56 protein-coding genes (1 of these 56 running past the window's edge) are annotated in these 57671 nt (G+C 45.0%); 36 read left to right on the forward strand and 20 right to left on the reverse strand.

What is annotated here, in order from left to right; genetic code table 11:
• The 6 genes from FEM33_RS02690 to FEM33_RS02715 all read left to right on the forward strand — a co-directional run.
• On the forward strand, window positions 1-124 hold a 124-nt coding region (locus tag FEM33_RS02690; protein WP_139010581.1), incomplete at its 5' end, for a RagB/SusD family nutrient uptake outer membrane protein.
• A gap of 217 nt (window positions 125-341) precedes the next feature.
• Window positions 342-689 carry a hypothetical protein gene (locus FEM33_RS02695; protein WP_139010582.1) on the forward strand — a complete coding sequence of 116 codons (348 nt, stop codon included), beginning with the start codon at window positions 342-344 and terminating at the stop codon, window positions 687-689.
• A 180-nt stretch (window positions 690-869) separates the two neighbouring features.
• The gene (locus FEM33_RS02700) at window positions 870-1187 is read left to right on the forward strand and encodes a hypothetical protein (RefSeq protein ID WP_139010583.1); all 318 of its coding nucleotides are present in this window, start codon (window positions 870-872) and stop codon (window positions 1185-1187) included.
• A 152-nt stretch (window positions 1188-1339) separates the two neighbouring features.
• A complete protein-coding gene (locus FEM33_RS02705; RefSeq protein WP_229214050.1) occupies window positions 1340-1720 on the forward strand; it encodes a hypothetical protein in 381 nt (126 codons plus the stop codon).
• 113 nt (window positions 1721-1833) lie between these two features.
• Window positions 1834-2265, forward strand: a complete 432-nt coding sequence (locus tag FEM33_RS02710; protein WP_139010584.1) for a hypothetical protein — start codon at window positions 1834-1836, stop codon at window positions 2263-2265.
• A gap of 132 nt (window positions 2266-2397) precedes the next feature.
• Entirely contained in the window at window positions 2398-3330 is a 933-nt protein-coding gene (locus FEM33_RS02715; protein WP_139010585.1) for an aldo/keto reductase, read from the forward strand.
• A 7-nt stretch (window positions 3331-3337) separates the two neighbouring features.
• On the opposite strand, the gene FEM33_RS02720 is transcribed toward FEM33_RS02715, so the two are convergent.
• From FEM33_RS02720 to FEM33_RS02730, 3 genes are all read right to left on the reverse strand, one after another.
• Window positions 3338-4102, reverse strand: a complete 765-nt coding sequence (locus FEM33_RS02720; protein ID WP_139010586.1) for a LytR/AlgR family response regulator transcription factor — start codon at window positions 4100-4102, stop codon at window positions 3338-3340.
• Window positions 4099-5223, reverse strand: coding sequence for a sensor histidine kinase (locus FEM33_RS02725; RefSeq protein WP_139010587.1), 1125 nt, complete (start codon window positions 5221-5223; stop codon window positions 4099-4101). Before FEM33_RS02725 ends, FEM33_RS02720 begins: the two co-directional genes overlap by 4 nt.
• Before the next feature lie 151 nt (window positions 5224-5374).
• Window positions 5375-6421 (reverse strand): sensor histidine kinase, encoded by a 1047-nt coding sequence (locus tag FEM33_RS02730; RefSeq protein ID WP_229214051.1) that lies wholly within the window; start codon window positions 6419-6421, stop codon window positions 5375-5377.
• Window positions 6422-6742: 321 nt separating this feature from the next.
• Between FEM33_RS02730 and FEM33_RS02735 the strand changes: the two genes are divergently transcribed.
• The 3 genes from FEM33_RS02735 (at window position 6743) to FEM33_RS02745 (ending at window position 8612) form a co-directional block, all read left to right on the forward strand.
• Complete coding sequence (locus FEM33_RS02735; protein ID WP_139010588.1) at window positions 6743-7153, forward strand: DoxX family protein; 411 nt, start codon at window positions 6743-6745, stop codon at window positions 7151-7153.
• A gap of 83 nt (window positions 7154-7236) precedes the next feature.
• The gene (locus FEM33_RS02740) at window positions 7237-7701 is read left to right on the forward strand and encodes an NUDIX hydrolase (RefSeq protein ID WP_139010589.1); all 465 of its coding nucleotides are present in this window, start codon (window positions 7237-7239) and stop codon (window positions 7699-7701) included.
• Between the two features lie 134 nt (window positions 7702-7835).
• The gene (locus FEM33_RS02745; protein WP_139010590.1) at window positions 7836-8612 is read left to right on the forward strand and encodes an oxygenase MpaB family protein; all 777 of its coding nucleotides are present in this window, start codon (window positions 7836-7838) and stop codon (window positions 8610-8612) included.
• Between the two features lie 125 nt (window positions 8613-8737).
• On the opposite strand, the gene FEM33_RS02750 is transcribed toward FEM33_RS02745, so the two are convergent.
• From FEM33_RS02750 to FEM33_RS02780, 7 genes are all read right to left on the reverse strand, one after another.
• Window positions 8738-10996 (reverse strand): xanthine dehydrogenase family protein molybdopterin-binding subunit, encoded by a 2259-nt coding sequence (locus FEM33_RS02750; RefSeq protein WP_139010591.1) that lies wholly within the window; start codon window positions 10994-10996, stop codon window positions 8738-8740.
• A 4-nt stretch (window positions 10997-11000) separates the two neighbouring features.
• Window positions 11001-11987 carry an FAD binding domain-containing protein gene (locus FEM33_RS02755; RefSeq protein WP_139010592.1) on the reverse strand — a complete coding sequence of 329 codons (987 nt, stop codon included), beginning with the start codon at window positions 11985-11987 and terminating at the stop codon, window positions 11001-11003.
• On the reverse strand, window positions 11980-12510 hold the full coding sequence (locus FEM33_RS02760) for a (2Fe-2S)-binding protein (protein ID WP_139010593.1): 531 nt from the start codon (window positions 12508-12510) through the stop codon (window positions 11980-11982). Before FEM33_RS02760 ends, FEM33_RS02755 begins: the two co-directional genes overlap by 8 nt.
• Window positions 12511-12700: 190 nt before the next feature.
• Window positions 12701-13465, reverse strand: coding sequence for a hypothetical protein (locus FEM33_RS02765; RefSeq protein ID WP_139010594.1), 765 nt, complete (start codon window positions 13463-13465; stop codon window positions 12701-12703).
• A gap of 432 nt (window positions 13466-13897) precedes the next feature.
• Window positions 13898-15256, reverse strand: coding sequence for an MBL fold metallo-hydrolase (locus FEM33_RS02770; protein ID WP_139010595.1), 1359 nt, complete (start codon window positions 15254-15256; stop codon window positions 13898-13900).
• A 442-nt stretch (window positions 15257-15698) separates the two neighbouring features.
• Window positions 15699-16418 (reverse strand): hypothetical protein, encoded by a 720-nt coding sequence (locus tag FEM33_RS02775; RefSeq protein ID WP_139010596.1) that lies wholly within the window; start codon window positions 16416-16418, stop codon window positions 15699-15701.
• Between the two features lie 278 nt (window positions 16419-16696).
• Window positions 16697-17428: a hypothetical protein gene (locus FEM33_RS02780; RefSeq protein ID WP_139010597.1), complete on the reverse strand. Its 732-nt coding sequence runs from the start codon at window positions 17426-17428 to the stop codon at window positions 16697-16699.
• 325 nt (window positions 17429-17753) lie between these two features.
• Between FEM33_RS02780 and FEM33_RS02785 the strand changes: the two genes are divergently transcribed.
• The 12 genes from FEM33_RS02785 (at window position 17754) to FEM33_RS02840 (ending at window position 32209) form a co-directional block, all read left to right on the forward strand.
• On the forward strand, window positions 17754-18812 hold the full coding sequence (locus tag FEM33_RS02785) for a LacI family DNA-binding transcriptional regulator (RefSeq protein WP_139010598.1): 1059 nt from the start codon (window positions 17754-17756) through the stop codon (window positions 18810-18812).
• Window positions 18813-18996: 184 nt separating this feature from the next.
• Window positions 18997-20229 carry an Nramp family divalent metal transporter gene (locus FEM33_RS02790; protein WP_229214052.1) on the forward strand — a complete coding sequence of 411 codons (1233 nt, stop codon included), beginning with the start codon at window positions 18997-18999 and terminating at the stop codon, window positions 20227-20229.
• Entirely contained in the window at window positions 20229-21245 is a 1017-nt protein-coding gene (locus tag FEM33_RS02795) for an NAD-dependent epimerase/dehydratase family protein (protein WP_139010599.1), read from the forward strand. The genes FEM33_RS02790 and FEM33_RS02795 overlap by 1 nt, the downstream gene beginning before the upstream one ends.
• Window positions 21246-21294: 49 nt before the next feature.
• Window positions 21295-22356 (forward strand): dihydrodipicolinate synthase family protein, encoded by a 1062-nt coding sequence (locus FEM33_RS02800; protein ID WP_139010600.1) that lies wholly within the window; start codon window positions 21295-21297, stop codon window positions 22354-22356.
• Window positions 22357-22440: 84 nt separating this feature from the next.
• Window positions 22441-23829, forward strand: coding sequence for a mandelate racemase/muconate lactonizing enzyme family protein (locus tag FEM33_RS02805; protein ID WP_229214053.1), 1389 nt, complete (start codon window positions 22441-22443; stop codon window positions 23827-23829).
• 135 nt (window positions 23830-23964) lie between these two features.
• A complete protein-coding gene (locus tag FEM33_RS02810) occupies window positions 23965-24375 on the forward strand; it encodes a VOC family protein (protein WP_138280575.1) in 411 nt (136 codons plus the stop codon).
• A 268-nt stretch (window positions 24376-24643) separates the two neighbouring features.
• Window positions 24644-25255, forward strand: a complete 612-nt coding sequence (locus FEM33_RS02815) for a 2'-5' RNA ligase family protein (RefSeq protein ID WP_139010602.1) — start codon at window positions 24644-24646, stop codon at window positions 25253-25255.
• 165 nt (window positions 25256-25420) lie between these two features.
• Entirely contained in the window at window positions 25421-25627 is a 207-nt protein-coding gene (locus FEM33_RS02820) for a hypothetical protein (protein ID WP_138280573.1), read from the forward strand.
• A gap of 410 nt (window positions 25628-26037) precedes the next feature.
• Window positions 26038-29013, forward strand: a complete 2976-nt coding sequence (locus tag FEM33_RS02825; protein ID WP_139010603.1) for a glycosyltransferase family 117 protein — start codon at window positions 26038-26040, stop codon at window positions 29011-29013.
• 15 nt (window positions 29014-29028) lie between these two features.
• Entirely contained in the window at window positions 29029-29220 is a 192-nt protein-coding gene (locus tag FEM33_RS02830; protein WP_139010604.1) for a hypothetical protein, read from the forward strand.
• 87 nt (window positions 29221-29307) lie between these two features.
• Window positions 29308-30936 (forward strand): alpha-amylase family protein, encoded by a 1629-nt coding sequence (locus FEM33_RS02835; protein WP_139010605.1) that lies wholly within the window; start codon window positions 29308-29310, stop codon window positions 30934-30936.
• 433 nt (window positions 30937-31369) lie between these two features.
• On the forward strand, window positions 31370-32209 hold the full coding sequence (locus tag FEM33_RS02840) for a hypothetical protein (RefSeq protein ID WP_229214054.1): 840 nt from the start codon (window positions 31370-31372) through the stop codon (window positions 32207-32209).
• A 36-nt stretch (window positions 32210-32245) separates the two neighbouring features.
• Here FEM33_RS02840 and FEM33_RS02845 read toward each other — a convergent pair whose 3' ends face one another.
• A complete protein-coding gene (locus tag FEM33_RS02845) occupies window positions 32246-34345 on the reverse strand; it encodes an outer membrane protein assembly factor BamB family protein (protein ID WP_229214055.1) in 2100 nt (699 codons plus the stop codon).
• Between the two features lie 745 nt (window positions 34346-35090).
• Here FEM33_RS02845 and FEM33_RS02850 point away from each other — a divergent pair.
• The 5 genes from FEM33_RS02850 (at window position 35091) to FEM33_RS02870 (ending at window position 38413) form a co-directional block, all read left to right on the forward strand.
• A complete protein-coding gene (locus tag FEM33_RS02850; protein WP_139010607.1) occupies window positions 35091-35540 on the forward strand; it encodes a hypothetical protein in 450 nt (149 codons plus the stop codon).
• Between the two features lie 290 nt (window positions 35541-35830).
• The gene (locus tag FEM33_RS02855; RefSeq protein WP_139010608.1) at window positions 35831-36526 is read left to right on the forward strand and encodes a YetF domain-containing protein; all 696 of its coding nucleotides are present in this window, start codon (window positions 35831-35833) and stop codon (window positions 36524-36526) included.
• 12 nt (window positions 36527-36538) lie between these two features.
• The gene (locus FEM33_RS02860; RefSeq protein WP_139010609.1) at window positions 36539-37231 is read left to right on the forward strand and encodes a DUF421 domain-containing protein; all 693 of its coding nucleotides are present in this window, start codon (window positions 36539-36541) and stop codon (window positions 37229-37231) included.
• Between the two features lie 55 nt (window positions 37232-37286).
• Window positions 37287-37481, forward strand: a complete 195-nt coding sequence (locus FEM33_RS02865) for a TBP family protein (protein ID WP_139010610.1) — start codon at window positions 37287-37289, stop codon at window positions 37479-37481.
• Between the two features lie 20 nt (window positions 37482-37501).
• Entirely contained in the window at window positions 37502-38413 is a 912-nt protein-coding gene (locus FEM33_RS02870) for a ThuA domain-containing protein (RefSeq protein ID WP_229214056.1), read from the forward strand.
• 43 nt (window positions 38414-38456) lie between these two features.
• Here the strand turns inward: FEM33_RS02870 and FEM33_RS02875 are convergent, their stop codons facing one another.
• Window positions 38457-39413: an EamA family transporter gene (locus FEM33_RS02875; RefSeq protein ID WP_139010611.1), complete on the reverse strand. Its 957-nt coding sequence runs from the start codon at window positions 39411-39413 to the stop codon at window positions 38457-38459.
• Between the two features lie 250 nt (window positions 39414-39663).
• Here FEM33_RS02875 and FEM33_RS02880 point away from each other — a divergent pair, with 250 nt between their 5' ends.
• The 3 genes from FEM33_RS02880 to FEM33_RS02890 all read left to right on the forward strand — a co-directional run bounded on the left by FEM33_RS02880 (window position 39664) and on the right by FEM33_RS02890 (window position 43270).
• On the forward strand, window positions 39664-40719 hold the full coding sequence (locus tag FEM33_RS02880) for a glycoside hydrolase family 26 protein (protein ID WP_229214063.1): 1056 nt from the start codon (window positions 39664-39666) through the stop codon (window positions 40717-40719).
• Between the two features lie 180 nt (window positions 40720-40899).
• Entirely contained in the window at window positions 40900-41805 is a 906-nt protein-coding gene (locus FEM33_RS02885; RefSeq protein ID WP_229214057.1) for a family 2A encapsulin nanocompartment shell protein, read from the forward strand.
• 325 nt (window positions 41806-42130) lie between these two features.
• Window positions 42131-43270 carry an NAD(P)/FAD-dependent oxidoreductase gene (locus FEM33_RS02890; protein WP_139010614.1) on the forward strand — a complete coding sequence of 380 codons (1140 nt, stop codon included), beginning with the start codon at window positions 42131-42133 and terminating at the stop codon, window positions 43268-43270.
• Here the strand turns inward: FEM33_RS02890 and FEM33_RS02895 are convergent.
• The 6 genes from FEM33_RS02895 to FEM33_RS02920 form a co-directional block, all read right to left on the reverse strand.
• A complete protein-coding gene (locus FEM33_RS02895) occupies window positions 43247-43972 on the reverse strand; it encodes a lycopene cyclase domain-containing protein (protein ID WP_139010615.1) in 726 nt (241 codons plus the stop codon). The two genes, FEM33_RS02890 and FEM33_RS02895, sit on opposite strands and share 24 nt — an antisense overlap.
• A complete protein-coding gene (locus FEM33_RS02900) occupies window positions 43969-44442 on the reverse strand; it encodes a sterol desaturase family protein (protein WP_139010616.1) in 474 nt (157 codons plus the stop codon). Before FEM33_RS02900 ends, FEM33_RS02895 begins: the two co-directional genes overlap by 4 nt.
• A 48-nt stretch (window positions 44443-44490) precedes the next feature.
• Window positions 44491-45012, reverse strand: coding sequence for an isopentenyl-diphosphate Delta-isomerase (gene idi, locus FEM33_RS02905; RefSeq protein ID WP_139010617.1), 522 nt, complete (start codon window positions 45010-45012; stop codon window positions 44491-44493).
• A gap of 71 nt (window positions 45013-45083) precedes the next feature.
• On the reverse strand, window positions 45084-45920 hold the full coding sequence (locus tag FEM33_RS02910) for a phytoene/squalene synthase family protein (RefSeq protein WP_139010618.1): 837 nt from the start codon (window positions 45918-45920) through the stop codon (window positions 45084-45086).
• 3 nt (window positions 45921-45923) lie between these two features.
• The gene (crtID, locus tag FEM33_RS02915; RefSeq protein WP_139010619.1) at window positions 45924-47429 is read right to left on the reverse strand and encodes a bifunctional phytoene desaturase/3,4-desaturase; all 1506 of its coding nucleotides are present in this window, start codon (window positions 47427-47429) and stop codon (window positions 45924-45926) included.
• On the reverse strand, window positions 47419-48315 hold the full coding sequence (locus FEM33_RS02920) for a MerR family transcriptional regulator (RefSeq protein ID WP_139010620.1): 897 nt from the start codon (window positions 48313-48315) through the stop codon (window positions 47419-47421). Before FEM33_RS02920 ends, crtID begins: the two co-directional genes overlap by 11 nt.
• Window positions 48316-48444: 129 nt before the next feature.
• Here FEM33_RS02920 and FEM33_RS02925 point away from each other — a divergent pair, with 129 nt between their 5' ends.
• On the forward strand, window positions 48445-49254 hold the full coding sequence (locus FEM33_RS02925) for an XRE family transcriptional regulator (protein WP_138280555.1): 810 nt from the start codon (window positions 48445-48447) through the stop codon (window positions 49252-49254).
• Between the two features lie 17 nt (window positions 49255-49271).
• Here the strand turns inward: FEM33_RS02925 and FEM33_RS02930 are convergent, their stop codons facing one another.
• Both FEM33_RS02930 and FEM33_RS02935 read right to left on the reverse strand, forming a co-directional pair.
• Window positions 49272-50420 carry a glycosyltransferase gene (locus tag FEM33_RS02930; RefSeq protein ID WP_139010621.1) on the reverse strand — a complete coding sequence of 383 codons (1149 nt, stop codon included), beginning with the start codon at window positions 50418-50420 and terminating at the stop codon, window positions 49272-49274.
• A gap of 12 nt (window positions 50421-50432) precedes the next feature.
• Window positions 50433-51446, reverse strand: a complete 1014-nt coding sequence (locus tag FEM33_RS02935) for a lysylphosphatidylglycerol synthase domain-containing protein (RefSeq protein WP_139010622.1) — start codon at window positions 51444-51446, stop codon at window positions 50433-50435.
• 7 nt (window positions 51447-51453) lie between these two features.
• Between FEM33_RS02935 and ruvC the strand changes: the two genes are divergently transcribed.
• From ruvC to FEM33_RS02965, 6 genes are all read left to right on the forward strand, one after another.
• Window positions 51454-52038, forward strand: coding sequence for a crossover junction endodeoxyribonuclease RuvC (gene ruvC / locus FEM33_RS02940; protein ID WP_139010623.1), 585 nt, complete (start codon window positions 51454-51456; stop codon window positions 52036-52038).
• Window positions 52039-52229: 191 nt separating this feature from the next.
• Window positions 52230-52874: a TetR/AcrR family transcriptional regulator gene (locus FEM33_RS02945; RefSeq protein WP_139010624.1), complete on the forward strand. Its 645-nt coding sequence runs from the start codon at window positions 52230-52232 to the stop codon at window positions 52872-52874.
• Window positions 52852-54195 (forward strand): TolC family protein, encoded by a 1344-nt coding sequence (locus FEM33_RS02950; protein WP_229214058.1) that lies wholly within the window; start codon window positions 52852-52854, stop codon window positions 54193-54195. Before FEM33_RS02945 ends, FEM33_RS02950 begins: the two co-directional genes overlap by 23 nt.
• Window positions 54196-54256: 61 nt before the next feature.
• Complete coding sequence (locus FEM33_RS02955) at window positions 54257-55369, forward strand: HlyD family secretion protein (RefSeq protein WP_139010625.1); 1113 nt, start codon at window positions 54257-54259, stop codon at window positions 55367-55369.
• 33 nt (window positions 55370-55402) lie between these two features.
• Window positions 55403-56977, forward strand: coding sequence for a DHA2 family efflux MFS transporter permease subunit (locus FEM33_RS02960; RefSeq protein ID WP_139010626.1), 1575 nt, complete (start codon window positions 55403-55405; stop codon window positions 56975-56977).
• Window positions 56978-57167: 190 nt separating this feature from the next.
• A protein-coding gene (locus tag FEM33_RS02965) for an NFACT RNA binding domain-containing protein (RefSeq protein WP_139010627.1) crosses the window boundary here: on the forward strand, window positions 57168-57671 show its beginning. It continues 1068 nt past the right edge of the window; 504 of the gene's 1572 nt are visible here — the first part of the coding sequence; it begins with the start codon at window positions 57168-57170; its stop codon lies off the right edge, out of view.

A 57671-nucleotide genomic window follows, 5' to 3' on the forward strand; every position in this document is an offset into this window, starting at 1 on the left:
GCCGGTAGAGGAGAAAGCACATGAGAACCGGACCTGGATCGACAAGATGTACTTCCGTCCGTTCAGCCGTGACGAGATCAACCGAAATGCACAGCTCGTGCAAAATCCCGGTTACGATAAATAGTTAGTATCACAGTATAATTACAAAACAAGCCGTTCCTGACTCAGGAACGGCTTGTTTTGTTCAGGATCAATCCGGAAATACGGAATGGGAATATGCATTGCGGCATGCTTTTGGATAATGTAAATTCAGTAGCTTAAAACCTGTAAACGGCGTGCAAAGCACATTGTTACAACGCATTCAAGTCCTTGTTTACTAAAACTGTTTAAACGGTAATCCAATGAAAAAGAACCCGATTATAAAGGTGGCCGGTTTGTTCCTGATTGCATGCATGAGTTTTCCGGTACATTCCGAGGCCATTTTAAAAAAGCATAAAACTACGACTTCCAGTACTTCCATAACACGGAATTCAAACCATGCATTTCAGGGAAGGGTGGAAGTGAATGTCGAAGATCTGCCCGAAAAAGTCCGGAATACACTCAACGATAAATCCTATGCGGGATGGACGATCATTGAAGCTTTTCTGGTTACAAATGAAGACAATTCGCAGTATTACGAGCTTGTCGTTCGCAGAGCAGATGAGCGGACACGCATGAAAGTGGATGCCAGCGGAAATGTACTGAACTGAATGAATCCTGATGCGTTTTTATGGATAGTTTCCACAAACCGGGGATTTAATGATCATGCTTTTTTGGGATTTTATATTGTAATTACCTGAATTTCAGTAATTTGTATATTCTGGCATAATCGTGTTGATAGTAAAAGCATTAAAGCAAAGGTTTTAACATTTACTAAAAGAATACGGATTATGAAAAAGCTAATAGTATCGGCGATGGCCTTCACACTTATCTCTTTCGCCTCGGTTCAGGCTTCTGCACCATTGATGAATAATGGTAAAACTGCTGTTTCAATAACAGTGAAAGAAGACAAGGTACCGGTAAAACCGGAAAACCTGCCGGAAGGAATCAAGAAAACAATCAAAAGCGATGAATTTACCGGCTGGACCGTCAAAAAGGCTTTTCTGGTGACCGAAGAAAATAACAAGCAATATTATGAACTTCAGGTTGCTAAAGGAAGTGAAAGCGCACGGGTGAAACTGGACAAAGAAGGAAATAATGTAGGTTAATATTTCCATATCTTATTTTGAAAACAGCCGGATAAAGTCCGGCTGTTTTGCTTTACAGATACCTTGCATCTACCGTTTGATATTCCATACCTGCCTAAGGAAAGTTGCTGAATTATAATGCTGTCAAACCGGCTTAACTTGAATGCTGTAAAATGCAAATCATATTCATGGCAAATGTAACTACGGTACTGGACGAATGGCTGGTTAAAGATCTGGAAGACAATTCTTCCATTAACGTGACGGTGGAAGCGGGAACCGAGCTTGGAAACAGCGGTGTTCCCGGAATTCAGGTCAGGTGTATGGGATATGTAATTACCTTTGAGCCTAATATCGTGGCGCAATGGGCTTATAAAGCCGGTAAGCAGGGACTAACTGAATATCTGATTGAAGATAAATCCTGGATTTATTACGATGACCGGTATACAAAGCATTATCTGGTACTCGGCGACCCGCTTAAAGCAAAAGTAATTGTCAAAACAAGAAGCTCGAAACCGATTACGAGAGAGTACGAGCTGCCGTTTGCGATGGAGTAAAATGATTTGTGTGAAATGTCAGGTGTGAAATGGTTTTAGTGAAATTTTTAAAAGTATTCCAACCTTTAATATGATTTAGGTTTCTTTTGGTAAATCTTAATAAATCATATACCATGAAAAAAGTTATCTTATTTTCTCTGATCTGGGTTGCTGTAATGGCTTGCGATGAGAAGAAGCAAAACGTTAATCCGCAGACAGAATCAGTAAAGACAAGCATTGTTCCTTACCGGCAACTGACAACTGTGCCGGCTTCCGATGCAGAGCTGAAAGTGGATCTTCAGGAAATTGCTGATAGCCGTTGTCCTGCCAATGCCGCTTGCATAACGATGGGAAGCGTGCAAATGAAATTTCTCGTATCGGATGCCCAAAGCCAGACGGATGTAAAAGTAAGTTTCAGCGGTGACCGCAAAGGAGGCAGCCAGACTTTCACCCTTAACGGACAGGCTTACGAATTAAAGGTTAGCAAAGTGCTTCCGTATCCGGTAACAACGCAGTCTCCGAAACTGGACGATTACCAAGTAAGTCTGAGCATTGAAAAGAAGTAAAAGTTAATTTAAGGTTCATATTCGGGGAGCCGGGCGTTATGTCCGGCTCCTTTTTTATTTTTTAGCCGTTTACTTGACCATTCTTGTGTAATTTGGCTGAATAAAACCTTTTGATCATTCATATCAGGAATAATGAAGCATAATGAGTCCAGACGGGAAGTTTTGAAAAGTATTGGAATGCTTGGCGGCGCGGCATTGCTGCGGCCGGTTATGTCCGTTGCTGAAACCAATGAAAAAATGATACTACAAAAATCGATTCCATCAACGAATGAAAAAATTCCGGCTGTCGGGCTCGGTTCCTGGCAGCAATTTGACGTAGGAACCAATGCGGCTGAAAGAACACCGCTGAAAGCAGTACTGCAGGAAATGGAGAAACTGGGCGGTAAAATGATTGATTCTTCGCCGATGTACGGAAGGTCGGAACAGGTGATCGGTGATCTGAGCACCGAACTTAAGTTAAACGACCGTTTTTTCATGGCTACCAAAGTCTGGACAACCGGAAAGCAGGAAGGCATTACGCAGATGAATGATTCCATGCGCAAAATGGGACGTAAGAAAATGGATCTGATGCAGGTGCACAACCTGCAGGATTGGCAAACGCACCTCAAAACACTGAAAGACTGGAAAGAAGAAGGTAAAATAAGGTATATCGGCGTAACACACTACACGGATTCTGCACATTCCAGACTTGAACAGATTGTAAAAACAGCAGGAATTGATTTTGTGCAGTTCAATTATTCCATCCGTTCCCGGAATGCTGAAAAAAGCCTGCTAAGTGCAGCAAAGGATAGCGGCGTGGCGGTCATTATCAATGAGCCGTTTGATCAGGGCGGATTATTCCGTGCGGTAAAAGGAAAGCAGCTTCCCGACTGGGCAAAAGAGTACGATATCAACAGTTGGGCGCAGTATTTCCTGAAATACATATTGAGCAATCAGGCAGTAACCTGCGTGATTCCGGGTACTTCCGATGTAAAGCATTTAACGGATAACCTTGGTGCAGGTCTGGGAAAGCTGCCAGATGAAAACGGCAGGAAAAAAATGCTGGAATGGCTGGACCGGGCATAATAACCGACTATTTACCCATCCATTGCTTGAAATCCGCTACTTTTTCGCGGCTGACAATTGCTTCTTTCCCGAAAGCCGGCTTTAACAGCAATGACAGGCGGCTTCCGAAATAAGGGTCCATTTTGTCCACAGCATGGTGGGTTACAATCATTCCGCGGTTGACACGGAAAAACCGGTCGGGATCAAGCATTTCTTCCAGTTCGTCAATGCTGTAATCCACAAGCAGTTTCTGATTGTGATGCGTGATGAAAAAACTGTAACGGTCGTCAAGAAAAAAATAGGCGATTTCGCTCACTTCCACAGAAAGCAGCTTTTGGCCCTGTTTGACCAGAAAACGGTGTCTGTAGTTCGGCGTAACGGTTTTCTGCAGTTCTTCCAGTAACTTTCTGATACCCTCAGCCGGATCCGGAACAGCCTGCGTTTTAAGCTTTTCATATTTGAGAAGACTGCGCTGCAGGTCGTCGCGGTGAACAGGTTTTAACAAATAATCAATGCTGTTTACCTTGAATGCCTGAAGTGCATATTCGTCGTATGATGTTGTAAATACAACCGTACTGAGAATCCGGGTTCTGTTGAAGATTTCAAAACTTTGCCCGTCAGAAAGTTCTATATCCAGAAAGATCAGGTCCGGGTCCGGATTGCTGGCTGCCCGGTTGTTTTCAAGCCATTTGTCGGTAACGCCGGCAACAGAAAGTAACGGAGCCACTTCGTTCAGTAATTTTCGTAATCTGCGGACCGACAACTCCTCGTCTTCAACAATCAATGCATTCATATAGTGGCTGTAATATGGGGTATGAGGGGTAATATGACTGTAAAATGTTCGGGGCCGTTCTCGATAACCGGTTCGGAAATCCCCGGATTGCTTTCACTCAGCAAAAGGTATTTGGCCTGAATGTTCGATAACCCGATCTGGGTGGATTCCATCTTGTCCAAAGCACTGGAAACGGATTTTTTCTGTAAATTATTCCGGACGCGCAGTAATCCGCCTGCCATGGTTTCAATGTGTACGGTCAATGGCCGGCTTGCGCGTATTACATTATGTTTGACTGCATTTTCGACCAGAAGCTGCAGGGTCAGCGGCGGCAGCCTGTAAAATCTGAAATTTTCATCCGTATCGATCGAAAGATGCATTCCTTCGCCATACCTTGTTTTTAACAAATGATAATACGATTCGATAAAGACCAGTTCGTTTTCAAGCGTAGTCAGTTCGTCAGAACTTCCTTCTGTTTCTGAAGTCTGATTGGTCTGAAGAAGATAGCGGTATACTTTGGCCATTTGTTCCACAAACTGTTCGGCTTTTTCAGGTTCTTCGGAAATCAGGGTGGACAAAGAATTAAGGCTGTTGAACAAAAAATGCGGACTGACCTGAGCCTTCAGACTTTGCAATTGTCCCTGCACATTTTCCTTGCGCAGTCTTTCCTTGTTTACTTCATGATGTTTCCAGTGATCAAGCGAATAAAAAGTTTCCCGGATGCCGGTCACCAGAATAATGGCGCCCATGTTGATGAGGTAAATATTGAGAAGAATGCCGTATGTAATTGCTGAGCCGAAAAAACGGTATTTAACGTAAATCCCGGCTATGATCAGCAGGAAAACGGCAGAAAGAAAAGCATGTGTAAGAATCGAAATGCTGACCCTTTTCAAAGTAAGATGAAGTCCGGCATAGCGCTTTGTTATGATTTCGGATATGTGATGCTGGATAAAAAAGGTTGTAGTAAGGATCAGTCCGTTCAGTGCAGTGGCACCGATGAAAGTTTTCAGGTTGCTGAAATACGTGCCGCCGACAAGAAGATAACTGAAAAAAAGCAGAAACACGGGCATGGTCAGAATATAAGACCAGCGGCCGTTTAAGCTGGGTTTTTCAAAAGAAGCATAAAGAAATGATTTTGTCATACGGCCGATTCCAGATTCCGGTGTGTTTTATTGTATTGTTCAAACTGAATATGACAAATTTAAAAGGCCTGTTGAAATCCTCCGATTACAACCTGTCTCAATTGCCGAAAATATAGCCTGAACTGTAAACAGCGCATTTTCAGATCTGAAATCAGGAAAAAGTTCTTTCCTTAAGCAGCGGCAGCGTAACGGTAAAGTACCCTTCGGTTTCTTCCACGTGAACCGATTTGCTGCTCACAAGCCTGTATTTTTCAATCAGGTTTGATAAACCGGACGGATGCGTTTCCAGTATGCGTGTTTTCTTCTGAAGGCTGTTCCGGACGACAATTTCTGAACTTGCATTTATTTCAATTCCTATTTCAAGCGGTTTGGATAAGCTCATCCTGTTGTACCTGACCGCATTGTCAACCAAAGTCTGAAGAGTAAGCGGCGGAATCTGGAAATCAGGACCGGAATAATCTGCCGGAAATACGATCTTCAGACTTTCGCCGTAACGGGTTTTCAGCAAGCGGGTATAAACGGTCAAAAAGTCCAGTTCCGAACGCAGCATAACCAGCTCGGATTTTGCGGCCTGCAGCATGTAACGGTAAATTTTGGAAAGATCTTCTACAAAAGCTTCTGCATTTTCCGGGTCTTCACTGATCAGCGAGGAAAGCGTGTTGAGGCTGTTAAAAAGAAAATGCGGGTTAACATGTCCTTTGAGCATATTGAACTGATGCTGCAATGCAAGCCGTTCCAGTTTCTCGGTTTCTGTCTGGTTTTGTTTCCATTTTTCGAAGGTGTAAAAAAGTCCGAGTGCCGCGCAGAAAAACAGATCAAAAAAGCCGCCCAGTATCAGGATCGGCCATAATGCTTCCCAGCTGAACTGCACATGCAGGCCCGGCGTAATGCTGTATGCCCAGACATCAAATGCGGCCAGAAAAACCGTCATGCCGCCTACAACAACAAGCATGACAATCAGGCGTTTTCGGGTGTGCTTTACATCAGGAAATTTTGCGATAATCCATCTGATCGCCAGCGTCAGCATTACAACGGAAAACCAGTAAAGCACAAAGACCAGCGCCGTTGCAATCAGGAATATTTTGATATCCCTGAAATATTCCGCTCCGATGAAGTAATGATTTCCAACAGCAAACAGTACCGGCATCATGGCAAGATGATACCACCATTCGTATCTTGAAAAAAACGTTGGCCTCATAGAACAGGACAGATCGAATAGAAAATGCAGTTGGTACAACTAAAAATAAGCACTGTGTTTTTCTTACTGATTGATTTTGCGCGATGTGGAGAAATCGCAGTCTGAAATGTGTATAATGCATGGCGAATTGTAAAATATACCTGCTGCAAACCGCCCCGGGTTTGATCATCAAAGGAAAGGCCCGGCTTCGGTCCTGAAATCCGGTAATGGTTATATGTCGCAATTACCCCCTTAAATTGCCCATTTTGCACGTCATCCGCCTGGCATATTGGTCTTAAATTTGAAATGTAATCGAACGCTCATCCTTAAACCAAACGCATTATGGAAACCAGTATTTCACAGCCGGCTTTGACCAAAAAACCGCTTAACAAAGTGCATCTTGCCGGGAAAATCATCAGCGGATTATGCATACTTTTCCTGTTGTTGGATGCAGGTATGAAAGTACTTGAAGATCCGCGTTCTATAGAGGGTTCTGTTCAGCTGGGCTGGCCGGCAGAATCGGTGCAGGCCATAGGCATTGCCCTGCTTGTGAGTACCGTTCTTTATTTGATTCCGCGCACGGCCATTCTCGGGGCCATTTTACTCACCGGATATCTGGGCGGCGCCATCGCCATTATGGTACGCGCGGGCCAGTCGCTGTATTTTGCGCTTGTTTTCGGCATACTTGTGTGGGCCGGACTTTATCTCCGTGATGAAAAACTGCGTTCATTGATCCCGTTCCGGAAAGATTGAGCCTCTGAAAGCAAAACGGTTTCGGCACATCCGGTTTATGTGCGTATCTTGAAGCGATTCACATTCTAAACCGGCAAAGGATTATGGCCAGGCAAAGTGCAGGAATACTGTTGTACAGAATAGCCAAAGAAACCGAAGTATTGCTCGTACATCCCGGCGGGCCGTTTTTCATAAAGAAAGACCTTGGAAGCTGGTCCATTCCGAAAGGCGAATATACTCCGGAAGAAGAGCCGCTGGAAGCTGCCAAACGGGAATTCAGGGAAGAGACCGGGTTTGATGTAAGCGGAAATTTTATTCCGCTCCAACCCGTCAGGCAAAAAGGCGGAAAGGTCATTCAGGCCTGGGCGGTGGAAGGAAATTTGGATGCAGATGCAGTCGTCAGCAACACATTTGTGTTGAACTGGCCGCCCGGTTCCCAGAATTTCAAAACGTATCCCGAAGTGGACCGCGCAGAATGGTTCGGGCTGGATGCGGCCCGGACCAAGATCAATGAACGGCAGGCTGCGTTTATCGATGAGCTGGAAAGTTTGCTGCTCAGCAATCGATAATTCCGTTTTTTGATTCAGGCAGATTGATCAAACGGTTTCAGCTCAAAACAGGATTTTAGCCCGGTATGTAATTTAAAGCTGTTCGAAGGTAATCCTTTGCGTGTAATGTTCGTTGATAGGCAAAAAATGGTCAGGTGAAATATTTTGTAAATCAAGGTTCGATTGTAAGGGAAATCTGGGGCAAAGCGGATTCCATACTTTTTATTTTTGCGGGTGCTTCTGCCGAATTTGCGCTGAACAAGGCCGTAGACTGGCTATATTTTACCGGTCGGCTTCCGGCAGATCCGTTGGGAAGACTGTTTTCAACCGTCGCGTACGCCAGACTGATCGTGTTTTCCGAGTATCATGACGCCTTGCATGCGATTGACAAAATAACGGCTATTCATCGCGATGTTGAAAACCAGCGCGGATCGCAGATTCCGGACTGGGCTTACCGCGATGTATTGTTCATGCTGATCGATTACTCCATTCGCTCGTATGAAGTTCTGGAACGGAAGCTGACTGATTCTGAAAAGGAAGACATATTCCAGACTTTTTATCAGGTCGGATCAAGAATGCAGATCCGCGGTTTGCCGGACAACTTTACGGCATGGAATAGTATGCGGAACGAGCATTTGCAGCAAGACTTACTGAAAAGTGATTTTACGAAAGATTTATACAAACAATACAAAAAACATCTCGGCGCGATCCGGTATTACATGCTGAGAGAAGTACAAGTTATGGTCGTTCCGCAGCGGGTAAACCATTTGCTGTCACTGGGTAAAATTTCTTTGCTGAAACCTGTTCTGGCGCTGTATAAACTGACAAGGTTTTTAGGTTTTGAAAAAATGCTCCGGAATGCCATTCTTCCGAAAGCATACAAAGCGCAGGTTACCGATCTTGATTCCATTAAACAGTACCATACGCAATAAAAAAGCCATTGCAGAACTCAAATAATACAAGCCGGTTTTTATTTTCAGGTTATTTTAATTTAAAGCCTGGAAAATCAAATTAAAATCGGCTTGTATTCAGGTTTTGCAATGGCTTGTTAGCTCAGCTAAACAGCAACCTGATTCCTGTCGTCTTCGGCAATCTGTAACACCTTGTCCATTGTGATCGGAAGGTTACGAACTCTTACGCCGGTTGCATGAAAAACCGCATTGGCAATGGCGCCCGCCACACCAATAATCCCGATTTCGCCCACGCCTTTGACGCCAAGCGGGTTTACGATGTCATCTTTTTCTTCCACAAAAATCACCTCAATGTCGTTAATGTCCTTGTTGACCGGCACGTGATATTCCGAAAGATTATGGTTCATAAAACGCCCGTACTGATGATCCAGTTTGGATTCTTCTTCCAGCGCTTTGCTGATGCCCCATACAACGCCACCCAGAATCTGGCTTCGGGCTGTTTTGGGATTCAGGATTTTGCCGGCTGCCACAGCGCAGACAACACGTGTAACATCAACAGTTCCAAGATCTTCGTCTACTTTTACCTCGGCGAAAACAGCCGCATGCGAATTCATGGTGTATTTTCTGCCTACGAGCGGATTAGGGCCACTTGTGGAAGTTTCTTCAATGCTGTTCACACCCGCCAGCCGCATGATTTCCGTTACAGAAATTCCTTTTGAACTGTCATTCGGATCAAAAATTTCTCCGGAATCTATCTGAAGTTTATTCGGATCGTAATTGTAGAACGGAGAAGCCTTTGTTTTGACAGCATGTTTGAGCAAAATCTTTCTCACATCTTCACATACGGTTTTTACCGCAGAGCCCACAGACGCTGCCGTCCACGATCCACCTTCAAGCGGCGCAAGCGGAAGGTTCGTATCGCCCAGCTTGAAAGTAACATTCTCAATGGCAATTCCCAGAATTTCGGCAGCGATCTGCGTCATAATGGTGTAAGTTCCCGTGCCGATATCCGAAGTTCCGCTGCTTACAACCAGCTTGCCGTCAATGGACAACAATGCTTTTGCTCTTGACGGCATCTGATTCGCATCCCAAGCTGCTGTGGCGACACCCCAACCCACCAGATTTTTCCCGTCACGCATGGACCGCGGCTCCACATTTCGTGCGGCCCAGCCGAATTTCTCCGCGCCTTCGCGGTAACAGGCCACAAGTTCCTTGCTGGAAAACGGTTTTTCATTCACCTGATCTTCATCGGTATAATTTTTCAGCCGGAAAATCAGCGGGTCCATTTTAAGCGTATAAGCCAGCTCGTCCATGGCGCTTTCCATCGCATGTACGCCTGTTACGGCACCGGGCGCCCGCATGTCCAGCGGCGTAAACGTGTCCAGTTTTACAAGCTCGTATTTCAGTTCCACATTTTCGCAGGCATACATCGTTGCCGACCAGTTTACAATCACTTCGGTATAGTTTTCAAACTGCGAAGTTTCCGAATAGGCTTCGTGACGAACGGATTCCAGTGTTCCTTCCGGCGAAGCGCTCAAAGCCAGTTTCTGCAAAGTAGCCGGCCGGTGACCGAATGAAAACATCTGCTGGCGCGTCAGCCCGACTTTAACCGGCCTTTTCAGTTCCAGCGCTGCCAGAACAGCCATAAAGAGCTGATGCTGAGGACGCAAACCGGAACCGAATGCGCCGCCGACATAAGGCGAAATAATCCTGACATCCTTGTAAGCCAGTCCGAAAACATTGCCGATATAAAACTGGCAATTGCTGACACCCTGTGTTTTATCGTAAACGGTTAGTTTTTCATTGTCCCAGATCGCGGTTGTAGAAAACAGCTCCATCGGATTATGATGTTCTGCGGAATGCTTGTATTCGGCCTGTATTTTAAAGGCGGCATCTTCGTAAGCTGCATCCGCATTTCCCCTCGATTTCGGAGGCACGTAGCCGATTTTACCTTTTGGCGCTTTAAAGGATTTAGAAATATTCTGGTATAAACTGGATGTATGCGTTTCTTCTTCGTAATCAACTTTAATCAGCGAGGAAGCATAACGGGCAAGTTCAAAAGTTTCGGCAATCACGAGCGCAACGGGCTGCATACTGAAACGGATCGTATTATCATAAAATGGCCGGAAAGGGGTGCCCGATGGCGCATCCAGATCCGTATATCTCAGTTTGAACCACGGCAGATTCCGGACGTTTTCATGCGTGAAAACCTGAAGAACACCGTCCAGTGCAAGCGCGCGGGAACTGTCAATGCCGGTTATTTTTCCTTTGGCAATCGAACTGGAAACAATAAAGCCGTAGGTCAGTCCTTCCACTTTGAAATCAGCGGAGTATCTTGCTTTTCCGGTTACTTTTTCCAGTCCGTCCACACGGCTGGCTGGCTTTCCTATGTATTTCGTTGTCATGCTTTTAGTTATTTTTAAGGGCTTCTGAAAATGCCCGTACAATTGCTCTTTTTGCCAGCTCTATTTTGAATGTATTGCTTCCGTAACCCTTTGCGTCTGCAAGAATCATTTCCGCCAATGCCCTGAAATTTGCTTCCGTTGCCTCCTGTCCGATAAACGCTTCTTCGCAGGAACAGTCCCGCCAAGGCTTGTGAGCAACGCCACCCAACGCCAGCCGAATGTCTTTGATCGTATTTCCATCCAGTTCAAGTGCTGCTGCAACCGAAACCAGTGCAAATGCATACGATTGTCTTTCCCGAACCTTAAGATAATGGAAATGCTGTGTGAAATTGCTCGGTGGAAGTTCAATGGAAGTGACCAGTTCGCCATCCTGAACGTTGTTATCGAGATGCGGCGTATCTCCGGGCAAGCGGTGAAAATCTCTGAATTCGATAACGCGGTCTCCATACGGTCCGGTTACATTCACTTTGGCGTCCAGTGCGGCAAGCGCCACGCACATGTCGGAAGGATGCGTGGCAATGCAATGCTCGCTGGTACCCAGGATCGCATGAATGCGGTTGATCCCGTTGATGGCCGAGCAGCCGGAACCCGGCTCCCTTTTGTTACAGGCCGTGGCCGTATCATAAAAATAATAGCAGCGCGTTCTCTGAAAAAGGTTTCCGCCGTTGGTCGCCATGTTCCGCAACTGCGGCGAAGCGCCCGCAAGAATGGCCTGTGAAAGCAGCGGATATTTTCGTTCTACCAGTTCGTTCCATGCAGTGTCCGCATTGGTGGCGAGCGCACCCAGGCTGAGTCCGCCGTCTTCGGTTTCTTCTATTGCTGTAAGAGCCAGTTTGTTTATATCCGTCAGATGATCCGGTCTGGCGACATTTTCCTTCATTAGATCCAGCAGATTGGTTCCGCCTGCAATGAACCGGGCGTTGGCATGGCCTGTAAGGTCGGCTACAGCTTCTGCAACTTCGGTGACCTTGTTATATGAAAAACTATTCATTTTCCAGCTTTGATTTAACTTCCATAATAGCCGCATTGATGTTCGTGTAAGCACCGCAGCGGCATATGTTTCCGCTCATGAATTCCTTTACATCTTCCAGCGTATGCGCCCGGCCTTCATTAAACATGCCGATCGCCGAGCAGATTTGTCCCGGTGTGCAGTAGCCGCACTGAAAAGCATCGTGTTCAATAAATGCATCTTGTAAAGGGTGATTTGCCTCGCCGTCGGCCAGTCCTTCAATCGTCGTGATTTCCGCTCCGTCTTTCATAATGGCGAGTGTGAGGCAGGAGTTGATGCGTTTTCCATCGACCAGCACCGTACATGCGCCGCATTGACCGTGATCACAGCCTTTTTTGGTGCCGGTTAGTCCGACGTATTCTCTGATGGCGTCCAGCAGACTAACCCAGGGTTGCAATCTGAGTTTATGAGTTTGACCGTTGATGCGCAAATTGACCAGCGTATAGGCAGGCAGCGTATCGCTGAAAGGATCGTCTGTTTCCAGCGTGGAAGTTTCTTGTTTCATAATTTTGGAATGAATAGTTGTTGACCGGCAATCCCGAATGCCCGTTTCTTACAGGTACTTAAAAAACTATTCCCTGTTATACGTTTATGAACAAGTTGTACTTGCGGAGTAGGGGTGGCTTGTAAATAAGCAAAGGCCATCTTTTGGACGGCCTTTGCTGCAAAATGAATCTAACTTTAAAGAATTTAGTTTAGTTAATTTCTTTCACGGCATTTTCGCCAACAAATATGTGGGCATAATGATAAAATTTATTATTATTTTCCACATAATCCGAATAAAATGAAAAGGTAAATTCAGCATTAACTTCTTCCTTATCTGCCTGAAAAATAACGGTTTTTGTAACCCATTCTGCAGGCTTTCCAGTTAAGTCAATGGATGTATTTTCTATATATCCGTCATTACCATTTTGTACATTACTCAGGTTAAAAGAAACTCCGGGAGCATATTGGGTAATACCTTGAGGAGTATTTCTAATGGTTGTAGCTACTTGAAATGTAATTGAATACTTTTTGCCTGGTATTAAGTGCCTGATTTTAGTTGTAGCACTTGCTGCAGTATAACCTTTTTCAAAACCTTTTTGGGTTGTAATAGTTAAAATATTTCCTGGGCTACTTGTTGGCCCAAGTTTTTTAATCCAAGGCAAGGACGGGTTTCCCCAAACATAATCCAGTGTAGAAACACCCATTGGTGCTCGTTTTTTCTGTTCCTCTAATGAGATTGTAGCAGGCCCACTGTCAACAGGATGCCACACCCAATTGGTTGGATAAACATGAAAGCCCGCTGTTACATTTGTTGAAAAAATGTTAGGAGAGATTCCATACCCACTTCCAATAAGATTTGTCTTCAAATTTGAACCGTCATTTGTAACAGTCGCCGCTGGTGACGGCGCAACTGCATCTTCATTCGAGCAGCTGCTCATGAAAAGCATTGTGGAAAGACATGCTGCACTGGCCATGAAAGAGAGGCTTTTTGTAATTTGTACCATAATAATAAAATGAGTTTTGTAAGTGATTGAATTAATTTTCGATGGCAAAACTTGCATGAATTACAGTATCAGCAAAAAGGTTATAGCAGGCGGCAGGTCTGGATGAGCAGGCGGTAAAAAGGTTGTTAAAACCATGAGAAAAGCGGTTGAAATTGTAAAGTTTAGTCACTTATTGTATTCTCATATGCCTTGTTGGATTGTAAAGTATGGGTGGCTTGTAAATAGGAAAAGCCATCCAAAGGATGGCCTTTGCTGCAAAGTGAACCTAACAAGATTTTCTTATTTTACTTCTTGAATAGCATTCTCAGGAATGAATATGTTTCCTTATGATATAGCATTTGAAAAAAAACTTGGGGTTTGGAGTGAAATTCATAGTACAATAACAGCGTCGCAAACTCCGATTTAGACATGTAAATAACATAACATCATATGTATACCCATTTCGTACTTATCCGGTTTTCTGATCATTTTAAGTAAAGCTCCAATTTCAACATTATTCCAATGAGCGTACTTAGGTCCCTTCAATATTCTATGCAGTAGTTTGAAATTAATATCAAAATAAATAAAAGGCTCTATCCAGTTTGCAAGAGATTTTTGTATTATATCAAAGCCACTGTTGTTTCCTGAACAACAAATTTTTAGTAATTTATTCTCGGGTAAATTAATTAAAATGGTTGTTTGTGTTTGAAAATTGACGGCATTTCTCTTATAATGAAATCTTTTAATTGCATCAGGTATTAGCAACATTATATCATCTAAGCTCACCTCCATATCGTCATCAAAAGTGTACTTCTTAGATGATAATTCGTTCTGTATATATTGCCATTTATCCTTACTGTTTGATGGAATATAATCGTTGGTTTGAGTTTCAGTCGTGAGGTCAAAAGTTTCTCCACTATTTAACAAAACTGGCTGACAATTCTGTCCATTGGTACTAAGCTCCTGTTTGAAATAGTTTGCAGCATTTTCAAGTTCCGGAATAGGAGAGTATTTGTTTAACTTCCAATTTGCCCCACCAAGAACGTACGTACCAGCAAAAGGCATAAAAAATCGGGGGTTGATTTTATTGATAATTTTTGTTGCCATGTTTAATCCTCTTTGTTTAGTTTGCTGTTGGGCTGTAAACATTTCAGTTTCTGAATAATCAGACATAGCATACGGATACAGCGAAGCCCCGGCATATCCAACTAATAGGAAATCAATTTGAGGATATTGCTGCACAATCCTAGTTAATGCTTCATAGGCGATAGGATATGGACAATCATTTGTATTTACCAGTACATACTTTTCATTATCAATAACACACATAGAGTCTATCTGATTAGTTTTTCCTAGTGTAGCCGACGGAAAAAAACAACCAAATGCTTTGCCGCAAATTTCAGGATTACAATTATCGGCAGCGAAGATATTTATATAAACTTGATTTTCTAAAAGTATTCGTTCGTTGTTATTTAGTTCAATTATTGAAGAAAAACCCAGCATTTCAATCTTTCTTCTCAGCGATTTATCTTCATAATTATGGATAAGTATTTTAACATTTTTGCTTAGGCGTTTCATTGATTTTTCACAAAAATGGTCAGGATGAATATGACTGATATAAACGTAATCTATATCTTCTAACAAAGTATGACTTTGGTTATATGGTGGATATATATACCAGGAACCATAATAAATACCATCATCTAGCCATGGATCTGTTAATATTTTTATACCGTTTACAGTGATAATTTCTGTTGCCGAGTTAAGATGTGTTACTTTCATATATTTTTTATTCCCCTGGCTTTATGAGCTCATTGTCATTATGCTGCGTTACTTTATTTTTTAATTTAATTTATTACCTTAACCGCAGCTGTTCGTGAAAAGCATGATGGAAAGACATACTACACTGGCCATCAAAGAGAGGCTTTTTGTAATTCTTACCATTTTAATAAAAACAGTTTTTGTAAGTGATAAACTAAATTTCCGGTGGCAAAGCTTGCAAAAAGCACTGTGGCAGCAAAAAGGTTATAGCAGGCGGCAGGTCTGGATGAGCAGGCGGTAAAAAGGTTGTTAAAACCCAGGGAATAGCGAAGAAAATGTGTAAAGTTCTGCCAATTTTTGTATTCTCATATGCCTTGTTGGATTGTAAAGTATGGGTGGCTTGTAAATAGAAAAGCCATCCAAAGGATGGCCTTTGCTGCAAAGTGAACCTAATAAGATTTTCTTATTTTACTTCTTGGATAGCATTTACAGGAATGAAAATATTTCCGTATGAGGTAGCATTCGAATTTTTTCCGAGCAATTTTATGACAAGATCTCCGATCGTCGAACTGTTTCCATTTAATTCAATGCTATTAGCAATCCACTGATTTTCTTTGCCAGCAAGAGAAAGCGAATAATTATTTCCTGATACCGGGGCTATATAAGAAAAAATAAAAGAAGAGGCATATGGCGTTTGTCCGGGTCCGGAGGAATATTTGACAGCCATAGTAGATACATAGTAAGTGAACTTGTAGGTTTTACCTTCAAATATATTTTTTATCTTAACATGTACACCTGACAAGTTGTCCTTAGTTGCGCCTAATGTTAAAAAAGTCCCATTTTGTCCTAGTAGATCTGGTAAACTGTTAGTTGCTGGGATCCAAGGTTGTGCAGAGTTTCCAAATAAATAGGTAGCGTTTGAAAGTCCTGCTGTCATATTACTGCCAGTCAATGTATACCCTGAAGGCAAGGATCCCAAGCCAAGTTGTCCAATTGTAGGATGAATCTTTTGTACTGATATTAGTGGATTATACTCTCGCAAGTTTACACCTTGTACAGATGCAATCGTCGCTTCCGGCGAAGGCGTTACTGCATCTTCTTTGGAGCAGCTGCTCATGAAAAGCATGGTGGAAAGACATGCTGCACTGGCCATGAAAGAGAGGCTTTTTGTAATTTGTACCATTGTAATAAAACAGGTTTTGTACGTGATAAAATAAATTTTCAGTGGCAAAACTTGCATGAATTACAGTATCAGCAAAAAGGTTAGAGCAGGCGGCAGGTCTGGATGAGCAGGCGGTAAAAAGGTTGTCAAAACCCGGGGAACAGCGGATAAAATGTGTAAAGTTCTGCCAATTTTTGTGTTATCGGATGCTTTATTGGATTGTGAAGTATGGGTGGCTTGTAAATAAGTAAAGGCCGTTTGTTTGACGGCCTTTGCTGCAAAATGAACCTGTTCCGGCTTCAATTTAGAACTTCAACTGCATTCGATCCAACATGAATGTTAGCATATGTTAGTCTGGTTTCTCCCTTGGCTGAGGATCCCTGAAATGAAAGACTGTACTGTGTGTCTTCTGCTACAAATTCTATACTTTCAGTAACCCATTGTGCTTTTTTGTTGGTAAAATCAACTGTCTTTTTAATAACTGATGGGTAGTTTTCATGTGGCGGATAATATTTTAATGAAACCGTAGCTTTCTCCGCATATGGACTTGAACCACCGACTTCATTTAGGCTAGTAGTAGAAACAATGAATGTAAGTTTATACTTTTTGCCCTTCTCTAAGTTATGGATAGATGTAAATGCTTCACCAGTATATACGGCATCATTTACAACAGTGATAATAGATCCGGCAGAACCAGCCTGAGGTGCATCTAAAGGCAGAACCCAATTCTTCAAAGGACTTCCTGCATATGCTATTAAGCTAGAAGTTGCATCTCTCGACGGAATTTTAAGAGACCAGCCAATTGGTGCACAACCTATGCAAGTTGGACCATTGGTAGAAGCAACATAAATAGAACTAAGTCCATTTCCTCTTCCATTCGGATTTATCTTTAAATTCGAGCTTTCATTTGTAACAGCCATTTCCTTCGAAGGCGTCACTGCATCTTCCTTCGAGCAGCTGCTCATAAAAAGCATTGTGGAAAGACATGCCGCACTGGCCACAAATGAGAGGCTTTTTGTAATTTTTACCATTTTTAATAAAAACAGTTTTTTTAAGTGATAAAATAATTTTCGGTGGCAAAGCTTGCGAAAAGCACGGTTGCAGCAAAGAGGGTTATAGCAGACGGTGAAAAGAGGGAATTACAACCCGGTAAAAGCCTGCATTCCGGTCTTCAAATACGGGTTATTGCTGATCTTTGTATCTTAAATCAGTAAATAAAGGCCCTTGCCGGTTTTTACTGGCAAGAACTTATATTTGCCGGTCATACTTAATTTTTCAAAGAGCTGCTTACTGCAAATCGGGAATGGATTCCTCAACCAACGCAACGGATTCTGCTGGCTCAAAACTCAATCCTGAATGGAAAAAGAGCATACTTCTTACGGCGTCAAGGAAATTGCGCGGCGTGCCAATGTGTCCACGGCTACTGTCGACCGTGTGCTGCACAACAGGACGGGCGTTTCTGAAAAGACCCGAACGCGGATCAATGAAATTATCAAAGAGCTGGATTACCAGCCCAATATCCTGGCGAGCAGGCTTGCTTCCAGAAAAATAATTTCACTCGCCGTTCTCCTTCCCGGCGTTTCCGAAGAAACCGATTTCTGGTCGGCACCGCTGAACGGAATCCGTCGTGCCGAATCGGAAATAAAGCAGTACGGTGTTCAGATGAAGTATTTTTTCTTTGATATCAACGACAAAAACGCATTTCAGGAAAATATAAATCAGCTGCTGCAGCTGGATGTTCACGGGATTCTTGTTGCTCCGTCTTTTATTGAAGAAACTTCCCGACTGGCGGCGCAATGTGCAAAGCGCAAAATCCCGTTTGTTTTTATAGATTCCGATATTCCGGATCTGCAGAGTCTCGCATACATAGGCCCGCATCTTTACAAAAGTGGTTATACCGGTGCCAAACTCCTCACGTACAGGCTTGGAAGCAACAAAAAAGTATTGTTTATCAATATTTCGAAGGAAATTGAAAATTACAATTATCAGGAAATCGAAGAAGGTTTCCGTGCTTACTTCAATGACCGGCAACAGCCTAATAAAATTGTAAGAATTGATATTCGTGAAACAGATTATCAGTCCGTTGCAAGGCATCTGACTTATGTTTTTCACCTTAACAAGGATATCGGCGCTGCTTTTGTAACCAATTCCCGCGTGCATACCGTTGCTTCTTTCCTGAAAAACAGTCATCGTACGGATGTTTCGCTGATCGGTTACGATTTTCTGAAAGAAAATGTCGCTTATCTTGAAAATAACGTCATCGACTTTCTAATTTGTCACCGGCCGGAAGATCAGGGTTACAGGGGAATTATGGCGTTGTATCAGACTCTTGTTATGAATTCAGCTGTCCCAAACCCGCATTACATGCCGATTGATATAATCACAAAGGAAAACTTTGAATTTTATCAAAACTGAAAAAGAATGCGGATCATTGTTCTGAGGCTAGAACAGCGGCAGCATTTTAAAAACGGATAGCAGAATTTTATGGATATAATTTTTATAAAACCTGAATATATATTCTATATTTACATTTCGGGCACGTGCACGTATTTTGCGCAACGTTTCTGAACCATATTATTCCTAAACCCTTATTATCATTTTGGAAAACGTAAAAACCAGAACCCTCCGCTGGCTTGGTGCACTCGGGCCGGGGATGATTACCGCTGCATTGGTTTTCGGGCCCAGCAAGCTGACCATTACTTCAAAGATGGGCGCCGTTTATGGTTATTCGTTGCTGTGGCTTGTTGTCGTTGCCATTTTTTTTATGGCTGTTTTTACGGCCATGTCCACGCGCATCGGCGCTGCAACCGATCAGACGCTGCTCGCGTCCGTCAGGCTGAAATGGGGAAATCCGGCATCTGTTGCAATGGGGATCGGCGTGTTTCTGGTGGCGACCTCGTTTCAGGCCGGAAATTCCATTGGTGTCGGGATTGCGGCGGGCGAGCTTTTTCATATGTCGCCCGTTCCCTGGATCGTCCTATTCAACTTGCTGGCCATTGCCATGCTGTTTTACCGGAAATTTTATCCTTTGCTTGAAAAAACAATGATTTTCCTGATCGTTGTCATGCTGTTCTGTTTTATCATCACCTTTTTTTACGCAAGGCCGGACGTAGGCCAAATGGCAAAAGGGCTTGTAACGCCGTCTGTTCCGGAGGGTTCCACGGGACTGATCATTGCATTCACCGCATCCTGTTTTTCCATTGTGGGCGCATTGTACCAGTCGTACCTTATCCAGGAACGGATCAGGAGCAATCCTGAACTGAAAAATACAAAGAACGACAGTCATACCGGAATTATCCTGCTGGGCGTCATGTGTTTTGTCGTCATTGTCTGCGCCGCTGCCATACTGAACCCCAAAGGCATTCCGGTAAATTCGGCAACGGACATGGCGAGGGCACTGGAACCGATTTTCGGCAGCAATGCCTCGGCGTTTTTTCTGATCGGGTTGTTTGGCGCAGCATTTTCATCTGTGATCGGCAATGCCTCCGTTGGCGGAACGCTGCTTGGCGACGCGCTGGGCCTGGGAAGCAATTTCTCTTCGGTAACTGTCCGGTATCTGGTGGCTTTGGTCATGGTGATCGGAGCGGCTGTGGCCATCCGTTTTGGCAAGCTGCCGCTGGAACTCATCGTTTTTGCGCAGAGCGTCACCATTTTTGTGGTCCCGTTTATTGGTACGGCCATGTATATGGTGGCAAATGACAGAAAGATCATGGGCGATAAGGTCAACAGCCCGTTTGTAAAAGCAGCCGCCGGACTTGGGCTCGTGATCATTTTTGCACTCGCTGTAATCAACAGCAAAGAATTATTTTTCAACAATCCGCTTTTCAAATAATGACGGCTTTAACATCTCTGGAAGAAAAATGGCTGAGCCCTTCCGACGCGCTTGTGGAAGATATGAAATCCATCCAGGGCGATATCCTGATTCTGGGTGCCGGAGGCAAAATCGGGCCGAGCATTGCGCGTCTGGCAAAGCAGGCAATCGACCGTGCCGGCCTTGACAAACGGGTGATCGGCGTATCGCGTTTCAGCGAAGCCGGACTGTCCGATGAACTGAACGCAGCTGGAATAGAAACCATTACAGCCGATATGCTGGACGATGCGCAACTGCAGGCACTGCCTGAAATCGGGAATGTGCTTTATCTTGCGGGGACCAAATTCGGGACTTCAGGCAATGAGCCCTATACGTGGGCGATGAACACGTATTTGCCCGGCCGGGTTGCCGAAAAATTCCGTCATTCCAGAATTGTCGTTTATTCGACAGGAAATGTTTATCCGTTTACACCTGTTTTGTCGGGTGGCGCTACGGAAGAACTCCGGACTGATCCGGTCGGCGAGTACGGGCAGTCGTGTCTGGGAAGAGAAAGAATGTTTCAGTATTTCTCGTCCATTCATGGCACGCCGCTGCTGATTTACCGGCTGAACTATGCGATTGATTTCAAATACGGCGTATTGCTGGAAGTAGCCAAATCTGTTCTGAACGGAAAACCGGTTGATCTCAAAACAGGGCATGTGAATGTCATCTGGCAGGGCGATGCCAACGAAATGGCGATCCGTTCCTTGCTGCATTGTGCGTCGCCTTCAAAGCTGCTGAATGTGACCGGACCGGAAACGGTTCCGCTGCGCTGGCTTGCACAGGAATTTGGACGTATATTCAATATCGTTCCGGAGTTTGTGAACGAGGAACAGCCTACGGCTTTGCTGAGCAATGCGGCCGAATCGTTCCGCCTGTTCGGCTATCCGCGTACGACTTTGAAACAGATGATCGAAATTACGGCACAATGGCTTCTGGAAGGAGGAAAAACGATTAACAAGCCTACGCATTTTCAGGAACGTCAGGGCCAGTTTTAAAAAATCCAAAAAAATCAGAAGCGAACTCTTGAAATAAAAACTTATGATAATGCTCCATCAGGAAATCCGGAAACTGCTGTTTGACGGAACGGTTATTCCGGCGCATCCGCTCGCATTGAAACAAGACCTTACGCTGGATGAGCACAAACAAAGAGGCTTGACAAGGTATTACATGGCCAGCGGGGCAGGAGGGATCGCCATCGGCGTGCATACCACGCAGTTTGAAATACGCGACCCGGAAGTAAACCTTTATGAGAAAGTACTGGAAATTACCGTAGACGAAATTGAAAAAGGCAATCTGAACAGCCCGTTTATTAAAGTAGCCGGCATTTGCGGTCTGACAAAACAGGCTTTAAACGAAGCAGAAATTGCCGTGAAGTACGGCTACGATCTGGGGCTTGTCAGCATGGCCGCATTCAAAACGCAGTCCGAGGCAGAAATTATTGAGCATGTCAGAGCAGTTTCTGAAGTTATTCCGGTTTTCGGCTTTTATCTTCAGGCAGCCATTGGCGGAAGGATTTTCAGTTATGGTTTCTGGCAGCAGTTTGCAGAAATCCCGAATGTGTACGCGATCAAAATTGCCGCGTTCAACCGTTATCAGACGCTGGATGTAGTGCGTGCCGTTTGCCATTCTTCAAGGAACAGTGAAATAGCGCTTTATACGGGAAATGACGATAACATAATTGCAGACCTGCTGACGCCATACCGTTTTGAAATCAGCGGGAAAACGGTTGAGAAAAGATTTGTCGGCGGACTGCTCGGACATTGGGCTGTATGGACTGAAAAAGCCGTTGAACTGCTGGAAAGTGTAAAAAGCTGTGTAAATGGAAATTATACGGATGCGGAAAACATGCTTGCGCTGAACATCGCCGTTACTGATATGAATGCGGCCATTTTTGATCCGGCACATCACTTTCACGGCTGCATTACCGGCGTCCACGAAGTGCTCCGGCGGCAGGGATTGATGAAAGGAATATGGACGCTGAACCCGGAAGAAAATCTTTCGCTCGGACAATATGAGGAAATTACAAGGGTTATCGAGGCATATCCGCATCTGATCGATGATGATTTTGTCCATGCTTTTCTTGAAAAAGAAATAAAAATATCCTAATTTACATCAGGCTGTTTCTGGATTGATGAAATAATACAAACCGCATTCACAGCCTGCCGTAATCATATGGGTAAAACTGAAAACATGTCCAGAAGAGAATTTGTAAGCCGGGCCGGCTTGCTGGCTGCTGCCGGGGCAATGGGTTTTGATGAAACCCGTGCGGACATTAACATGGCAAAACCTGTGAAAAACATCCGGATCAAAAATGTAAGTTCCAATTTCGAACGAGAGCCGCTGCATCCTTACCGTTTCAAGGGCAGCGCGATTACAGACAGCTGGCAGGCCGTGGCCATGCTCGAATCCGACTCGGGAATAAAAGCAACCGGACTGGCTACGCAAGGCGTGCTTTGGTCTGATTCCAGTGTTTTTGCCGCCCATTCGGAAAGTGCAGGAAATGCGCTGATGTATGCAATGAGTGAACGAGCGCTTCAGATGATCAAAGGGCAGTCGTTTACAGATCCCGTGCAGCTGATGGAAGATCTGCTGCCCGAAGTGCTGGATTACGGCAGAAAGATCACGCGCAACCCGGATCTCAGAAAGACATTTGCGCTCAATGCTTTGGTTTGTGTCGATAATGCAGCGTGGATCTTGTATGCAAGGGAAAACAATATAAAGCAGTTTGACGATCTCGTTCCCGCCCAATACAAGCCCGGGTTATCGTACCGCCATGAAAAAGTCGCCAGCATACCCGCTTTCAGCGTCGGGACTTCTGCAGAACGGATCAGGCAGGCTGCGGAAGAGGGTTATTTTATCATGAAACTGAAAACCGGTTCTGCCGGAACACAGCAGGAAATGATCGAGAAAGATATTGCTTTTCTGACAGCGGTGCACAAGGCAATCGGCCATTTTGAAACGCCTTATACCAGAAACGGCAAAATTCCTTACTACTTTGATGCAAACGGCCGGTACGAGAAAAAGGAAATGCTGCTGCGCTTTCTGGATCATGCGCGTAAAATAGGCGCACTCGAACAAATTGCCGTCATTGAAGAACCTTTTGAAGAAAGCAATGAAACCTTCGTCGGCGATCTGGGCGTCCGCATTGCAGCCGACGAAAGTGCACATACCGTTGAAGACGCCGCACACCGGATTGAACTCGGCTATTCGGCCATCGCGGTGAAAGCCATTGCAAAAACGCTCAGCATGACCATGAAAATCACGCAGCTTGCCTACGAGAAAAAAGTACCCTGCTTTTGTGCGGACCTGACGGTCAATCCGATACTTGTTGACTGGAACAAAAACGTGGCTGCCCGCTTGCAGCCGTTTCCGGGCATGTCAGTCGGCCTGCAGGAAACCAACGGCCATCAGTATTACAAAAACTGGGATAAACTGATGTCGTATCATCCGGGATCAAACGGAAGCTGGGCGCTTACGCAAAAAGGCGTTTACATAACGGATGAAACATTTTATGCACAAAGCGGCGGTATCCTGCTCCCTTCCGCGCATTATGATGATTTGTTTATACCGAAAGAATAAAAAAAGGCTGCTTTGCACCCGAGAAAAAGTGTAAAAATGAATGTCCCGATTGACCCCTTTAGTTGTCGCAATTGCACAACCTGAATTGTTCGGGCAACGTGTAAGTTTGTGTAATCACTAAACTTAATCAAGACAATGGCTACTAAAATTTTTGTCAATCTGCCGGTTAAGGATCTGAACAGGTCCGTTGATTTTTTTACAAAGCTTGGTTATACGTTCAACGCGCAGTTTACGGATGAAAAAGCAACGTGTATGATCATCAGCGAAGATATTTATGTGATGCTGCTTGTTGAGCCGTTTTATAAAACGTTCACCAAAAAGGAAATTGCAGACGCAACCAAAACCTCCGAAGTCATTTTATGCCTTTCGGCCGACAGCCGCGAAGATGTGGATTTAATGGTCCGGAAAGCCGTGGATGCCGGCGCGACGGTGCCGAGCGAACCGCAGGACTATCCGTATATGTACGGGCACGGCTATCAGGATCTGGACGGACATTTGTGGGAAGTGATGTGGATGGAAACGAGTGCAGTTCCAGAAGAAGCTTAAACTTACTTTCTTTTCAAGACTAGAATAAATTCGTCAATGAAATTCGCTTTGTTGTGTCAGGATTTTAATGTTTTTGATCCTTTAAAAATTTAAATTCCGGATTGTAAAAGAGAAATCCTGCTTTGCTGAAAACCGGCGCAGGATTTTGCTTTTATATGAAAACCCGTTCCGGAAATCTTTTTCAAAAACCAGTACGAGTCCACAGCATCTTCCGGCACGGTTTTCGTTTCACTTACTTCATTCAAAAAAAGCTGAAACCCGAATCCGTATGGCTCGTATTCTGAACCGTTATCTGATTGCAGTTATTCCTCCGGAAAAAATTAATGAACAGATCAGGGAATTTCAGCACGACATGGCCGGACGGTTTCAGAGCAGCAAGGCATTGAGAAATATACCGCATATTACGCTGAAAGCACCTTTTCAGACTGTCGGTGAGGACCATACCAAGGTTGTAAACTGGTTTGATGCACTGCAAATTGATGTTCAGCCATTCTCCGTTGCATTGGACGGATTCGGAAGTTTCTCTGGTTCGGCAAGGCCCGTCATTTACGTAAAACCGGTTGCAAATCCGGATTTAAGCAGTTTGCAGAAACAGATCCTGCAAGCGTTTTCAGGCACATTTCCAGAGATAAAAGTATCGCATACCGAAAAGGAATTTTCACCTCACATCACGATTGCTTACCGCGACCTGACGCCGGAGTTTTTTATAAAAGCCTGGGCAGCGTATGAAAACAAGCCATTTCAAGCAAGCTTTCCGGTCAGTGAATTTCACCTGATGCAGCATGACCAAAGTCAATGGAAAACGATCTACAAATACCATCTTAATCCTTCTACAAAGTCTGCTAAGGATGCAGATACATCTTACAGTAATCCGACATAATTGCTGCCCCCATCCAATTAATGTTACACCCATAAAATAGGGAGCCTCACCCCAAAAAGAAGTACGGATCAAAATCATTAAATTATTATTGCAGCAGGTTACAACAACCGGGCTATCAGACGGCTGCGTAACTCTTTACTCAAAAAAATTTACTTAATCACCCTCATGAGAACGCAAAGTCAATATTTACAGGAAATCAACAGACTGCTTGCTGATTACCTTAAGGAAATTCAGGATTCGGATCTTAAACCTTTATCCGCCCAGGTTTATCAGGTCCAGTCCAAAAATTTTGTAAGATGGATAAATGGAGAATTCACGCCCGGAGATGTGAAAAGATCCAAAAAAAAGTCTCAGGACAATTCTGAAAAGTAACCTGCCGATTGAAAAACACTTTTTTACTTCCCTCCTTTATTTCTTGATGATGTACAACTGCCATGCAGGCGCAAAATGCCTTTGCTGAAACAGTTTGAATTGAACTTCGTATAGCCGTCCAAACTGCATATTCGGTCAGGCGGCTGTACGTTGTTTCAAGCTTCGTCTTTCTTTTTTTACATATTTCCGGAATTGCCTTCAACTCCGGACTTCTGAGAATTTTTCCGGGTTCTTTTAAAAAAATCAATGACGGACAAAATGGGAACGCTGATACAAAACAGGTTTGTTAAATTAAGTTAAATCGCTTCTGCTCAATTATTTGCTTAACTTTTTTTAAGATTTGTCCTGTCTGCGGATCGGAGCCGTGTGAATAGTTTTGATGCACTATTTCACCATCATCCATCTCTGATATGACCCGTTTTAAAAAGTGGAACAACACGGCCGCCTGGGCTGCATTCGCCATTGCGCTTGTTACTTACGTGATGACCGTGGAACCGACAGCCAGTTTCTGGGATTGCGGCGAGTTTATTGCCTGTGCATTCAAGCTGCAGGTTCCTCATCCGCCGGGCGCACCTTTTTTCCTGCTTATCGGAAGGATATTTTCCTTACTGGCATTTGGCGATCTTACCAATGTGGCTTACTGGATCAACATGGTTTCCGTGCTGAGCAGCGCATTTACCATTTTCTTCCTGTTTCAAACGATTACTATCCTCGCAGCGAAACTGATCGGCAAGAAAGAAACGGAATTCACGCTTACGGATTCGGTACTTGTCATTGCTTCCGGCATGATCGGCTCGCTGGCATTCACCTGGTCGGATTCATTCTGGTATTCGGCTACCGAAGCGGAAGTGTACGGCATGTCTTCGTTCTTTACATCCGTGGTTATCTGGGCTGCATTCAAATGGGAACAAATTGCCGAACCTGCTACGGAAAACCGCTGGCTCATTCTGATTGCATATCTTGTAGGCATTTCCATCGGCGTTCATCTGCTGAACCTTGTTGCAATTCCTGCGCTCGCGCTGGTTTATTATTTTAAAAAATACCCCGCCCCAGGCATTTTCGGAGGTACAATGGCATTTCTGGCCGGTCTTTTGGTTCTTGCCGTCATTAATTCCGGTATTATTCCCGGACTGCCGGAACTGGCAGGCAAATTCGAGATTTTCTTTGTCAATTCACTCGGCTTGCCTTACCGCTCCGGTGTAACGTTTTTCATTATACTGTTTTTCAGTTTGCTGGCCTGGGGAATCCGCTATTCGCATTTTCGGGAAAAAGTACTGCTAAATACCGCGCTGTTGTCGCTTGCATTCATTCTGATCGGCTACGGTTCGTACATGGTGGTTCTGGTAAGATCGGAGTACAATCCGCCGATCAATGAAAATAATCCGAGCGATGTGCTGCGGTTTGTGTCGTACCTGAAAAGGGAGCAATATGAAAGCAGGCCGCTGCTTTACGGCCCTGCTTTCGTTTCCCAGCCCGTAAGCCAGAAACGGGGGGCGCCGGTTTACAGCAGGAAAGATGGGAAATATGTGATCAGCGATTACCGTCCGGTTTACGAATACGAGCCTTCTGCCAACATGCTTCTGCCACGCATGTACAGTTCACAGCCCGGTCATCCGGAACTTTATCAGCAAATAACGGGACTGGCACCCGGCCAGAAACCAACCATGATGCATAATCTGTCGTTTATGTTTAGGCATCAGTTCGGACATATGTACTGGCGCTATTTTATGTGGAATTTCGTCGGACGTGAAAGTGACAAGGAAGGCGCAGGGACTTTGGAGCCGTGGAGTTTTGCAAAAAAAATCCCTACATCCATTACCGGAAACCGCGGTCATAACAACTTTTACATGCTGCCGTTTTTACTGGGCGTTGCCGGAATTATGTTCATGTATGCACGCAGCAGGCGCGATCTGCTGGTGACGGCACTGATTTTTGTACTGACCGGTGTTGCACTGGTTTTCTACCTGAACTCGCCGCCTTCGGAGCCGCGCGAAAGGGATTACATTTACGTCGGTTCATTTTACGTTTTCTGCATCTGGATCGGCTGCGGGGTCATTGCCGCCGCCGAAGGGCTGAGAAAATTCGTTCATCCGGAAAATGTCCGTACGGTGTTGGCAGCATCGCTGGGTTTGTCCGTACCAGTCATCATGGTTGCAAAAGGATGGGACAATCACGACCGCAGCAACCGCTTCCATTCGGTAGATTTTGCAAGAAATATTTTGAATTCCTGTGCGCCGAACGCCATTCTGTTTACAGGTGGCGACAATGATACATTTCCGCTATGGTATGTACAGGAAGTGGAAGGTTTCAGAACGGATGTAAGGGTTTGTGTGCAGACTTTCCTCGGAGCCGACTGGTATATTCAGCAATTGATGCGCAAGATCAACCAATCGGATGCATTGCCTTTTTCCCTGAGTCCGGACAATTATGCAAGCGGAAAAAACGATTTCATACCTTTTTATGAAATCCCTTCGGTTAAAAGCGGCATCAATCTGAAAGAATATCTGGAACTGATCAAACAGGAAAACAAGGCGATTCAGGTTCCGCTTACAAGCGGGGACATGACTGCGGTTCTGCCTTCTTCCAGACTTTTTCTGCCTGTTGACAGCAATGAGATCAAAAAGATGCATATCGTGAAAAACGAGCTGATCCCTTTTTTGAGCGATTCCATAAGCTGGAACATCGGAAACCGTAACCTTTATAAAAATGATCTCGTTATGCTGGACATTATTGCCACCAACAACTGGAAACGACCCGTTTATTTTTCCTCTACAATGGGTGCTTCCGGCAACCTCGGCCTTCAGGAGTTCATGCAGCTCGAAGGGTATGCGTACCGGCTGCTCCCGGTCCGTGTGGAAGGTGCAGCCGACGGCTACGTCAATGCAGATGTCATGTACAAAAATGTGATGGACAAAATGTACTGGCGCGGCATGAACAATCCTGGAATTTACTATGACGATACCTACCTGGGAGCGCCCGTGGCTACTGCCCGCATTGCGTTTCTCCGGCTTGCGCAGCAGCTGATTGCCGAGGACCGTTTAAAAGAAGCCAGGAACGTTCTGAACAAAGCACTTACGGTAATGCCTGACGATACGATTCCGTACGATCAGTTTTCTGCCGGTTTTGTAGGCATGCTCTTTGATGTAGGTGAAAATAAAAAAGCGCTGGATTCGGCCGGTACAATGGCAATGCGCGCGGATGAAAACCTTTCCTGGGCAAAGAAAAACGGCAGGCAGCGGAACCGGGACGTAAACGGGGACCTTTACGTTCTTCAGACTGTTGTTCAGGAAAGCCGGAAAGCCGGGCAAAATGCATTTGCAGACAAGTACGAAGCCATCTTTAAAAACCATCTTGCCGCATTCAGTATGTACAGCGGCGAAAACTGAAAAACCGGATTTGAAATGATACAAATGGAAGAAAATGCAATGCCGGAGAACGGCTCTCTGGTCCGATTCAGGAGAAAGGACGATGATGCATGGCTGGAAGGCGAATACGATTCTGAAATTAAAATGTTTATTGAAATATACGCCGTAGAGCCTGTAACGCACAACAGCACAGATATTTTAACCTGGGAATATGTAAATGAACCGTGAAACCGCATACAGGCAACCGGCATATCCGGCATATGTAATGGCACTGCTTTTTTAGCCTCATTGCTGATAAACAACCTTTTTTACGTTATGTTGGAAGACCTCTGGTATAAAAATGCAGTGATTTACAGCCTCGATCTGGAAACCTTTATGGACGGAAACGGCGACGGTACCGGAGATTTTGAAGGACTTGGCAACCGTCTGGATTATCTGCATGCGCTTGGGCTGGATACCATCTGGCTTGCTCCTTTCCAGCCTACGCCCAACCGTGACAATGGCTACGACATCAGTGATTTTTACGGTGTGGACCCAAGGCACGGATCAAGCGGCGATTTTGTGGATTTCATTCACAAAGCGCGGAAACTGGGTATCAAAGTAATAATTGACCTTGTCGTTAACCATACTTCCGATCAGCATAAATGGTTTCAGGAAGCAAGATCTTCAAAAGAGAACCCGAAACGCAACTGGTATGTATGGTCGGATAAAAAACCGGCAGACTGGAACAAGGGAATGGTTTTTCCCGGCGTGCAGAAGACAACCTGGACGTTAGACAAGCAAACCAAATCGTATTATTTTCACCGATTCTATAATTTCCAACCTGATCTGAATACAGATAACCCCGAAGTCCGGGAAGAAATATGTCGGATTATGGGCTACTGGCTGGAACTGGGCATCGCCGGTTTCCGTGTGGATGCAGTGCCGTTTATTCTGGAATCCCGGGAAACAGGTAAAAAAGAGCCGCACATGCATTTTGAGTATCTGAAGGAAATGCGCCGTTTTCTGCAATGGAGAAGAGGAGATGCCGTTTTGCTCGGTGAAGCCAATGTACTTCCTGATGAAAGCAAGCTGTACTTTGGTGAAGACGGAAACGGTATTCACCTGATGTTCAATTTCTTTGTAAATCAGTATACATTTTATGCACTGGCAACGTGCGATACCCGTCCGCTGATCAAGGCACTGGAAGCCACAAAGGAAATAGCTCCGACCAGTCAGTGGGCACATTTTCTTCGTAATCATGACGAACTGGATCTGGGGCGGCTCACTGAAGAAGAAAGACAGAAAGTATTTGAAAGGTTTGGTCCTGAGAAAAACATGCAGTTGTATGACAGAGGCATAAGGCGCAGACTTTCGCCCATGCTTGGCAACCGTCAGCAAACTGAACTCGCTTACAGCCTGATGTTTTCACTGCCCGGAACGCCCGTTATCCGTTACGGCGACGAAATCGGAATGGGCGATAATCTGGAACTGAAAGAAAGAGATTCCGTCCGGACGCCGATGCAGTGGACAGGCGAAAATCAGGCCGGATTTTCCAAAGCTGAAAAACTCGTTCATCCGGTCGTTGAAGAAGGTTATTATGCTTATGAACACGTAAATGTCGAAAACCAGCGGCGCGAACCGGGCTCACTGCTCAACTGGATGACTTCCATGATCAGGCTGCGCAAGGAGTGCCCGGAAATCGGCTACGGAAGCTGGGAAATCCTGGATACCGGCTTTAAGGAAGTACTTGGCATGCGTTATACGTGGAAAGACAAGGTGCTGTTCATATGGCATAACTTTCATGAAAAATCCATGGAACTGATCGTGCCGGAAAAAATTGCCGGAACAGGCAGACTGATCGATGCGATGAACAACATTGAAAGCGTAACCGACGTGAACGGCAGGCATACCATTACGCTGGAAGCTTACGGTTATCGCTGGTTCCGTGCATTTCTGGATTGATCGGGCTGCTTTTTCAAGCCTTTAACCGATACATACTGATCCGGAAATGCATTGCGAAATGCTTGTCCGGGTCAGTGTTTTTTAGGCTGTCTGGATTAAAAACAATGCTGTTTCAAAAGAAAGCTACACTTTCCGGAATGCGTTTCTGATAAAGCGATTTTCGTAAAACCGCATCAGTAAAAATATTTTGAGTTGTAATGTGACCAACTGGAAATGATTCGTCTAAAGGAAAATCCGTCACTGGATTGTTCCGGTTTACTTCATACGATCATTTATACGGTGTACAGTAATGTTGGCTCAAAAAGTAAATGCTGAACAGTTTCCTGCAAGTATTGCAAATACGTGCAGTCCAAGGTTATTGAATATTCTGGTGCCGGTCATTCTTGTATGCTTGTTTATTTTAAATATAACACCGCTCCTTGCACAGAATACAATGGAATTTGTGCAGGACGGGACTTTCAACAGTTACGAGCCGCCCATTCCCAAAGGTCCGACTTCCATTCCGCAGACACTTGGTTTTTTTAGCAATAAAGACGGAAGCCGTGACGAAGGAATATACTTTTACAAGCCGCAAGCTGCTCTTACGCTTACATTCAGCTTTGACGACCAGCAATTTATAACCGTTCCGCAGCATATTACCGGAATGACTTTCGGAGCATTGTCCGGAGCAGCATCAAATCACGTCAGAGGCATACAGGTTGTCAATAACAGCTATTATTACAGCGACTCCGCAAGGAAAATCTTCACTTCACATCCGGAAGGTCCGGCCGGACAGGGAATCAGCCTTTATACCAATGCAGGTCTTCAGGTTTTTCTGTCGGCCAAGCCGTTACTTGCAAAAGCAGCATCCACTGCGGACACCAGCCGGTATTATTATGGTAAACTCCGGCTTCATTTCAGCCGTCCGGTAAACAATCCGGTTTTGTCATTGGTAGGACTGGGGGCTACCACCAATTTTTCCAGCAAACATTTGGGATTTTCCACTGAACTGGAATTACAGACTCCGGGCCTGGAACTCGTAAAAATTTCGGGTAACGATCAATTGGAACTCGACCTTACAGGAACAAAAATCCTGCATACCAGAACTCTGATCAACGGCAACTGTGAAAGCGGAGCTGCATGCGGAAGCATTGTCGTGAACGGTTCTGCAATCAGTAACCTTGTCTTCGGTGTATTCCTGCGTACAGACGGCGGGTCGGGAATATGGGGAACGGACAAAGTAACCAATTCCGGAGATATGTGGCATGTTACCGTTTCGCTTCCCGAGCAGTAAGGCTTTTTCGATTTCCTGTTTAACTGACTTCCGGGATCAGGGAAGTTTGAAAGACATAATATAACCCGATGGATTTACTTTGCTTCCGCCAACAGAAAGTGCCACGTACTGCTTGCCATGCGTCATATACGTACAGGCAGTGGCATTGGCGACGCCCGGAAGCAGCGTTTGCCAGAGCAATTTTCCCGTTTTCTTATCAAATGCCCGCAGCTTTCTGTCATTGGTGCCGCTGATGAAAACCAAGCCTCCTGCCGTTACAATCGGGCCGGCAGAGCCTTCCTGCCCCGTTTCCGGTGTGCCTTCTTCATGCAGCCGTTCATTGTTCCCGAGCGGAACTTGCCATTCGAATTCGCCGCTTGTCAGGTTAATGGCGCTGAGTGTTCCCCACGGCGGCCGCAATGCCGGATTCCCGTCCGGGTCGCGGAAATGTCCGTAGGCAGTCAGGTTTAAATATTTGTCTGCGCCTGCTTTTGTCTGACCCGTTTCCGTTTTGGTAACCTTGCCTGAATTCTGTTCTTTATCATACAGGAATGCAATAATCCCTTTTTCCTTGCCTTTGACGACACTGGCGAAAGCAGGCATTTTGCCGCCTCCTTTTTTAATCTTATCCAGCGCAGCTTCTCTCGTCATACGGTTTTTCAGGCCGATCAAAGACGGGTAAGTCGGTTCATCGCCATTTTTATCCTTGCCGTGACATGCCACGCAGTAAGTCATGTAAATGCTTTTGCCCTGATCAAAAACCGTCTGGTCTTTTGCTTCCTTTTCGGCATCGACTTTTACAATGGTCTGGATTTCAGGCGAGTCATTGGATTTGACAAAAAGCACGCTGCTGGACGGATCATAAGCTGCGCCGCCCCATTCTGCACCTCCGCGCGTTCCGGGAAGCATCAGCGTTCCTTTGAGGTCGGGCGGAGTAAAAAGACCTTCGTAACGCATGGACCGGAATTTTTTTACAATGGAATCATTTCCCGCATCCGAATAATGCGTCAGGTCTTTTTCGGTCATAAACTGTCGGGCAAATGGCTTTGGCAAAACAGGAAAGGGCTGCGTTGGCCAAGACGCCTCACCGGGAATGGTGGAAGCCGGAACCTTCCGTTCTTCAATCGGAAAAAGCGGTTCGCCGTTTTCACGGTTAAAAACAAAGACAAAACCGTGTTTGGTAATCTGGGCTACGGCATCAACAGCTTCGCCGTTTCTTTGTACCGTCACCAGATTAGGAGGCGCCGGCAGGTCGTAATCCCACAAATCATGGTGCACAAGCTGATAATGCCAGATGTATTTGCCGGTTGCTGCATCCAGTGCAACAACGCTGTTTCCATACAGGTTTTTTCCCTTCCGGTCGGCACCGTAGAAGTCGTAAGAAGGAGATCCCAATGCCAGAAACACGATTCCCCGTTTGATGTCGAGGCTCATGCCGGCCCAGTCATTTACACCGCCTGCATATTTGTATGCATCCGGCGGCCAGGTTTCATAACCGGGCTCGCCCGGCAAAGGGATGGTATGAAAAGTCCATTCCAGTTTCCCGTTCCGGCAGTTGTAGGCACGGATATAGCCCGGCTGCGCACCATAAAGTTCAGAAACTTCCGCACCCATAATCAGCAGGTCCTTGTATACGATACCCGGCGAAGTAGGAATCACGGAAATCGTTTCAGGATCGTCCCGCAGCCCGATATTCATGCTTACTTTTCCTGATTTGCCAAATTCCTGAACCGGTTTTCCCGTACGGGCATCCAGCGCAAAAAGCACGTCACCGCCGGTAAACAGAATTCTTTTATCGCTGCCGTCTTCCCAGTAAGTTACGCCTCTGCTAACCCCGCCGCCTTCTGCACCGTCGAAAGGATCAAAAGACCAGATCAGCTTTCCGGTTTCCGCATCCACGGCATATGCCCAGTGTTTTGCCGAGGTTGCATACATGACGCCGTCCACAATAATCGGGTTGCATTCGCTGCTTCCGGAACGGGAGCCGTCTTTCATATCTTTCATTTCGAACGTCCATGCGGGAACAAGCTTGCTTACGTTGGAAGTATTGATCTGATCCAGGGCGGAGTAGCTTGTGCTTTCGGCATCTGCTTTATAAATGCTCCACGAACGGTCATCATTTCTGGTCTGATAAGCAACCAGTGCGATGAAAGCCATTATAGCAGGAGCCAGGACGAAATTTTTAATTATAAACTGCTTCTGAAGTTTGCCGGTTTCAATCATAAAAAGATGAAGTTCAACTTCACGGATAGATTGTGCAGGTTAATGAGAACTAGATGTTTATAAAAGAAATTACTTATCCTGTTTTACTATTTTCCGGACATATTCCGGCAGTTCGCTGCTATCAAACTGCTTTTTTACAGCAGGCGCAGTTTTCCTGCAAACCAGACTTCTTACAGATGATTAAGAAAATGGTACGGTTCAAAACAATTTGTTACGAAAAAGGTGAATGCCGTAAAATGCCATAAGCAATAGCTGATCTCGGGCCGAGAACAGCTGTATGGTAACCGTTAAAGAAGAAAAACAGTCATTCAGGAGATTGTTAAAGCGCAGGCAGCAAGGATGTATACAGAATAAATATGTTGTTGAACTTTGGGTATATAATATAATTGTTTAAAATATTAATTAAAATTCGAATATTATTTTGTACGTGAAATTAAATGCCAAATAGTATACAAGTATTTCATGTTAAACTGCAAAGTGTTGTATTTTTTAGAAAATAGGGGCATTATACGCTCAAATTGCGGCATATTGGGGACAATAAATTCAGGAAAATTGAAGTATAAACCCGTTTAATCAGTCTTATAGCCCCTTTTTCCTGTCTGAGGCCTGTTTGGTATGATTGTTTTTGTTATTCAATCAAGTTTATAACTGTAATTGATTAATCACAAAACAAAACGTCATGAAAGCTTTAAAGTTGAATATCATAGCATTAGCTCTATTTGCATCAGCTGGTGCGTATGCGCAAACGTCCACTCCGTCTTCTTCGCCATCGTCAACGACGCAAGGAAGTACTACGCAGTCATCATCTAGCACAACAGGAAGTACGACCCAGCCAAAAACAGTTCCGGGAAGTACTACACAACCCTCTACTTTGCCAGGTTCAACACAGTCAACAACTGTTCCGGGCAGCACAACATCGCCATCAACAGTACCTGGAAGTACAACACAGCCATCCAGCACAATCCCTGGAAGTTCAACACAGCCGGGCAGCGTTCCTAACAGCTCTACTACCCAGCCGTCAACAACTCCGGGAACTACAAGTCCGTCCACAAATCCGGGCAGCACTGTAACATCTCCGTCTACTGTTCCGGGATCATCGACGCCTGCAACTACGACGACACCAAAATAATTCCGGGTTCAGTCCAAAGCTAACCGGAGTACTAAATGCCCGCCATTTATGGCGGGCATTTCTTGTTTAAATGCTGTTTATTATCTGCCGCAGTTTCTCTGAATTTTCCGTTCAGCAGATTTGCGGGCAAATACTTGTAACCAATGAATTCATTGATCAGAAAAAAAATACAAGCCGGGTAAAATCTCCGGAATTTGGCACAGGAATAATAAGGTCACGACACTAGGCGCATTTTCTACAATTGGGATTGTTTGAAATGACTTGTTATAGTATAAAATCAACCGACGTTTATGAGAAAAGAACTAATATTTCTTGATGACTGGAAACGTATTTTGTTCGGGGAAGCACCTGCCATGTTTCTTCTGGAAGTACTTGGAAGGACCATCTTTATGTACTTAATGCTGCAGATTGTTGCCAGATTAATGGGAAAACGCATGAGTGGCCAGCTCACCATTATGGAAATGGCGGTCATGATCACACTCGGGGCCATTGTATCAGCTCCGATGGAAGTTCCCGACAGAGGTTTGCTGCAGGGATTGTTCATTTTGATCCTGGCTCTTTTGTTTCACAGAGGTGTGAATTTCTGGGGGGTTAAAAACCGCAATTTTGAACTGCTTGTTCAGGGCAGGGCAACTACACTGGTCAAGGACGGCATTATTCAGGTGGATACGCTGGAAAGTGAAAGGGTTTCACGTCAACAGCTTTACGCCGCACTTCGAAATGAAAAAATCTACAACCTGGGAAAAGTAGAACGTGTTTATCTGGAAGCATGCGGAATTTTCAGTATCTACACTTTCTCTGAAGTGATGCCCGGCCTCACTATTTTTCCAGCTTCCGACAAGCATATCCAGAAAGTCAGTGAAGAACATAAAGCGGATGGGAAGGCTTGTACAAACTGCGGAAATGTAGAAAAAATACAGGACACAAACGCAGCCTGCCCCAACTGCGGTGAGTCAAAATGGGTTCAGGCATCCACAGAATATTAATAAAGAGAAAAAATGGCATTGGATCAGATTTCAATTCAGGACTGGCACCGGATATTTGTCGGAGAGGCACCGGGGATATTTTACATTGAAGTAATTCTGCGGACAGCAGTTGTCTATTTGATACTTTTAACATCCATCCGAATGATGGGCAAACGCATGGCTTCGCAGCTGGGCGCCAGTGATCTGGTGGCTATGGTGGCAATGGCGGCGGCCATCGGGGTTCCTATTCATTCGCCTGACCGCGGACTTTTGCCGGCAGTGGTTGTTGCCATTGCGGTCGTCAATATACAGCGTTTTATAGCGAGTGGTTCTGCAAAAAGTGAAAAGTTTGAAGCAATGACGCAAGGAAGAATCAGTATTCTGGTCGAGGATTCTGAAATGATACTGAAGAATTTTTCAAATTCCAACATCTCCCGCGAACGCGTATTTGCCCAGCTCAGACATATGAATATCAGGCATCTCGGAGAAGTCAGGCGTTTTTACATCGAAGCAAACGGGTCATTTTCATTACTGAAAAACGAAGAAGAAGTATCGGGTTTAGCCGTGCTTCCCACCTGGGAAAAAGAATTGCTGGCAAAAATGAAAAAAGACCCGGAAGCAATAGTTTGTTACAAGTGCGGGCACAAGGAACCTTCATCTTTTGAGACAAACAAGCCGTGCAGTCATTGCAATGATACAAACTGGGTTGAAGCAGTAACGAAATAAACCGCGTGGCATAATTTTAAAGCTATCTGAAATAAATCCAACAACATTTACGATTATGCCGAACATAGAAAATCAGGATCCGTCAGGAAAAGTACAGCCCGGGGTAACACTTGCGGTAACAGGCGCTGAATCAGAAGATGAAGTACTTCTGGCAGTTGAAAATTATTTACGGGTAAACAAGAAAGAAGAGCTGGAATTTGCGTTGCCTGTAAAAAGCGAAGACGGAACTTATATGGTAACACTGCAGTAAATGCTGGCCCGGTAAATAACATGACCATAAAAGCCTGCTTCCTGTTGCTGGTTTACACCATGCTGATTTTTGGCTATGCGTCTGCGCAGAAGCAACAGGACCGGCAGGCAGATTCCGGGGCCAGGAAAATCGTTTTCATTGCAGGTCCCGACAGTCACGGAAAAGGCGAACATGAACACAACGGCGGAAGTACATTGCTGGCCAAGGCGTTGAATGACAGTTTGCCCGGCGTTCATGCAGTAGTTGTTCACAACGGCTGGCCGGAAAATCCTGCTGAACTCCGTGATGCGGATGCCGTCGTTTTATACGGTGACGGCGGGGGTGACCATATGGTTATTCCGCATCTTGCCGAGCTGGATAATATCCTGAAAAAGGGTGCAGGGCTTGTTGTGCTGCACTTTGCGCTGGAAGTACCGAAGGGCGAAGCCGGCAATTATTTCTTGAACTGGATAGGAGGGTTTTTTGAAATTGACTGGTCTGTAAATCCAGTTTGGGAAGCCGGTTTTTCAACTTTTCCTGATCATCCGGTTGCCAATGGAATCAAGCCGTTTTCGATAACGGATGAATGGTATTATCATCTTCGTTTTGCCGAAAACATGAAAAGCATAACGCCGATACTTCAGGCATTGCCGCCGGAATCAACACTGAACCGTCCGGACGGAACACATTCCAACAATGCTTTTGTAAGGGAATCGGTAATTAACAAAAAAGAACCGCAGACTGTTGCCTGGGCGTTTGATCGTCCGGATGGCGGCAGAGGCTTTGGATTTTCCGGCGGACATATTCATAAAAACTGGCAGAATGACAACTTCAGAAAGCTGGTTCTGAATGCCATTGCATGGACTGCAAAGATAAAAGTCCCGGAAAACGGAGTTCCCTCTGCAACACCCACCCAAAATGAACTAGACGATCTGTCCAAAAAAGTAAATTAAAGCTCCTTCCACATTTTACTTTCCGCATCTTACTTTTAACATTTCACCCTTCACCTTTCACTGCCAATACCCCGGAATTCTTTCTGTATTTATGAATATTAATCATCAGTACGCTGCCCAGAATAATTGCAAGACCAATTATCTGTAAAATGGTAATTGATTCACCTGCGAAAAATATTCCCAGCAAAACAGCAACAACCGGATTTATATAAGCATAAGTACTTACTTTCGTGGCCGGCTGAACTTTCAGCAGCCATACATACGCACTGAAACCGGCAATCGATCCAAATACAACCAAATAAGCAGTTGCGAGCCAAACGTCTGCCGGAACAGCAGCCAGATCCAGATTTCTCCATTCATTTGTTGCTGCACATCCCGGAATAAATGCTATTCCGGCTGCCAGCATCTGCCATGTTGAATTGACGGTTGCGGATTCAGAAACAGAATAGTACTTGGAATACAAGGAACCTCCCGCCCAGGCCATGGAGCCGAGTACAACCAATGCCATGGCAAACAGATCGCGCGAGCTGTTGAGTGATGACATCGTACTCAGGATTTTTTCACTGAACAACAATACTACGCCGGCAAAACCAAATACAAGCCCGAAAATAGTGGATTTGTTGCTGAGGTTTTCCGACCATTTCGGTTTGTCGAGCAGTATAAACCACAATGGCGAAGAGGAAACCATAATGGCAACCATTGCACTTGGCAGAAATTGTTCCACCCAGATCACAATTCCGTTTCCGACAAACAGCAGCAGCAAACCGGTTACAATAGCCGGTTTCATCAGTTTCCATGAAAAAACAGTTTCTTTCCGCAGCAGACTCCATCCCAGCATCAGCAGTCCGGCAATGATAAAACGCAATGCACCCAGGAAAAAAGGCGGCAGGCCCGAAAGTGCGCGCTGAATGAAGAAATAGGTTGAACCCCAAACAATGTAAACGGTAGCAAATGCCAGTACAACGAGCAGGGTAGAAGGTGTTTTACTTTGAACTTGCATGATTTTGACAAAATTAAACTCAAATATGCAATCATTATTTTGTTAAAGATTTGCTTTTGCAGCCGATATTTACGGAACGGTCAGCTTTGTAATCCATTTGATTTACGAATAAATTGGCACCATTTACCGGATCCGTTTACCGGATCAGCCGTATTTATTCCAATATTTGCGGGCCACTTGTCTCCATTTCCAGAAAATGAAAAATCATCTGTTATTTCTGTCCGTCGTGCTATTTTCCTGGACCACTTGCATGGCTCAGGTTGATAAAAATGCAACCAGAGAAACCAAGGCTTTATACCAAAATCTGAAATCGTTATCTCAAAAACACATTCTGTTCGGTCATCAGCATGCAACGGAGTACGGGCACGGCTGGTCCGGCGACGCGGAACGTTCCGATGTGAAGTCTGTCACCGGCTCGCATCCGGCTGTTATCGGAGTGGATTTCAGTGGATTGTCGGACAGGCCGGAAGAGGAAATTGCCAAAATGAAAGAAGTGCTCAGGAAAAATGTTGTGGATACGTATCATCGCGGCGGTGTCACCACAGCTGCGTGGCACTTTTCCAATCCGGCATCCGGCGGCGGATTCTACTGGAAGGATAGCGTTTCTGTTGCTGCCATGGCGCTGATCAGGCCCGGCGGTTCGCATCATGAAAAATACAGGCAGATTCTCAGGACAATCGCTGATTTTGCAGGTTCTGTAAAAGGCAGGGACAACAAGCTGGTGCCAATTATTTTCCGGCCTTATCACGAATTTGACGGGGACTGGTTCTGGTGGGGAAAAGGCCATACTTCCAGAGAGGATTTTATCGATGTATGGAGATTTACGGTTTCTTATCTCCGTGACAGCCTGCATGTGCATAACTTTATTTACGCATTTTCGCCTGATTGCAAGTTCAATACAGAAGCAGAATACCTGGAAAGATTTCCGGGAAACGAATGGGTCGATATGGTCGGAATGGATGATTATGCGGATTTCGGAAGAGACGGAAAATACAACCTGGAAGCAGGGTTGAAGAAGCTCAAAATCGTTTCGGATTATGCTGAAAAAGCCGGAAAGCTGGCAGCTTTCACAGAAACCGGCCTTGAAACAATCCCCAACCCGACGTGGTGGACTGAAACGCTGCTAAAAACCTTGCGCGCCGAAAAAATGAAGCTGGCTTATGTGCTTGTCTGGCGAAACGATACCAGAAGTGCGACGCATTTCTATGCGCCATTTCCCGGGCAGGGCAGTGCCGCCGATTTTATGAAATTTTATAACGATCCTTACACCCTTTTTGAAAAGGATCTGAAAAACATTTATAAGTAAGTATTCAGATTAGTTGCTTATGGCAAGTATCCGTTCATTGAGCTGACGGATACTTATTGCTTTATTGCCCGTTTGAAAATTCTACAAAGCCGCAGGATAAACGTTGACTTTAACAGGCGGTATAAAGTCATACAAAGATGCTAACTTGGATTGTTCGGAAAAATTAACCCAAAGATGCATATGTTACATCCTGACTTCGGTACGCTTGAAGAAATGCCTGTCATGCAGTTGTCTGAACCGGTCCGTACGGTTACTCCGTTTGAAACCGCTTCTCCGCGATGGCTGTGTCATTTGTTAAACTGGGTTCCGGCAGAAACCGGCGTATTCAGATTGAATAAAGTACGTGAAATAAATTCCGCCCGGTCTGATCAGAACAGCCGGACTGCTCAGGATATGCACCGTACATTTATTGAGTACCATGAAAATCCGCGGGAATACGTACTGAAAGCCATTGAAACGGTTATAAACATCCAAGCCGGGGCTTCCGGATTTCACATCAAGCCTTTTGACCAGATTAACGAACAGTTTCGGCTTGCGGTTGAATACGTAAGAGAACGTCAGGAAGATGAACTGATCAATAATCAGGAATTCGGGTTGCTGAACAATGTCGCTACTTCGCAAACCATTTCCACCAAAACAGGGCCTCCGACACCGGACGATCTGGACGAACTTTTAACCAAGGTATGGAAACAGCCGGGGTTCTTTTTGCTGCATCCCAAAGCAATTGCTGCTTTCGGCCGGGAATGTACCCGCAGAAATATGCTTCCTCTGACGGTTTCATTGTTCGGCGCTACATTTTTAACATGGCGCGGAATACCTTTACTGCCATCGGATAAAATTCCGGTTGAAAACGGCCTGACCAAAATACTGCTGCTCCGGACAGGGGAAACCCGGCAGGGCGTTGTAGGTCTTTATCAGCCGGAGCTGCCGGATGAGCAATCGCCCGGATTATCGGTTCGGTTTACGGGAATCAATGACAAAGCAACGGCATCTTATCTCGTATCGGTAAATTGTTCACTGGCCGTAACAGTCGATGATGCAGTAGCCGTTCTTGAAAATGTGGATACCGGGCAATACTATGAATAGAAAACGTTGATTTCGCAGCTTCGTGAATGATTTTTTATACTGTTTACTGTTCTTTCTGCCTGTAATAGCCTATTTTGCATCCTGGTTTTTTCAGATGCGGCACAACAAAGAACAGACTGGATTCGGGAGTACCATGCGTATAAACCGGATTGCGGCCATCTGCATAAACCGTCATTTTCTAATTCTGATCTTTATTTTCTAATTCCTTCAAGCTATTTTCCAGCTATTGAAACAGCCTTTGCGGATCAGGTTTATTCGCAGGAAACGTAGATTTCGGTTTATCAGGAAATTCAGCAAACAGTCGGGAGGCATGAGGTAATCGTATATGGAAACAGAAGCTAAAAAGTACGATTGTGCCATTATAGGAGGCGGACTTGCCGGCTTATGCCTTGCCATTCAGCTTGCTGTCAGGAATATTTCGGTTATACTTTTTGAAAAAAACCAGTATCCGTTTCATAAAGTCTGCGGTGAGTACATTTCCATGGAAAGCCATGATTTCCTGGCAGAACTCGGCCTGCCGTTTGAAAAGCTTGAACTTCCTTACATCAGCAAACTCGGCATCAGTTCTGAAAAGGGTTTTATGCTGGAACACGAGCTCGGAATGGGCGGTTTCGGCATCAGCAGACATAGTCTGGACCAGTATCTTTTCCGGATTGCATCAGAAAAAGGCGTAACGATTTTACAAAACTGCCGTGTCAATGACGTTCAGCAGCATGATCCGGAAAATTTTATCATAGCAACTTCAAAGGGAATTTTTTCCGCTGAAATCGTCTGCGGGAGTTACGGAAAATACACGCCTGCATTCATAAATCCGCATGTTAAATCGGAAAAGAATGACGGCACCGCGAATTATATTGGTGTCAAATACCATATAAAAACAAACCTTGCACCGGACCGCATCGAGCTGCATAATTTCAGGAACGGCTATTGCGGCATATCCAAAGTGGATCGTGACTGGCATTGTCTGTGCTATCTTACAACGTCGGAAAACCTGCTGAAAAATGGCAAGGACATTAAAAAAATGGAAGAAAACGTGCTTTTCAGGAATCCGTTTCTGAAAGCGTATTTTGTCAATAGTCAATTTGTTTCTTCGCAGCCGCTCGTAATCAGCAATGTGAATTTCAGCAAAAAGCAGACGCAGGCAGAAGGCATTTTTTTGCTTGGCGATGCGGCGGGCTGCATTACGCCGCTGTGCGGAAACGGCATGAGCATGGGCATGCGTGCTTCCAAACTGCTGGCTACTGAACTCATCCGGTTTTACCGGAAAGAACAATCATTGCAAGATGCGGCGGTACAGTATCAATCGGAATGGAACAAGGCATTTCAGAACCGGATTACGGCCGGGTACTATCTTCAGAACTTGTTTGGCAAAAGAAATTTAACGGACATTGCATTGAAGTTGCTGAGCAAAAGTCCCGCTTTGACAGACAAGCTGGTTTCGTTAACGCATGGGAACCGTTTCTAGCTGTTTCGCTTTCCTGACGGTATATTTTTCAAGAAAAAACTCAAAAAGGCCCGTATTCAGCAGCAGCATGAGCATACCGTAAAAAACATCTTCAACGGGAATGGTCAGTATTCTCAGGCCTGTATTTTCTGCATCGTTATACCATACAACCGGCTCGTCAATTCCCGTTCCGGTCAGAACGCCGTTAACGATAAAAAACGGGATCAGCAGGAACATGTGCGAGTAATAAAAGAGGCTCAGCCATTTCGCTTTCACAACGTATTTGAGGAACAGCAGAAAAATAGTAAGGCCTGCAGTTGTGTAAACCGTGTAATAACGGTCATAAAATACAGCGCCCATGATGACGGTAATACCAAGAAAAAACCATGTGACGGCGTTTTCGTATTTCAGCCTGTAATCCGTTCCGGCAGAAATCCGGAAGCAGTAATAGGTAAAAAGGCATGCGTAAGGAATGCAGATGAAAAAAAGAATTTCTTCAACAGGCAAATGAAAGAAGTTTATTCCCAGTAAATACTTTGGCGTAAATCCCCAGATACCGATCTGCGTGAAAAAACGGTCCCATATAACGAGCGGTATGGTGGAAATCAGAATAGCCGGCCATAAAAGATGCCATTTTTTGTTCAATCCGATTCGGGGATGAAAAGAAAACAGCAGCGGGACCGAAATCGCACACAGATCAATAATCAGGTACAGGAAATTCATTTGGACACCGTGTTTCTGGCTTCCCGGAAATATTTCAAGGGAACCCAAAGCATCCCGAAACATTCGCCCTCATGCTTTCCAAGGTGCTTATGATGCATTTTATGCGCCCGCCGTATTGCTTTCAGATAAACGGAATCCGTTTTGCGGAAAATTTTGAAACGCTGATGAATAAAAATATCATGTACTAGAAAATACGTAAAGCCATAAATTGTAATCCCCAGCCCGATATAAAAAAGATAAGTGGCTTCTGTATTAAGTCCTAGTAAAAGACAGGTGATGCCGGGCGTGGCAAAAATCACAAAGAAATAATCGTTTTTCTCGAAAAAATCACCGTCGTCTCTTTGGTGATGATCGTGATGCAAAGACCATAAAGCACCGTGCATCAAATACTTATGCGCAAGCCATGCCATGCATTCCATTCCTACAAATGCGGCAATGACAATCAGTGTATTGGCGATCCAGGGATTCATAATATATCAATTGTTTGCAGTTGGCTGCCTGTTAATGAAATGATGATTCTACTTTGGTAACGAAATTTTGTCCTCTACTTCCGAAAGGCATATTTTCAGCCATTCCGTATAGGATTCCGGATTTCTGATCAGATCGGCTTTAAGCTCTTCCATCCGGATGTATTTGTAATTGCTCACTTCCAGCGTATTGATCTCCGGAACGGCATCCGAAATGCCCCAGAAAACATGATCCAGCTCGTTTTCTGCCAGCCCGTTTTCAAGATTCACATGATACTGGAAAGTAAACAGAAACTGCAATTCTGCTTCAATGCCCATTTCCTGCTGAAGTCTGCGTACGGCGCCGTCATGCGCGGACTCGTCCGGCAGCGGATGACTGCAGCATGTATTTGACCAGAGTCCTTCGGAATGGTATTTCCCGAAAGCCCTTTGCTGCAGAAGCATTTCACCTTCGGAGTTAAAAATAAATACGGAAAATGCACGGTGCAACACGCCTTTCTGATGCGCTTCAAGCTTCGGCATAAGGCCCACTTCCACGTCATCTTCATTTACTAGCACAACCTGATCGTTCATAAATAAGGATTTTAAGGATTTCCGGATAATGTGAGTTATCCGTCGCTGATATTGGTTACAACAAAAAAACGTTATAAAAGATCAAACTGATGCCTTACAAGTGAACGAAACATTAAGCCGACTTTATCATAATCCGGAATCCGGATGCGTGCATTCATCACGTTTTCAGGAGCTGTTTCCTTGATTCTCAGAAATAGTTTTTTGTAATAATAATACGCAAGATAAACGCCTCTTCTCGAACCGCTCGGCAGGCGCCTGATTCCGACAAGTGCCTGTTCAAAGTCGTCTTCAATTTCCTGCTGGATGATTTCCTTGTCTCTGGAAGAAAAATGATTAAAGTTAACGCCTGGAAAATAGGTTCTTCCAAGATCCTGATAATCCGCTTTCAGGTCGCGCAGGAAATTGACTTTCTGAAAAGCGGCACCGAGTTTCATGGCAAAAGGTTTCAGGTCTTCAAAAAGCTTGTTGTTTCCTTCTGTAAAGACGCGGAGGCACATCAGCCCCACCACTTCGGCCGATCCGAGAATATATTCGTTGTAGGAATCCGCCGTATGATCTTTTTTCATCAGGTCCATTTCCATGCTTTTCAGGAAAGTATCAACGAGTTTCCACTCAATATTGTAAGTATGGACAACGTGCTGGAAACTGTTCAGAATGGGATTGATGCTGATTTTGTCACGAATGGCTTCCACGGTGTCCTGCCGTATTTTCGCCATCATGAATTCTTTGTTGTAGTCGTGAAAGCTGTCCACAATTTCATCGGCAAGTCTTACAAAGCCGTAAATGCCGTAGATCGGCTTGTGAAATTCTGCCTTAAGAAAATAGATTCCCAGTGAAAATGAAGTGCTGTATAATTGGGTTGTGGTTTTGCTGCATGTAGCGGATAAATTGTCAAAAAGGATCTTCATAACTTACCTATTTAGGAATTTTAATAGTTCATTAGCTGCTATACGTCCAGAAATAATGGAAGGCGGCACGCCGGGTCCCGGCACTGTAAGCTGGCCGGCATAAAACAGATTACTTACTTTTCTACTTTTCAGCTTGGGCTTGAAAATAGCCGTCTGCATCAGTGTGTTGGCAAGTCCGTAAGCATTGCCTTTGTATGCATTGTAATCATTCACAAAATTGGATGTCGAATAACTCTTTTTATACAATATATGGCTTCTGATGTCTTCGCCGGCAAATTTTTCCAGTCTGTCCATCAATGCGTTGTAATATTGTTCGCGTATAACCTCAGGATCGTTCAGCCCGATGGCGATAGGCATTAGCACAAACAGGTTCTCGCAGCCTTCGGGTGCAACGGACGGATCGGTTTTAGACGGGCAGCAAACGTAAAAGAGCGGGTTTGCAGGCCATTTTTTGTCTTTGTAAATTTCCACCGCATGCTGTTCAAAATCCTCATCGAAAAAAAGGTTGTGATGACGGAGCTTTTCAATTTTCTTGTCAACACCCAGATAAAACAGCAGACAGGAAGGTGCAAAAACCCGGTTTTCCCAGTAAGATTCCGGATAGGAACGGTAATTTTTTTCCAGCAAAGCGGTTTCGATGTGATGATAATCAGCACTTCCGATCACAGCGTCTGTTTGCTGGCTGTTGCCGTTGGCATGAATATGGCTGATCGTACCCTTCTGGATTTCTAGCTTTTCAACATTTTGGGAAGTTTTAAAATTAACTCCCATGTTTTCAGCAATTTGCCTGAAAGAATCGGCTACTTTCCCAAAACCGCCCATCGGATAAAATGTTCCCTGTTTCAATCCTGAAAAGTTCATCAGACTGTACAGGGCAGGCGTATCTTTTGGCATGGCACCGAGGAACAAAACCGGAAATTCGATCAGCGCAAGTAGCCGCGGATCCTTGAAATACTGCCTTACATGCTTGCTGAAAGAGGTGAACAACTGAAGTTTCAATGCATCCTTAAACAGCTGAAAACTAAAGAACTCCGTAACGGAATGCCCGGGCTTGTAAACCATGTCGTTCATGCCGACATGATACTTGAATTCGCCTTCTGCTATGAACTTTTTGAGCTTTTCCGCGCTTCCCGGTTCTATGCTTTCAAAAAGTGTGCAAACGTCATCGAAACCGGCGGGAATGTCCATGACTTCACCGGCCCCGAAAATCACTGCAAATCCCGGGTCCAGCTTTCTGAGCTCGTAAAAGTCAGCCGTAATGTTTCCGAACAACTGATAAAAACTGTCGTAAACGTCAGGCATCCAGTACCAGCTCGGGCCCATGTCGAATACAAATCCATCCTGTGCAAACGTTCTGGCCCTTCCGCCGATTTCCCGGTTTTTTTCATAGACAGTTACTTTGCTTCCGTGCATGGCCAGTACCGCAGAAGCGGCCAAACCCGAAAACCCTGATCCGATTACTGCTACTTCCGGCGATTTCCCCAATGTTGTTACCCTTTTAGTTTGCATGAGTATTTAGAATTTCAATGAGGCTGTCTATGGATTTGATGCAGACAATCCCCATCTTTTGCGCAATTTCCATCGTTTTTTCATCACCGCCTGAAATACATACGGCGAGTTCACTGAAATCGGTTCTCAGCTGTTGAAAATATTTTTCAGTACGGTCCTCCGGACGGTTACTGACAATGAATGAATAAATGTGTGTAGGCTTGCATTGTGCAATTACGAACAATAGATCTTTATATGGCACACGGGCACCCAGATAAATCACAGCATGTCCGTGTTCGCGTATAAGATAGTGTGCGAAAAGTAACCCGATTTCATGATCTTCCTGCTCATCCAGGAAAAGTACCCATTTTTGTTCCGGATTTTGCGGATAGGGTAAATGATTGATTGCGGAGAATATTTTCTGTCTGATAAGATTAGACAAAAAGTGTTCCTGCGATGGCAGAAGGTCGTCTTTGATCCACATCAACCCGGTACGGACCAGAAGCGGATACAGTATCTTTTCATAAATCTTATGCATGCCGAAAGTTCTGACCGCATTGGAAAACAGGGATTCAAAAAGCAGAACGTCGTAAGTAGCAATCGCTATAAGCGCCTGACTGATGACCGCTTCAACCTGTACGTCATCGTGCACCGGCTCTGCGATGATCCTTTCTATCTCGCCTGCAAGCTGGTCTTTGGTCAGTTTGCTGATCTTTGAAATTTTCATTCCGCGATTCAGGAGTGTACATACGTTCAGCAGCTTCTTCAGCTGTTCATCATTGTACAGCCGGATATTGGTGTCCGTCCGTTCCGGTTCCAGAAGGCCATACCGCTGTTCCCATATTCTGATGGTGTGCGCTTTCATGCTGCTGATCCGTTCCAGGTCTTTAATAGAATACGTTGACATTTTGTTTAACATTTTTCAAAAATAGTTAAACAAAATTATTTTTTGTTCTTTTTGTCTGAAAATTAAAATTTGATGCTACATTTGATATTATTAATATCTATTGTTTGATTTTAAAAATATCAACGGGTTATGGGAGCTCAGGAAATTTATTGGCCGGTGAACATCAGGTTTCTCCGTCTTCGTCGTAAACTCAGTCAGGAAGCGCTGGCTGAAAAACTGGGTATTTCCCGGGTCAAGCTGAATGCACATGAAAGCGGAAGGACGGCCAATCCGACGATTGATGACCTCATCAACTTTTCGGAACTGTTCAGGATGAGCATCGACAGCCTGCTGAAAATCGACATCAGCAAGCTTTCGGAACAGAAGATCAAAGACCTGGAAGAAGGCAGTGAACTGTTTATGAAAGGAAGTCAGGTCCGGGTGCTGGCCATAACCGTTGACAAGCAGGAAAAAGAAAACATCGAATATGTCCCCGTGCAGGCCAAAGCCGGATACCGCTCCGGTTACAGCGACCCTGAATTTCTGGCGACGCTGCCGAGGTTCAGTTTGCCGACACTGCCCAGAAGCGGAACTTTCCGGATGTTCCCGACTGTCGGCGATTCCATGCTCCCGGTTCCGGAAGGCAGCGATATTATTACGCGTTATGTGCAGGACTGGACAAGCCTTAAACCGGAAACACCATGCATCGTAATTCTGAAAGGTGATCAGGATTTTGTGTTCAAGCAGGTGACGATCAATCCGGACGGAACCATGCTTTTGCAATCGTTCAACAAACAGTATTTTGCTTATACCGTACCCATTTCAGAAGTAATCGAACTCTGGGAATATTACAGTTTCCACAGCAAGCAGCTTCCCGAAGCACAAACGGATATGCAGCAACTTATGCGTATGTTACAGGAAATGCAGAACGAGATCAAGGAAATAAAAGGACGCGCCTGATCTGGAAACCATGCTGATCAGACGAGTTTCCGCCCTTTCCATTCATATTCGGGTTTTTGGGCAACAAGCCCGAAAAAGCAGACGTAAAAAGGATAAATAAGCTGCGTAACAGGGATGTACATAATGGATTTCGGTCTCCGCAGGAAGTTCAGTATAATGCCAAGAAACAGCCATTCCGGAATACACTTTACGGCTGCAAGCATCAGAAATGTCCGAAGATCAATCAAACCAACTATGTTCAGCGCGATTCCAGTAAGCAAAGAAAAATTACACATGAAAATATAAAGTGCCAGCACAAGCGGCGTACGGCTTTGGTAATGTTTCCATTTGCTTGCCCATCTTTTGCGCTGACGGAAAAACCCGGTCCAGGTACTGTGCGCTTTGGTGTAAACGACAGCGCGGGAATCCTTCAGAAAACGGATGCTTCCCGGAAAAGCAGCTGCCATTTTGTGCATCAGGAATTCGTCGTCACCCGATGCAATATGTCTTACGCCGTCAAATCCGCTGACCTGAGTAAACGCACTTTTTTCGTAGGCAAGGTTGGCACCATTGCATAAAGAAGGATAACCGGCAGAAATAGCGCTCGCACCGCTTCCGATCAGGCTGGCAAATTCAACCGTTTGCAAATGATCGGTCAGGGATCGGGGATCGGAAAATGTAACCGGCGAACTGATCAGCTTTGCACCCGTTGCCGCGTGGCAGTCTGCAATGGCGCGCAGCCAATGCGGTCCGTTCCGGCAGTCGCCGTCCGTTGTAACGATCAGGTTTCCTTTTGCATGGACAATGGCCGTCTCAATCGCTCTCTTTTTCGGGGAAGTCGTAGGCGTATTCGGCAGTGAAATGAGCCTGATATTGCATTGCGAACAATTAGCGATTTCACTGACGATTGCCGCAGTGCGGTCCGTAGAGTTGTCGTCCATGATCAGTACTTCAAACTGCAAAAACGGGAAGCTTTGATTTTCAAGATCGTTCAGCAATGCAGCCATGTTTTCCTCTTCGTTTCTTACGGGGACAATGACTGTAATGAAATCAGTACTGTTTATGTCGGAAGGCAGCTTTTTGATTTTATTCCAGAAAAACGTTAAGATAAAGGTAAATAGGGCATAGCTCCCGATTATGATCCAGAGAAGCGGAAGTAGCCACGGTAATATATAATGTTCTGTCATCCGATGATATGATTAAGATTTCATTTTTCCGGCATTTTTCCATTTGTATTTCCAGATCAGGAAAATCCCGATCAGGATAGGACCCAGCACGTTGATAATCCAGACAAGAAAAGTAGCTGCAATGATTTGCTCGGCAGGAAGCTGATAATGCTGAAATACAACCAATGCCGTAAATTCCCGGAGTCCCAGATCGCCAAGTACATTAACAGCGGGAATCAGGGTTTTGGCAAGAAAAATCAGCGACACGCAGGCTGCAAGTTCGGGTACGGAAACGGGAAATCTGAAAAGCAGCAGTGCCATTATAAACTGGCTGATAAAAACCATGTAGCGAAGTGTTCCGTAAAATAGCGAGATCAGCAGTTCGCCGGCTGAGTAATTGCCGATGATCCGGATGTAGCCATGTATTTTTTTGAAAAATGTTTTTTCAGGGTTCCAGTTGGTAAGCGGTTTCCGGAGCCAAACGACAATTATTCCGGAAAAAAGGACTGTAATCAGCAATGCATGCAGGACTTGTTTGCTCCATACGGAAAGAGACAGGTTTTCATACAGATAAAACCAGCCTGCCGCACCTGCCGCCGCAGAAACATAAAACTGGATCCCGTTTGAAACAATTGCAGCGCCGATTGCTTCCAGGCGACGATCCGATTTCAGGGCGGCAACCCGGCCGATGGTGTCGCCAAGCTGAGCCGGCGCAGCCACGCCGATGGCCAGCCCGGTGAGCGTGCCGCGGAATGCATCCCTGAAAGTAACGGGAACCACTTTTCCGGCGAGCCGCTGCCATTTCAGGCTTTCGAGCGCCCAGTTGACCGGTACGAGGAAAAGCATCAGAGAAAGCAGCGGCAAATGGTCAGCAGTCAACAGCTGCGCAAACACGATACTTACGTCGCCAATGCCTTTTTGCTCATTCAGAAAGGTTTTATATATATAACTGATTATAAGAACTGTAACCAGCAGTTTTCCTGCCGCCAGCAGGTTCCTGACGTTTCTTTTTTCTTTTGGACCTGAGAGTTCCTTATCTTGCACCATGATAAAAATGCAGCAGACCGAAGCTACTGAAAAGGTAATTATTGGAGTTGATCCCGGCACGCAGGTGATGGGCTATGGCGTGATTTCGGTAAAAGGGCAGCAAATTACGCTTGTTCAGTATGGTGTCATTCATCTGAGCAAATATACTACGCATGAGTTGAAGTTGAAGAAAATCTTTGAACGCATCACCCAGCTGATTGAAGATTATCTTCCTGATGAAATGGCCATAGAAGATCCTTTTTATGGCAAAAACCCGCAATCCATGCTCAAACTCGGCCGTGCGCAGGGTGTTGCCATGGCAGCCGCACTGGCACGGGACATACCCATCGTGGAATATTCGCCACGGAAAGTAAAACAGTCGGTGACCGGCAGCGGCAGTGCTTCCAAGGAACAGGTTGCCTATATGCTTGAAAAAATCCTTGCAATGGAACTGAGCCGTGAATTTATGGATGCAACGGACGGAATCGCCATTGCAATATGCCATCAGTACCATGCAAATTCGCCTGCATCCGGCACTTCAGGCTCTTCCGGAAAGTCCAAAAAAGGCGGCTGGAGCGCTTTTGTAAGTGAGAATCCGGGAAGAATCAAGTAACGCTTACCTCCGCCATTCAGTCCTCCAAGACCGACATTAAAAAATTTTAATGGTAATAATTTAAGATTGTTTTAGCTTAATCAAACGTTTGTTTAAAATTATCAAACAAACGTTTGATTAAGCTGTGTGCAAGTATTATCTTTGTAACATCATTTAACAATGAATGCGGAAAAAATAAACGACTTCATTAAATGGATTACAACGCAAAACAATTACAGATTATAGATGTTGCCGAACGACTGTTTGCCAAGAAAGGCTTTGCGGGCACTTCGGTAAGGGATATTGCGCAGGAAGCGGACGTGAATGTTTCTATGATTTCATACTACTTCGGTTCCAAGGAAAAGCTGATCGAGGCACTTTTCAAACTTCGTACGGTAGAGTCCCGCTCGCGTCTGGAAAATATCCTGGCAGCCGAGGACGTAACGCCGATCCAGAAAATCAATATTTTGATAGACAGCGTCATAGAAAGGTTAATGGGAAACCAGTCTTTCCATAATATCATGATGCGCGAGCAGCTTTCAACCGAAAGGACGCCGGTCATTGCCGAGCACATCATGAACCTGAAATTCCGCAACATGGAAATCATGCAGAAAATCATTTCGGAAGGGCAGGCCTCCGGCGATTTTCGCAGCAATATTGATATGAGCCTGATGACCACGACTTTATATGGTACGATTATTCAGGCAATCGCCACCCAGCGTTTTTATAAGAAACTTCATAAACTGGAAGATATGGACGAGGCGGAATTCCAGAAATATCTGAAAAATCAATTAAGCCAGCATCTTAAAAGTTTATTTAAATTAACCGTGACTAATGAACACCACATCCAGAATTAGAAAAATGGTTTCTGTGACAACCGGGATCATTTGGATTGTCGCAGCCGCTCATTCCTTTGCCCAGACTGCGCGTACGCTCACCCTGGAAGAAGCGATTCAGCTGAGTCTGCAGAACAGTAAACAGCTTAAACTTAGCCAGACCAATGTGGATATTGCAGGATACAACATCCGCGAAATCCGTGAAAACCAGTTGCCAAGCCTGAGCGTTTCAGGTTCGTATTTACGACTGAATACGCCAAATATCAATCTGAAGATCAAAACGTCCAGTGGATCGGACACCACTACGACCGAAGCCAGTTCTTTGCAGGTGCATCAGGCCATGTACGGAATGGCGAGCGCATCTTTGCCGATTTTCTCTGGATTTCGTTTCAAATACGGTCTGGAATCGGCGCGGTATCTGGAACAGGCTGCAAAGCTGGATGCTGAAAGTGACCGGGAAGCTGTGATTCAGAATACGGTTGCGGCATACAGCAATCTGTACAAGGCTAAAAGATCAGTAGACCTTGTTGCCGAAAACCTGCTGCGTGAACGCGAGCGTGTACAGGAATTTACCAACCGCGAAAAAAACGGACTGCTCGCAAGAAATGACCTGATGAAAGCGCAGTTACAGGAATCCAATGTACAGCTTGCCTTGCTGGATGCTGAAAATGATCTGAAAGTAACAACCATAAATATGGATTTGTTACTCGGACTTCCTGAGAATACGGTACTTGCTGCGGATTCTGCCAGTTTTACCATGCTGAAAGAAGAAGGCAATGTGAATGAATGGGAACAAACCGCACTGACGCACAGAAAGGACATTGCTGCCAACGGAATCCGTCGGAAAGCTGCGGAAACCAATATAAAAGTGGCGAAAGCGGATTTTTATCCAAGTCTTGCGCTCACCGCCGGATATGTGGCGCTGAATATTCCCGGCGTTGCCGTCATCCCGAATGCCATGAATGCCGGAATCGGACTGCGTTATGATATCGGTTCATTCTGGAAATCCGGTGCGAAAATTGCCCAGGCTAAAACGCAGGTTTATCAGCTGAAAACAAATGAAGAAATTTTGATGGACCGAATCCATCTGGAAGTCAATACGGCTTATTACAACTATGTTTTGAGCAAAAGAAAGATTGATGTTTATGCAAAAGCGGTGGAGCAGGCCAATGAAAATTACCGGATTACCAAAAACAAATTCGATAACAGCCTTGTGAACACGACCGAATTGCTGGATGCCGATGTAGCACAGGTTCAGTCGAGGATAAATTATGAAGCTGCAAAAGCGGATGCCGTTGTAGCATACAAGAAGCTGGAACAAACAGCAGGCGTAATTAACTGAAAAATAAAATCCGGTTTTAATTCCACCCGTACACTCGTTCAAAATCAACTATTACAATATTATGGAAACCAATCACAGTACAATAGAAGCCGAAGAAGCTGCACCTAAAAAGAAAAGCTATCGCTTCATTATTATCCTAGTTTTATTGATTGCAATTGGAGGCACATGGGGTTATACTAAATATAATCACGGCCTTCATCACGAAGAAACCGATGATGCGCAGGTCGATGCGAACATCAGTCCGGTTATTCCGAGAATTTCAGGATACGTTACAGAAATCAGGGTTAAAGACAATCAGTCCGTTAAAAAAGGCGATACGCTGATCGTACTCGACAAAAGAGATCAGCTGATCAAGCTGGAACAGGCACGTGCAGCATTGTCCAGCTCGCAGGGAAATCTGGGTTTTGCGAATGCGACCACTACTGCATCACAGGCAAGCGGCATTACATATGAAGCCAACATTTCCGTTGTTGAAGCGCAGATTGAAGCTGCAAAAGTAAATGTATGGCGGGCCACTCAGGATTTTGCAAGATATGAAAACCTGATCAAGGACCATTCCATTACGCAGCAGGAATTCGAACAGGCCTCCGCAGCAAAGCAAACAGCCGAACGTCAGCTTCAAGTGCTTGTGGCACAAAGAAATGCAGCAGAACGTCAGGCGAAAGCAGCCGGACAGCAAACGCGCGCCACTTCCGTTCAGAGCCGTGTGGCCAATGCCAATATCAAGGCGCATCAGGCCGATATCGCCAACGCTGAACTGAACCTTTCCTATACCGTAATTACTGCACCTACAGACGGCCGTGTTTCAAAAGTAAATGCGCAGGTCGGACAATATCTGCAGGCGGGACAATCGCTTTTCAGCATTATTTCCACCACAGAACCATGGGTTGTTGCGAATTTCAAGGAAACGCAGCTTACGAAAATGAAACTGGGCCAGCGCGTACTTGTGCATGTGGATGCTTATCCCGATCATGAATTTGAAGCCAAAGTTGCTTCGTTTTCACCGGCTACAGGCGCAAGGTTTGCGTTACTGCCTCCGGACAATGCAAGCGGAAACTTTGTAAAAGTCGTACAAAGGCTGCCCGTCAGAATAGAATTTACCAACGCGAACGACGCCCGTATTGCGCAGCTCCGCCCGGGAATGAACGTGTTTGTGGATGTTGAGTTGGACTAGGAATCCGAATTGTTGATTCTAAACCGAATATAAATGGAATTACAGGAATCATTGGTTGAGTACGGCTTCCGGCGTGTTATCATCACGATAACAGCCGTGCTGTGCGCATTGCTGGAAATTGTGGATACAACGATTGTCAATGTGGCGCTCAACGATATGCGTGGAAACCTTGGCGGTACTTTGTCAGAAGTAAGCTGGGTAATTACGGCTTACGCCATTGGTAACGTGATCATTGTGCCGATGACAAGCTGGCTTTCGCAGCAGTTTGGCCGTAGAAATTATTTTGCTGCTTCCATTATCATTTTCACCGTTTCTTCATTTTTATGCGGAAATGCGGACAATATATGGGAACTGGTATTTTTCAGACTGATTCAGGGATTTGGCGGCGGTGCGCTGCTTGTAACTGCACAAACGCTGATCACGGAAAGTTATCCGCCTGAAAAAAGAGGGATTGCGCAGGCCATCTACGGACTGGGCGTTATCGTGGGACCGACACTGGGCCCGCCGCTTGGAGGTTACATTGTTGATAATTACAGCTGGCCGTACATTTTTTATATTAACATTCCGCTGGGTGTCATTGCGGCCATGCTTACGCTTCAGTTTGTAAGAAGTCCGAAGTATTCCGAGAAAAAAGCCAGCAACGAAATTGATTATATAGGAATTGCCTTGCTGGCCGTTGCAGTCGGATCGCTTCAGTACGTTCTTGAAAAAGGACAGGAAGAAGACTGGTTTAACGACGAAATCATTACAATCCTGACCGTCACGACCGTTTTCGGGTTCTTCTTTTTCATTTGGAGAGAGCTGACTTATAAAAACCCGATTGTGAACCTTCGTGTTTTGTCCAACGGAAACCTGCGAGTGGGAACCGTACTGTCATTTATCCTGGGTTTCGGATTGTATGGCTCCACTTTCATTATTCCGTTGTATACACAGGCTACGCTTGGCTGGACGGCTACACAATCCGGGATGCTGATGGTGCCGGCGGCTATTGTAACAGCGATGATGATGCCGATCGTGGGACAATTGTTACAGAGAGGCGTCAAGCAGCAGTATCTGGTTGCTATAGGGATGATTTTCTTCTTTATTTACAGCTACTGGGGATATCTGGTGCTTACTCCGGATACGGGCAAAGATGCTTTTTTCAACATGCTCATTATCCGAGGAATCGGTTTGGGATTGTTGTTTGTTCCGATTACAACATTGTCGCTTTCCACGCTGAAAGGCCGTGAAATCGGAGAAGGTGCTGCATTTACCGGAATGATGCGCCAGCTCGGCGGTTCATTCGGTGTGGCGGTGATCACAACATTCATCGCACGTCAGAATATGCTGCACCGCAACGATCTTGTAAGCAAGCTGGATGTCAATAATCCCGTCGTTCAGCAGCGTGTGGAAGGCTTGCAGCATTCGTTTATGGCAAAAGGAATGACTTCGGATGTAGCGCTTCAGAGCGGTTATAAAATACTGGATTATACGGTTTCAAAACAGGCTCAGGTATTGTCCTATATGGATGTGTTTCTGTATCTGGGTGTTATGTTCCTGATCTGTGTGCCGTTTGTATTGTGGACACGAAGCGGCAAGACCAAAGTAGATGCTTCTGCAATGCATTGATATTTAGTGTAGGTAGTAATAATGAAGAAGCTTTCCGCAATCCGGAAAGCTTCTCTTGTTTAGGACATTCAATCTGTTTTAACGATAGAAAACCGGCTGTTCATTGATCCTTATGAAAAGTCAAAGTCCGTGCAGACTGGTTCCCGGACAAAATCTGACTAATTTTACCCGATAATTTATCAAAGTTACTGTGCACCAGAATTATTATTTTTTAAAACAGCTTGCCCCGGCGCTTCATCAAAGAATTGCCGGGAAAATCTTTATTGAAGCATTCAGTCAGGAAAAGGACGAAATTATTCTGGTGTTTGCAGATGCGCCCGCGGCTGAGGAACTTTCAAATCCGTTCCTGATCAAGGCGACTTTGAAATCGAACTTTGCGTGCCTCAGTTTTCCGGATAAATTTGAACGTGCACGTAAAAACAGTGTAAACCTTTTTACCGGATTAAGCGGAAATGAAGTTGAATTTTTGTCCGTTTTTGAAAATGAAAGGGCCATTCAGATCCGTTTTCAGGATGGACAAAAACTTGTTTTCAAGCTTTTTGGCAACCGTTCCAATCTGATTGCTTTTGACCCGGACGGAAACGCCACGCTGCTTTTCAACAATAAACTGGCTGCTGACAAATCCGTTACGATTGATTCTCTGAACAGGCCTATTGATCAGTCTTTTGAAGCATATGTACGCAATGATATGCGG

The sequence above is a fragment of the Dyadobacter flavalbus genome, from assembly GCF_006149045.1.
Classification (GTDB): Bacteria; Bacteroidota; Bacteroidia; order Cytophagales; family Spirosomataceae; genus Dyadobacter; species Dyadobacter flavalbus.

Excerpts from the sequence above, each read along its gene's own strand:
- FEM33_RS02695 (WP_139010582.1), top strand. The coding sequence starts at position 342 with ATGAAAAAGAACCCGATTATAAAGGTGGCCGGTTTGTTCCTGATTGCA.
- FEM33_RS02700 (WP_139010583.1), top strand. The coding sequence starts at position 870 with ATGAAAAAGCTAATAGTATCGGCGATGGCCTTCACACTTATCTCTTTC.
- FEM33_RS02705 (WP_229214050.1), top strand. The coding sequence starts at position 1,340 with ATGCAAATCATATTCATGGCAAATGTAACTACGGTACTGGACGAATGG.
- FEM33_RS02710 (WP_139010584.1), top strand. The coding sequence starts at position 1,834 with ATGAAAAAAGTTATCTTATTTTCTCTGATCTGGGTTGCTGTAATGGCT.
- FEM33_RS02715 (WP_139010585.1), top strand. The coding sequence starts at position 2,398 with ATGAAGCATAATGAGTCCAGACGGGAAGTTTTGAAAAGTATTGGAATG.
- FEM33_RS02720 (WP_139010586.1), bottom strand. The coding sequence starts at position 4,102 with ATGAATGCATTGATTGTTGAAGACGAGGAGTTGTCGGTCCGCAGATTA.
- FEM33_RS02725 (WP_139010587.1), bottom strand. The coding sequence starts at position 5,223 with ATGACAAAATCATTTCTTTATGCTTCTTTTGAAAAACCCAGCTTAAAC.
- FEM33_RS02730 (WP_229214051.1), bottom strand. The coding sequence starts at position 6,421 with ATGAGGCCAACGTTTTTTTCAAGATACGAATGGTGGTATCATCTTGCC.
- FEM33_RS02735 (WP_139010588.1), top strand. The coding sequence starts at position 6,743 with ATGGAAACCAGTATTTCACAGCCGGCTTTGACCAAAAAACCGCTTAAC.
- FEM33_RS02740 (WP_139010589.1), top strand. The coding sequence starts at position 7,237 with ATGGCCAGGCAAAGTGCAGGAATACTGTTGTACAGAATAGCCAAAGAA.
- FEM33_RS02750 (WP_139010591.1), bottom strand. The coding sequence starts at position 10,996 with ATGACAACGAAATACATAGGAAAGCCAGCCAGCCGTGTGGACGGACTG.
- FEM33_RS02755 (WP_139010592.1), bottom strand. The coding sequence starts at position 11,987 with ATGAATAGTTTTTCATATAACAAGGTCACCGAAGTTGCAGAAGCTGTA.
- FEM33_RS02760 (WP_139010593.1), bottom strand. The coding sequence starts at position 12,510 with ATGAAACAAGAAACTTCCACGCTGGAAACAGACGATCCTTTCAGCGAT.
- FEM33_RS02765 (WP_139010594.1), bottom strand. The coding sequence starts at position 13,465 with ATGGCCAGTGCAGCATGTCTTTCCACAATGCTTTTCATGAGCAGCTGC.
- FEM33_RS02770 (WP_139010595.1), bottom strand. The coding sequence starts at position 15,256 with ATGAAAGTAACACATCTTAACTCGGCAACAGAAATTATCACTGTAAAC.
- FEM33_RS02775 (WP_139010596.1), bottom strand. The coding sequence starts at position 16,418 with ATGGTACAAATTACAAAAAGCCTCTCTTTCATGGCCAGTGCAGCATGT.
- FEM33_RS02780 (WP_139010597.1), bottom strand. The coding sequence starts at position 17,428 with ATGGTAAAAATTACAAAAAGCCTCTCATTTGTGGCCAGTGCGGCATGT.
- FEM33_RS02785 (WP_139010598.1), top strand. The coding sequence starts at position 17,754 with ATGGAAAAAGAGCATACTTCTTACGGCGTCAAGGAAATTGCGCGGCGT.
- FEM33_RS02795 (WP_139010599.1), top strand. The coding sequence starts at position 20,229 with ATGACGGCTTTAACATCTCTGGAAGAAAAATGGCTGAGCCCTTCCGAC.
- FEM33_RS02800 (WP_139010600.1), top strand. The coding sequence starts at position 21,295 with ATGCTCCATCAGGAAATCCGGAAACTGCTGTTTGACGGAACGGTTATT.
- FEM33_RS02805 (WP_229214053.1), top strand. The coding sequence starts at position 22,441 with ATGTCCAGAAGAGAATTTGTAAGCCGGGCCGGCTTGCTGGCTGCTGCC.
- FEM33_RS02810 (WP_138280575.1), top strand. The coding sequence starts at position 23,965 with ATGGCTACTAAAATTTTTGTCAATCTGCCGGTTAAGGATCTGAACAGG.
- FEM33_RS02815 (WP_139010602.1), top strand. The coding sequence starts at position 24,644 with ATGGCTCGTATTCTGAACCGTTATCTGATTGCAGTTATTCCTCCGGAA.
- FEM33_RS02820 (WP_138280573.1), top strand. The coding sequence starts at position 25,421 with ATGAGAACGCAAAGTCAATATTTACAGGAAATCAACAGACTGCTTGCT.
- FEM33_RS02825 (WP_139010603.1), top strand. The coding sequence starts at position 26,038 with ATGACCCGTTTTAAAAAGTGGAACAACACGGCCGCCTGGGCTGCATTC.
- FEM33_RS02830 (WP_139010604.1), top strand. The coding sequence starts at position 29,029 with ATGATACAAATGGAAGAAAATGCAATGCCGGAGAACGGCTCTCTGGTC.
- FEM33_RS02835 (WP_139010605.1), top strand. The coding sequence starts at position 29,308 with ATGTTGGAAGACCTCTGGTATAAAAATGCAGTGATTTACAGCCTCGAT.
- FEM33_RS02840 (WP_229214054.1), top strand. The coding sequence starts at position 31,370 with ATGGAATTTGTGCAGGACGGGACTTTCAACAGTTACGAGCCGCCCATT.
- FEM33_RS02845 (WP_229214055.1), bottom strand. The coding sequence starts at position 34,345 with ATGGCTTTCATCGCACTGGTTGCTTATCAGACCAGAAATGATGACCGT.
- FEM33_RS02850 (WP_139010607.1), top strand. The coding sequence starts at position 35,091 with ATGAAAGCTTTAAAGTTGAATATCATAGCATTAGCTCTATTTGCATCA.
- FEM33_RS02855 (WP_139010608.1), top strand. The coding sequence starts at position 35,831 with ATGAGAAAAGAACTAATATTTCTTGATGACTGGAAACGTATTTTGTTC.
- FEM33_RS02860 (WP_139010609.1), top strand. The coding sequence starts at position 36,539 with ATGGCATTGGATCAGATTTCAATTCAGGACTGGCACCGGATATTTGTC.
- FEM33_RS02865 (WP_139010610.1), top strand. The coding sequence starts at position 37,287 with ATGCCGAACATAGAAAATCAGGATCCGTCAGGAAAAGTACAGCCCGGG.
- FEM33_RS02870 (WP_229214056.1), top strand. The coding sequence starts at position 37,502 with ATGACCATAAAAGCCTGCTTCCTGTTGCTGGTTTACACCATGCTGATT.
- FEM33_RS02875 (WP_139010611.1), bottom strand. The coding sequence starts at position 39,413 with ATGCAAGTTCAAAGTAAAACACCTTCTACCCTGCTCGTTGTACTGGCA.
- FEM33_RS02880 (WP_229214063.1), top strand. The coding sequence starts at position 39,664 with ATGGCTCAGGTTGATAAAAATGCAACCAGAGAAACCAAGGCTTTATAC.
- FEM33_RS02885 (WP_229214057.1), top strand. The coding sequence starts at position 40,900 with ATGTTACATCCTGACTTCGGTACGCTTGAAGAAATGCCTGTCATGCAG.
- FEM33_RS02890 (WP_139010614.1), top strand. The coding sequence starts at position 42,131 with ATGGAAACAGAAGCTAAAAAGTACGATTGTGCCATTATAGGAGGCGGA.
- FEM33_RS02895 (WP_139010615.1), bottom strand. The coding sequence starts at position 43,972 with ATGAATTTCCTGTACCTGATTATTGATCTGTGTGCGATTTCGGTCCCG.
- FEM33_RS02900 (WP_139010616.1), bottom strand. The coding sequence starts at position 44,442 with ATGAATCCCTGGATCGCCAATACACTGATTGTCATTGCCGCATTTGTA.
- idi (WP_139010617.1), bottom strand. The coding sequence starts at position 45,012 with ATGAACGATCAGGTTGTGCTAGTAAATGAAGATGACGTGGAAGTGGGC.
- FEM33_RS02910 (WP_139010618.1), bottom strand. The coding sequence starts at position 45,920 with ATGAAGATCCTTTTTGACAATTTATCCGCTACATGCAGCAAAACCACA.
- crtID (WP_139010619.1), bottom strand. The coding sequence starts at position 47,429 with ATGCAAACTAAAAGGGTAACAACATTGGGGAAATCGCCGGAAGTAGCA.
- FEM33_RS02920 (WP_139010620.1), bottom strand. The coding sequence starts at position 48,315 with ATGTCAACGTATTCTATTAAAGACCTGGAACGGATCAGCAGCATGAAA.
- FEM33_RS02925 (WP_138280555.1), top strand. The coding sequence starts at position 48,445 with ATGGGAGCTCAGGAAATTTATTGGCCGGTGAACATCAGGTTTCTCCGT.
- FEM33_RS02930 (WP_139010621.1), bottom strand. The coding sequence starts at position 50,420 with ATGACAGAACATTATATATTACCGTGGCTACTTCCGCTTCTCTGGATC.
- FEM33_RS02935 (WP_139010622.1), bottom strand. The coding sequence starts at position 51,446 with ATGGTGCAAGATAAGGAACTCTCAGGTCCAAAAGAAAAAAGAAACGTC.
- ruvC (WP_139010623.1), top strand. The coding sequence starts at position 51,454 with ATGCAGCAGACCGAAGCTACTGAAAAGGTAATTATTGGAGTTGATCCC.
- FEM33_RS02945 (WP_139010624.1), top strand. The coding sequence starts at position 52,230 with ATGGATTACAACGCAAAACAATTACAGATTATAGATGTTGCCGAACGA.
- FEM33_RS02950 (WP_229214058.1), top strand. The coding sequence starts at position 52,852 with ATGAACACCACATCCAGAATTAGAAAAATGGTTTCTGTGACAACCGGG.
- FEM33_RS02955 (WP_139010625.1), top strand. The coding sequence starts at position 54,257 with ATGGAAACCAATCACAGTACAATAGAAGCCGAAGAAGCTGCACCTAAA.
- FEM33_RS02960 (WP_139010626.1), top strand. The coding sequence starts at position 55,403 with ATGGAATTACAGGAATCATTGGTTGAGTACGGCTTCCGGCGTGTTATC.